General features: G+C 68.3%; 54 protein-coding genes (1 of these 54 running past the window's edge). 34 read left to right on the top strand and 20 right to left on the bottom strand.

What is annotated here, in order from left to right; genetic code table 11:
* Positions 1 to 9 carry the start of an ornithine--oxo-acid transaminase gene (gene rocD / locus ABFX45_RS41185; RefSeq protein ID WP_109638959.1) on the bottom strand. 1,227 nt of this gene lie to the left of the window's left edge, so the window shows 9 of its 1,236 coding nt (coding positions 1–9); its start codon is at positions 7 to 9; the stop codon falls past the left edge of the window.
* A gap of 140 nt (positions 10 to 149) precedes the next feature.
* Between rocD and ABFX45_RS41180 the strand changes: the two genes are divergently transcribed.
* The 11 genes from ABFX45_RS41180 (at position 150) to ABFX45_RS41130 (ending at position 9,848) form a co-directional block, all read left to right on the top strand.
* Positions 150 to 980: a PPK2 family polyphosphate kinase gene (locus ABFX45_RS41180; RefSeq protein ID WP_346136334.1), complete on the top strand. Its 831-nt coding sequence runs from the start codon at positions 150 to 152 to the stop codon at positions 978 to 980.
* Between the two features lie 145 nt (positions 981 to 1,125).
* A complete protein-coding gene (locus ABFX45_RS41175) occupies positions 1,126 to 2,178 on the top strand; it encodes a lactonase family protein (protein WP_346136332.1) in 1,053 nt (350 codons plus the stop codon).
* 49 nt (positions 2,179 to 2,227) lie between these two features.
* Positions 2,228 to 2,959: an SGNH/GDSL hydrolase family protein gene (locus ABFX45_RS41170; RefSeq protein WP_233439955.1), complete on the top strand. Its 732-nt coding sequence runs from the start codon at positions 2,228 to 2,230 to the stop codon at positions 2,957 to 2,959.
* Positions 2,960 to 2,976: 17 nt separating this feature from the next.
* Positions 2,977 to 3,279, top strand: coding sequence for an ArsR/SmtB family transcription factor (locus ABFX45_RS41165; protein WP_109638956.1), 303 nt, complete (start codon positions 2,977 to 2,979; stop codon positions 3,277 to 3,279).
* Positions 3,276 to 3,731, top strand: a complete 456-nt coding sequence (locus tag ABFX45_RS41160; RefSeq protein WP_109638955.1) for an SRPBCC family protein — start codon at positions 3,276 to 3,278, stop codon at positions 3,729 to 3,731. Before ABFX45_RS41165 ends, ABFX45_RS41160 begins: the two co-directional genes overlap by 4 nt.
* A gap of 10 nt (positions 3,732 to 3,741) precedes the next feature.
* Positions 3,742 to 4,509 (top strand): HipA family kinase, encoded by a 768-nt coding sequence (locus ABFX45_RS41155; protein WP_109638954.1) that lies wholly within the window; start codon positions 3,742 to 3,744, stop codon positions 4,507 to 4,509.
* On the top strand, positions 4,493 to 4,879 hold the full coding sequence (locus ABFX45_RS41150; RefSeq protein ID WP_346136329.1) for a DUF3037 domain-containing protein: 387 nt from the start codon (positions 4,493 to 4,495) through the stop codon (positions 4,877 to 4,879). The genes ABFX45_RS41155 and ABFX45_RS41150 overlap by 17 nt, the downstream gene beginning before the upstream one ends.
* A 75-nt stretch (positions 4,880 to 4,954) precedes the next feature.
* Entirely contained in the window at positions 4,955 to 5,974 is a 1,020-nt protein-coding gene (locus ABFX45_RS41145; protein WP_109638952.1) for an LCP family protein, read from the top strand.
* 289 nt (positions 5,975 to 6,263) lie between these two features.
* A complete protein-coding gene (locus tag ABFX45_RS41140) occupies positions 6,264 to 6,995 on the top strand; it encodes a 3-hydroxybutyrate dehydrogenase (RefSeq protein WP_346136327.1) in 732 nt (243 codons plus the stop codon).
* A gap of 10 nt (positions 6,996 to 7,005) precedes the next feature.
* Positions 7,006 to 8,304, top strand: coding sequence for an MFS transporter (locus ABFX45_RS41135; protein WP_109638950.1), 1,299 nt, complete (start codon positions 7,006 to 7,008; stop codon positions 8,302 to 8,304).
* Positions 8,301 to 9,848 (top strand): helix-turn-helix domain-containing protein, encoded by a 1,548-nt coding sequence (locus ABFX45_RS41130; RefSeq protein ID WP_346136324.1) that lies wholly within the window; start codon positions 8,301 to 8,303, stop codon positions 9,846 to 9,848. The genes ABFX45_RS41135 and ABFX45_RS41130 overlap by 4 nt, the downstream gene beginning before the upstream one ends.
* Here the strand turns inward: ABFX45_RS41130 and ABFX45_RS41125 are convergent.
* From ABFX45_RS41125 to ABFX45_RS41105, 5 genes are all read right to left on the bottom strand, one after another.
* Entirely contained in the window at positions 9,828 to 11,309 is a 1,482-nt protein-coding gene (locus tag ABFX45_RS41125; RefSeq protein WP_346136322.1) for an APC family permease, read from the bottom strand. The genes ABFX45_RS41130 and ABFX45_RS41125 overlap by 21 nt on opposite strands.
* The gene (locus tag ABFX45_RS41120) at positions 11,306 to 12,784 is read right to left on the bottom strand and encodes a GMC family oxidoreductase (RefSeq protein WP_346136320.1); all 1,479 of its coding nucleotides are present in this window, start codon (positions 12,782 to 12,784) and stop codon (positions 11,306 to 11,308) included. The genes ABFX45_RS41125 and ABFX45_RS41120 overlap by 4 nt, the downstream gene beginning before the upstream one ends.
* Positions 12,781 to 14,220 carry an aldehyde dehydrogenase family protein gene (locus ABFX45_RS41115; protein ID WP_346136318.1) on the bottom strand — a complete coding sequence of 480 codons (1,440 nt, stop codon included), beginning with the start codon at positions 14,218 to 14,220 and terminating at the stop codon, positions 12,781 to 12,783. The genes ABFX45_RS41120 and ABFX45_RS41115 overlap by 4 nt, the downstream gene beginning before the upstream one ends.
* Before the next feature lie 83 nt (positions 14,221 to 14,303).
* Entirely contained in the window at positions 14,304 to 15,407 is a 1,104-nt protein-coding gene (locus tag ABFX45_RS41110; protein WP_346136316.1) for an NAD(P)/FAD-dependent oxidoreductase, read from the bottom strand.
* Complete coding sequence (locus ABFX45_RS41105; RefSeq protein WP_109638945.1) at positions 15,404 to 15,724, bottom strand: bifunctional 3-phenylpropionate/cinnamic acid dioxygenase ferredoxin subunit; 321 nt, start codon at positions 15,722 to 15,724, stop codon at positions 15,404 to 15,406. Before ABFX45_RS41105 ends, ABFX45_RS41110 begins: the two co-directional genes overlap by 4 nt.
* A 119-nt stretch (positions 15,725 to 15,843) precedes the next feature.
* Between ABFX45_RS41105 and ABFX45_RS41100 the strand changes: the two genes are divergently transcribed.
* The gene (locus tag ABFX45_RS41100) at positions 15,844 to 16,614 is read left to right on the top strand and encodes an IclR family transcriptional regulator (RefSeq protein ID WP_346136313.1); all 771 of its coding nucleotides are present in this window, start codon (positions 15,844 to 15,846) and stop codon (positions 16,612 to 16,614) included.
* Here ABFX45_RS41100 and ABFX45_RS41095 read toward each other — a convergent pair.
* Positions 16,599 to 17,420, bottom strand: a complete 822-nt coding sequence (locus ABFX45_RS41095) for a hypothetical protein (RefSeq protein ID WP_346136311.1) — start codon at positions 17,418 to 17,420, stop codon at positions 16,599 to 16,601. The genes ABFX45_RS41100 and ABFX45_RS41095 overlap by 16 nt on opposite strands.
* A 118-nt stretch (positions 17,421 to 17,538) precedes the next feature.
* Here ABFX45_RS41095 and ABFX45_RS41090 point away from each other — a divergent pair, with 118 nt between their 5' ends.
* From ABFX45_RS41090 to ABFX45_RS41075, 4 genes are read left to right on the top strand one after another with little or no spacing between them, the layout of a single operon-like run.
* Entirely contained in the window at positions 17,539 to 19,905 is a 2,367-nt protein-coding gene (locus tag ABFX45_RS41090; protein WP_346136309.1) for a GcvT family protein, read from the top strand.
* Between the two features lies 1 nt (position 19,906).
* Positions 19,907 to 21,025 (top strand): N-methyl-L-tryptophan oxidase, encoded by a 1,119-nt coding sequence (solA, locus tag ABFX45_RS41085; protein ID WP_346136307.1) that lies wholly within the window; start codon positions 19,907 to 19,909, stop codon positions 21,023 to 21,025.
* On the top strand, positions 21,022 to 22,134 hold the full coding sequence (locus ABFX45_RS41080; protein WP_346136305.1) for an aromatic ring-hydroxylating oxygenase subunit alpha: 1,113 nt from the start codon (positions 21,022 to 21,024) through the stop codon (positions 22,132 to 22,134). Before solA ends, ABFX45_RS41080 begins: the two co-directional genes overlap by 4 nt.
* A gap of 43 nt (positions 22,135 to 22,177) precedes the next feature.
* On the top strand, positions 22,178 to 22,429 hold the full coding sequence (locus ABFX45_RS41075; protein ID WP_109638940.1) for a hypothetical protein: 252 nt from the start codon (positions 22,178 to 22,180) through the stop codon (positions 22,427 to 22,429).
* Between the two features lie 3 nt (positions 22,430 to 22,432).
* On the opposite strand, the gene secA2 is transcribed toward ABFX45_RS41075, so the two are convergent.
* From secA2 to ABFX45_RS41055, 4 genes are all read right to left on the bottom strand, one after another.
* Positions 22,433 to 24,718, bottom strand: a complete 2,286-nt coding sequence (gene secA2 / locus ABFX45_RS41070; protein WP_346136303.1) for an accessory Sec system translocase SecA2 — start codon at positions 24,716 to 24,718, stop codon at positions 22,433 to 22,435.
* A 91-nt stretch (positions 24,719 to 24,809) separates the two neighbouring features.
* Positions 24,810 to 25,640: an oxidoreductase gene (locus tag ABFX45_RS41065; RefSeq protein WP_346136301.1), complete on the bottom strand. Its 831-nt coding sequence runs from the start codon at positions 25,638 to 25,640 to the stop codon at positions 24,810 to 24,812.
* An 81-nt stretch (positions 25,641 to 25,721) separates the two neighbouring features.
* Complete coding sequence (locus ABFX45_RS41060) at positions 25,722 to 27,023, bottom strand: MFS transporter (protein WP_346136299.1); 1,302 nt, start codon at positions 27,021 to 27,023, stop codon at positions 25,722 to 25,724.
* A gap of 9 nt (positions 27,024 to 27,032) precedes the next feature.
* The gene (locus tag ABFX45_RS41055; RefSeq protein ID WP_346136297.1) at positions 27,033 to 30,044 is read right to left on the bottom strand and encodes a carboxyl transferase domain-containing protein; all 3,012 of its coding nucleotides are present in this window, start codon (positions 30,042 to 30,044) and stop codon (positions 27,033 to 27,035) included.
* Positions 30,045 to 30,225: 181 nt separating this feature from the next.
* Between ABFX45_RS41055 and ABFX45_RS41050 the strand changes: the two genes are divergently transcribed.
* Both ABFX45_RS41050 and ABFX45_RS41045 read left to right on the top strand, forming a co-directional pair.
* On the top strand, positions 30,226 to 31,005 hold the full coding sequence (locus ABFX45_RS41050) for a sporulation protein (protein WP_346136295.1): 780 nt from the start codon (positions 30,226 to 30,228) through the stop codon (positions 31,003 to 31,005).
* A gap of 86 nt (positions 31,006 to 31,091) precedes the next feature.
* Positions 31,092 to 31,364, top strand: coding sequence for a GlsB/YeaQ/YmgE family stress response membrane protein (locus tag ABFX45_RS41045; protein ID WP_109638935.1), 273 nt, complete (start codon positions 31,092 to 31,094; stop codon positions 31,362 to 31,364).
* Here ABFX45_RS41045 and ABFX45_RS41040 read toward each other — a convergent pair.
* Positions 31,357 to 31,980, bottom strand: coding sequence for a TetR/AcrR family transcriptional regulator (locus ABFX45_RS41040; RefSeq protein WP_112232123.1), 624 nt, complete (start codon positions 31,978 to 31,980; stop codon positions 31,357 to 31,359). The genes ABFX45_RS41045 and ABFX45_RS41040 overlap by 8 nt on opposite strands.
* Before the next feature lie 93 nt (positions 31,981 to 32,073).
* Between ABFX45_RS41040 and ABFX45_RS41035 the strand changes: the two genes are divergently transcribed.
* The 7 genes from ABFX45_RS41035 (at position 32,074) to ABFX45_RS41005 (ending at position 39,081) form a co-directional block, all read left to right on the top strand.
* A complete protein-coding gene (locus tag ABFX45_RS41035) occupies positions 32,074 to 33,219 on the top strand; it encodes an acyl-CoA dehydrogenase family protein (RefSeq protein WP_109638933.1) in 1,146 nt (381 codons plus the stop codon).
* A 10-nt stretch (positions 33,220 to 33,229) separates the two neighbouring features.
* Complete coding sequence (locus ABFX45_RS41030; protein WP_346136291.1) at positions 33,230 to 34,426, top strand: acetyl-CoA C-acetyltransferase; 1,197 nt, start codon at positions 33,230 to 33,232, stop codon at positions 34,424 to 34,426.
* On the top strand, positions 34,426 to 35,184 hold the full coding sequence (locus ABFX45_RS41025; protein ID WP_109638931.1) for an SDR family NAD(P)-dependent oxidoreductase: 759 nt from the start codon (positions 34,426 to 34,428) through the stop codon (positions 35,182 to 35,184). The genes ABFX45_RS41030 and ABFX45_RS41025 overlap by 1 nt, the downstream gene beginning before the upstream one ends.
* Positions 35,185 to 35,264: 80 nt before the next feature.
* Positions 35,265 to 36,392, top strand: a complete 1,128-nt coding sequence (locus tag ABFX45_RS41020) for a hypothetical protein (protein WP_346136289.1) — start codon at positions 35,265 to 35,267, stop codon at positions 36,390 to 36,392.
* The gene (locus ABFX45_RS41015; protein ID WP_346136287.1) at positions 36,389 to 37,819 is read left to right on the top strand and encodes a vWA domain-containing protein; all 1,431 of its coding nucleotides are present in this window, start codon (positions 36,389 to 36,391) and stop codon (positions 37,817 to 37,819) included. Before ABFX45_RS41020 ends, ABFX45_RS41015 begins: the two co-directional genes overlap by 4 nt.
* A complete protein-coding gene (locus tag ABFX45_RS41010; RefSeq protein WP_146772067.1) occupies positions 37,806 to 38,516 on the top strand; it encodes a hypothetical protein in 711 nt (236 codons plus the stop codon). Before ABFX45_RS41015 ends, ABFX45_RS41010 begins: the two co-directional genes overlap by 14 nt.
* A 22-nt stretch (positions 38,517 to 38,538) precedes the next feature.
* A complete protein-coding gene (locus ABFX45_RS41005) occupies positions 38,539 to 39,081 on the top strand; it encodes a 3'-5' exonuclease (protein WP_109638927.1) in 543 nt (180 codons plus the stop codon).
* Here the strand turns inward: ABFX45_RS41005 and ABFX45_RS41000 are convergent.
* Complete coding sequence (locus ABFX45_RS41000) at positions 39,071 to 40,126, bottom strand: DUF2855 family protein (protein WP_346136284.1); 1,056 nt, start codon at positions 40,124 to 40,126, stop codon at positions 39,071 to 39,073. The two genes, ABFX45_RS41005 and ABFX45_RS41000, sit on opposite strands and share 11 nt — an antisense overlap.
* 38 nt (positions 40,127 to 40,164) lie before the next feature.
* On the opposite strand from ABFX45_RS41000, the gene ABFX45_RS40995 reads away from it, so the two are divergent.
* Positions 40,165 to 40,731 (top strand): TetR/AcrR family transcriptional regulator, encoded by a 567-nt coding sequence (locus ABFX45_RS40995; RefSeq protein WP_233442549.1) that lies wholly within the window; start codon positions 40,165 to 40,167, stop codon positions 40,729 to 40,731.
* A 3-nt stretch (positions 40,732 to 40,734) separates the two neighbouring features.
* Here the strand turns inward: ABFX45_RS40995 and ABFX45_RS40990 are convergent, their stop codons facing one another.
* Together ABFX45_RS40990 and fabG are read right to left on the bottom strand one after the other, a co-directional pair.
* Positions 40,735 to 41,187 carry a MaoC family dehydratase gene (locus ABFX45_RS40990; protein WP_109638924.1) on the bottom strand — a complete coding sequence of 151 codons (453 nt, stop codon included), beginning with the start codon at positions 41,185 to 41,187 and terminating at the stop codon, positions 40,735 to 40,737.
* A 4-nt stretch (positions 41,188 to 41,191) separates the two neighbouring features.
* Entirely contained in the window at positions 41,192 to 41,944 is a 753-nt protein-coding gene (fabG, locus tag ABFX45_RS40985; RefSeq protein WP_346136281.1) for a 3-oxoacyl-ACP reductase FabG, read from the bottom strand.
* 141 nt (positions 41,945 to 42,085) lie between these two features.
* On the opposite strand from fabG, the gene ABFX45_RS40980 reads away from it, so the two are divergent.
* Positions 42,086 to 42,886 carry an SDR family NAD(P)-dependent oxidoreductase gene (locus ABFX45_RS40980; RefSeq protein ID WP_346136279.1) on the top strand — a complete coding sequence of 267 codons (801 nt, stop codon included), beginning with the start codon at positions 42,086 to 42,088 and terminating at the stop codon, positions 42,884 to 42,886.
* A gap of 1 nt (position 42,887) precedes the next feature.
* Positions 42,888 to 43,859, top strand: coding sequence for a quinone oxidoreductase family protein (locus ABFX45_RS40975; protein ID WP_109638921.1), 972 nt, complete (start codon positions 42,888 to 42,890; stop codon positions 43,857 to 43,859).
* 60 nt (positions 43,860 to 43,919) lie between these two features.
* Here the strand turns inward: ABFX45_RS40975 and ABFX45_RS40970 are convergent, their stop codons facing one another.
* The 5 genes from ABFX45_RS40970 to ABFX45_RS40950 all read right to left on the bottom strand — a co-directional run bounded on the left by ABFX45_RS40970 (position 43,920) and on the right by ABFX45_RS40950 (position 47,541).
* Positions 43,920 to 44,357, bottom strand: coding sequence for a DUF6319 family protein (locus ABFX45_RS40970; RefSeq protein ID WP_233439931.1), 438 nt, complete (start codon positions 44,355 to 44,357; stop codon positions 43,920 to 43,922).
* 93 nt (positions 44,358 to 44,450) lie between these two features.
* A complete protein-coding gene (locus tag ABFX45_RS40965; protein ID WP_233442551.1) occupies positions 44,451 to 44,672 on the bottom strand; it encodes a hypothetical protein in 222 nt (73 codons plus the stop codon).
* Positions 44,669 to 45,826, bottom strand: coding sequence for a S8 family peptidase (locus tag ABFX45_RS40960; protein WP_346136276.1), 1,158 nt, complete (start codon positions 45,824 to 45,826; stop codon positions 44,669 to 44,671). The genes ABFX45_RS40965 and ABFX45_RS40960 overlap by 4 nt, the downstream gene beginning before the upstream one ends.
* Before the next feature lie 63 nt (positions 45,827 to 45,889).
* A complete protein-coding gene (locus ABFX45_RS40955; RefSeq protein ID WP_407656978.1) occupies positions 45,890 to 47,041 on the bottom strand; it encodes a cation:proton antiporter in 1,152 nt (383 codons plus the stop codon).
* A gap of 26 nt (positions 47,042 to 47,067) precedes the next feature.
* Positions 47,068 to 47,541 carry a cation:proton antiporter regulatory subunit gene (locus ABFX45_RS40950; RefSeq protein ID WP_170155110.1) on the bottom strand — a complete coding sequence of 158 codons (474 nt, stop codon included), beginning with the start codon at positions 47,539 to 47,541 and terminating at the stop codon, positions 47,068 to 47,070.
* Between the two features lie 18 nt (positions 47,542 to 47,559).
* Between ABFX45_RS40950 and ABFX45_RS40945 the strand changes: the two genes are divergently transcribed.
* From ABFX45_RS40945 to ABFX45_RS40920, 6 genes are all read left to right on the top strand, one after another.
* Positions 47,560 to 48,663: a DUF1015 family protein gene (locus tag ABFX45_RS40945; RefSeq protein WP_346136273.1), complete on the top strand. Its 1,104-nt coding sequence runs from the start codon at positions 47,560 to 47,562 to the stop codon at positions 48,661 to 48,663.
* Positions 48,664 to 48,726: 63 nt separating this feature from the next.
* A complete protein-coding gene (locus tag ABFX45_RS40940) occupies positions 48,727 to 49,671 on the top strand; it encodes an NsdA family TPR-like regulatory protein (RefSeq protein ID WP_346136271.1) in 945 nt (314 codons plus the stop codon).
* Positions 49,671 to 50,417: an ATP-binding protein gene (locus ABFX45_RS40935; protein WP_346136269.1), complete on the top strand. Its 747-nt coding sequence runs from the start codon at positions 49,671 to 49,673 to the stop codon at positions 50,415 to 50,417. The genes ABFX45_RS40940 and ABFX45_RS40935 overlap by 1 nt, the downstream gene beginning before the upstream one ends.
* An 8-nt stretch (positions 50,418 to 50,425) precedes the next feature.
* Positions 50,426 to 50,746, top strand: a complete 321-nt coding sequence (locus tag ABFX45_RS40930) for an STAS domain-containing protein (protein ID WP_109638913.1) — start codon at positions 50,426 to 50,428, stop codon at positions 50,744 to 50,746.
* Between the two features lie 180 nt (positions 50,747 to 50,926).
* Complete coding sequence (aroH, locus tag ABFX45_RS40925; protein ID WP_109638912.1) at positions 50,927 to 51,289, top strand: chorismate mutase; 363 nt, start codon at positions 50,927 to 50,929, stop codon at positions 51,287 to 51,289.
* Between the two features lie 203 nt (positions 51,290 to 51,492).
* Positions 51,493 to 57,549, top strand: a complete 6,057-nt coding sequence (locus tag ABFX45_RS40920) for an RHS repeat-associated core domain-containing protein (RefSeq protein WP_346136266.1) — start codon at positions 51,493 to 51,495, stop codon at positions 57,547 to 57,549.
* Positions 57,550 to 57,671: the final 122 nt, after the last annotated feature.

Genomic DNA, 57,671 nt, shown 5'->3' with positions numbered 1-57,671 from the left:
GGCTGTCATCCTCCAAGGCTAAGGGGCCGAACAAGCGATTTCAGCCGCGAAGTGTTGCGAACGACCGTTAAACGTTGCGTAGATTCACTGAACAGTGAGTGATCTTTGCGCAACAGGCGGGCCAGACGGTTCATCGCTACGCTCGGTTGATGGAGAAGAAGTCGGTTCGTGAAGCTCTGCGACTCGATGAGGTGGATCTCTCCACCCTCGACCCGGCCGGCCGCCCGGTCGGCCCCAAGAACAAGAAGGAGGCGGCCGAGGACCTCGCCACCACCGGGGCAGAGCTGGACGGCCTGCAGGAGGCGTTGTACGCGGAGAACTCTCGCGCGGTCCTGCTCGTGCTGCAAGGTATGGACACCTCCGGCAAGGGCGGCGTCGTCAGTCACGTCGTCGGCCTGGTGAACCCGCAGGGTGTGCGCATCGCGTCGTTCAAGAAACCGACTCCCGCCGAACGCCGTCAGCACTTCCTGTGGCGCATCAAGAAGGTGCTGCCGGAGAAGGGGCGCATCGGCGCGTTCGACCGCTCCCACTACGAGGACGTGCTCGTGCCCAAGGTCGAGCGTCTGCTCACAGCCGCCGAGATCAAGAAGCGGTACCAGGAGATCAACGCGTTCGAGAAGGAGCTCGCGGACAGCGGCACCACGGTGATCAAGTGCTTCCTGCACATCTCGCCCGAGGTGCAGAAGGAACGGCTGCTTGCCCGTCTGGACGATCCGAAGAAGAACTGGAAGTACAACCCGGCCGACATCGACGTGCGTTCCAAGTGGTCCAAGTACCAGGACGCGTACACCTGGGCGTTGAAGAACTGCTCGGACACGCCCTGGTACGCGATTCCCTCTGACCGCAAGTGGTACCGGAACTGGGCCGTGAGCCGGTTGCTGCTGGAGACCATGCGCGAGATGGACCCGAAGTTCCCGCCGCCCGCCTACGACATCGAGGCCGAGAAAGCCCGGTTGATCGCCCACGACCCGTTGCGCTGAGCGCAATCTTCGTTGCGGCTATTGCCTGACTGTAACGGTCTAGGCCACTGTGGGCTGCGCCGCCGTTGAGTATCCCGGAGGTGCGGACGTGGGTGTGGACCGGCGACGATTTCTCGGAGCCATGGGTGTGGGAGCTGGACTGCTGATGACCGGAGGGACCGCGCAGGCGGCCGCGACGCGGAGAGTCTTCTTCGGCGCTTACACGACGTGGAGCGGTGGCGCCAAAGGCATCGGCATCGGCACCTACGACACGGCGAACGGCCAGCTGAAGACGACCGGCGTGATCGGCGGCGTGGTCAACCCGTCGTTCGTGATCGAGTCGCGCGACGGCCGGTTCCTGTACGCGGTCAACGAGATCAGCAAGGGCGAGGTCACCGCGATCAACGCGGGCTCGCTCAAGGTGATCAACAAGCAGCCGACCGGCGGCGCGGACCCGTGCCACCTGACGCTCGACCCGTCGGGGAGGTTCCTGATCACCGCGGACTACTCGTCCGGCTCGCTCAGCGTCTTCCCGGTCAAGGCCGACGGCAGCCTCGGCGCGCGCACGCAGAAGGTGCAGCACAAGGGGTCGGGGCCGGATCCCTCGCGTCAGGAGGGCCCGCACGCGCATCACATCGTGTTCGACCCGGCGGGCAAGCACGCGCTGGCGGTCGACCTGGGCGCGGACGCGGTGTTCGTCTACTCGTTCACCGGCGGGAAGCTGACGCTCGTCTCGACGGCGAAGTTCAAGCCGGGCGCCGGGCCGCGCCACATCGCGTTCCACCCGAACAGCAAGACCGCGTACGTCGCGAACGAGCTGGACTCGACGATCGTGTCCTGCGCGTACGCGGACGGGAAGCTCACGCCGGGTCAGGTGCTCAAGACCGCGCCGCCCGCGACCGTGCGCAACTACCCGGCCGAGGTGCTGGTGTCCGGTGACGGGAAGAACGTGTACCTGTCGAACCGCGGGCACGACAGCGTCGCGCACTTCGCTGTCAACGGGGCTGAGCTCGCGCTGGTCGGCCACACACCGGCCGGCGGCAAGTACCCGCGGCACATCACGCTTGACCCGTCCGGGCGATTCCTCTTCGCGGCCAACCAGAACTCGAACCTGGTGACGTCGTTCGCGGTGGACGCCGTGACCGGCAGGCTGACACCGTCCGGCACGCCGCTGAAGACCGAGATCCCGGTGTGCGTGCTGCCCACCCGACTGGGTTAACGCCCTTCAAGTCGATCGTCCACAGTGGTACTCCGGCCCCATGGGTCTCATGGCTGGAGTACTGGCAGTTGCGTTGATGGCGCCCGCACCGGTCGCACCGGAGTACGTCGCACTCGGCGACTCCTACGCGTCCGGCGCGGGTGCCGGTTCCTACTCGGGCGGCTCGTGCCGTCGCAGCGCGAACGCCCATCCGGCGTTGCGCGGCAAGGGCTTCCCGTCGTTCCGGTTCGTGGCGTGCAGCGGGGCGACCACGAAGTCGCTCAAGCCGCAGTTCAAGGCGCTCAGCCCGGCGACGACGCTGGTCACGGTCACCGTCGGCGGCAACGATCTCGGGTTCGTCGACGTGATGACGACCTGCACGCTCAACGGTGACAGGGCCTGCGTCTCGCGAGTCGCCAAAGCGGTGAAGTTCATCCACGAACAGCTGCCCGCACGGCTCGACGCCACCTACGCCACGATCAGGAGCTCCGCGCCGGCGGCCGAGCTGGTCGTGCTCGGCTATCCGCGGTTGTTCACGCCGAACGACAGGTGCAGGACGCTCTCGCCCGCCAAACGTGCGGCGCTCAACGACGCCGCGGACCAGCTGTCCGAGGTGACCGCGGCGGCTGTGGCACGGGCCGGTGCGCGTTATGTCGACGTGAGGGAAGCGTTTGCGGGGCACGGCGTCTGCTCCGGGGAGCCGTGGATCAACGCGCTGGTCCGCCCGACCGACGACTCCTACCACCCCAACAAGGCCGGCCAGGCGGCGTACTTCAAGGCGTTGACAAGCTCGCATCGGTAAGTTCAGACTTACCGTTCGTGGGGACTTACCAAGAGGCGTTCGCGGCGCTCGGCGATCCGACCCGCCGCGAGATCTTCACGCTGCTCGCGGCCAGGCCGCGGGCTGTGGGGGAGATCGCCGCCGAGCTCCCGGTGTCGCGGCCGGCCGTGTCCCAGCACCTCAAGGTGCTCAAGGCGGCACGGCTGGTCCGCGTCGAGGCCGAGGGCACCCGGCGGCGGTACTCCGTGGACCACGTGGGGGTGGCCGCGATGCGCGACTACCTCGACGACGTCTGGGGCCAGGCCCTCGCCAACTTCGCTGCGGTGGTGGAGGAGACATGACGGAAGTCAGGCGATCGGTAGTGGTGAACGCGGGCGCCGACCACGCGTTCAAGGTGTTCACGGAGAAGTTCATGACGTGGTGGCCGCCGGCGCACCACATCGGCGATGCGGACCTGAAGGACGTCGTCGTCGAACCGCGCGAAGGTGGCCGCTGGTACGAGATCGGCACCGACGGCGCCGAGTGCGACTGGGGTGCGGTCAAGGCCTACGAGCCGCCGGCACGGCTCCTGCTGGCCTGGCACCTCAACGGTGACTGGGACTACGACCCGGACCCGGCGCGGGCATCCGAAGTGGAGATCACCTTCACGCCCGAGGGCTCCGGCACCCGCGTGGAGCTGGTGCATCGCAACTTCGAGCGGCACTTCACCAAGCCGGAACGGCTGCGTGAGGGCGTCAGCGGCGAAGGCGGCTGGGGAGGAATTCTGCTCGGCTTCCAGCGGGCGTTCGTGTGATCATGCCCCGGTGAATTCGTTGAGGGAGGTCACGGCCACCCGGTACGTGACGCCGTTCCGCGAGGGCGGTTCCATGCCGGGGCTGGTCGAGGCCGACGACCTGGGTATGTACGTGGTCAAGTTCCGCGGCGCCGGACAGGGCGTGAAGGTGCTCGTCGCCGAGATCATCGTCGGCGAGCTGGCGCGGCGGCTGGGCTTCCGGATACCCGAGATCGTCCTGGTGCACCTCGACCCGGAGCTGGCACGCGCGGAACCCGACCAGGAGGTCCAGGAGCTGCTGCGGGCCAGCGGCGGCCTCAACCTCGGCCTCGACTACCTGCCCGGCTCGTTCGACTTCAACCCGATCGTGCGCGACCCCGGCACCGAGCTCGCGACGAAGCTGCTCTGGTTGGATGCCCTGGTGCTCAACGTGGACCGCAGCTGGCGCAACCCGAACATGTTGCTGTGGCACCGCGACGTGTGGCTGATCGACCACGGCGCCTCGCTGTACTTCCACTACTCGTGGAGCCCGGAGAAGCCCGCCACGAAGGACTTCCGGTTCGACCCCTCGGACCACGCGATGCTGCCGAACGCGGGTGCTCTGTCCGAAGTGGACGCCGAGCTGTCGGCCAGGATCACGCCGGAGCTGCTCGACGAGGTCCTCGCACTCGTTCCCGACGAGTGGCTGGAAGGCGATCCGGTGGAACTCCGCCAGCGTTACAAGGACTTCTTCACCCACCGCCTCGCCCACCGCGGCTGGGTCGACTCGCTGGAGGCCGCGCGTGCCGCACGTGTTTGAGTACGCGCTGCTGCGGGCTGTGCCACGGCAGGAGCGCGGCGAGTTCATGAACGTCGGCGTCATCGTCTACTGCGCCGCACTGGACTTCCTGTGTGCGAAGACCTATGTGGACGATGACCGGCTGCGGGCGCTGGACCCGCAGCTGGACGTGGAGATGCTGGAGACGTCGCTGAGGCACCTCACGAACTCGTGCGACGGCACGCCAGACGCCGGGCCGGTCAGCAGGACAACGGTTGGGCAACGGTTCCGCTGGCTGACGGCGCCGCGCAGCACCATCGTGCAGACCTCACCTGCGCATACGGGATTCACCGAAGACCCGTCGGCCGAGGTCAACCGGCTTTTCGAAGCACTGGTGCTGCCACCCCGGTAGGTTCGTCGCAACCTGTAGGGGCGCGTCGCGTCCCTAGTTGCAAAGCGAATCTAAAGCGATCGGGGTTGGCGACACATGAGCGCTGGGTATCACCACGGCTACCAGCAGCCGCGGCGTCCCATGCCGCCGCAGCGGCCGATGAAGAAGAAGAGGCGTCCTGGACGCGTCGTTCTGGTGCTGCTGCTGGTCCTGCTGCTGGCCGTCGTCGGATTCGGCTTCTACGTCGACTCGACGCTGAAGCGGATCGACGCGCTGCCCGACTACCAGGGCCGTCCTGCCGAGACGCCGGGCACCACCTGGCTGCTCGTCGGCTCCGACGCTCGCGACGGACTGACGCAGGAGCAGAAGGACACGCTCGCCACCGGTGACGCGGCCGGCCGGCGCACCGACACCATCATGATGCTGCACCTGCCGGACAACAGCGCCGCCAAGCCGGTGCTGCTGTCGATCCCGCGTGACTCGTACGTCGCGATCCCAGGCAACGGTCGCAACAAGGTCAACGCGTCGTACGCGTTCGGCGGGCCGCAGCTGCTCGTGCAGACCGTCGAGGGCGCGACCGGCGTGCGGATCGACCACTACATGGAGATCGGCTTCGGCGGGTTCTCCGACATGGTCGACGCGGTCGGCGGCGTGGACATCTGCCTCGACCAGCCGATCAAGGACCCGCTGGCCGGCATCGACCTTCCCGCCGGTTGCCAGGAGCTCGACGGGCCGCAGGCGCTCGGGTTCGTGCGGACCCGTGCGTTCGCGACCGCGGACCTGCAGCGCGTGCAGAACCAGCGGCAGTTCCTGTCGGCGCTCTTCACGAAGGTCAAGAGCCCGGCCACGCTCGCGAACCCGTTCCGCGTGATCCCGCTGATGAACGCGGCGTCCGGCTCGGTGTCGGTCAACGAGGACGACCACGTGTGGCACCTGGCGAGCGTCGCGCTCAACATGGGCGACGCGACGAGCGGCACCGTGCCGGTCGGGTCCACGCCGACGGTGCCCGGTGCGGGCTCGGTCGTGCAGTGGAACAAGGAGAAGGCCTCGCAGCTCTTCGACCTGATCAGCAAGGATCAGCCGGTCCCCGCCGAGCTGATCGCCCCTCCGAAGTAACTACTCGGCGGGCTCGGAAGTGGGCTCCGAGCTTGTCAACCCGGCCTCCTGTGCGATCTCCTCGAGTTCGCGCAGGAGGTCGTCGTAAATCGGTGTCGTGGACATCGTCTAGCCCCCTCGTTCTGGATCTTCCCCCGTTCAGGTGACGGGAGCTTACGCCCCTGTACCCGTTCTTCTCGCGTCATATGCCTGTGAGACGCTAAATGTTGGCTAACGCCATCTCTTGACCAGGCAATATGTGTGCCAGCCACATGTTGAGCACGCCGCGTGACGCCTACCGTTTCCGGTCATGTCGAGTGTCACGGGTCACACCGCGCTGGTCACCGGAGCCGCGAGCGGCATCGGCCTGGCCTGCGCCCGCGCCTTGGCCGATGCCGGCGCGAAGGTCCATCTGGTCGACCTCGATCCCGGCGTGCGGGACATCGCCTCCGAGGTCGGTGGGGTCGGGCACGTTCTCGATCTGACGTCCTCGGTCTCCGCGTTGCCCGCCGAGGTCGACGTGCTGGTCAACAACGCAGGTGTCCAGCACGTCGCACCGATCCACGAGTTCCCCGCCGAGCGCTTCTCGGCGATGGTCGAGCTCATGCTGGGGGCGGCGTTCCGGCTCACCCGGCACGTTCTGCCGCACATGTACTCACGTGGCTGGGGCCGGTTGGTCCACGTCTCCAGCGTGCACGGACTGCGCGCGTCCGCGTTCAAATCCGCTTACGTCGCCGCGAAGCACGGCCTTGAGGGGTTCTCCAAGGTCGCGGCTTTGGAGGGCGCGCCTCACGGCGTGACGTCCAACTGCGTGGCCCCTGGGTATGTGCGGACTCCCTTGGTGGAGAAGCAGATCGCGGACCAGGCCCGTGTGCACGGCATCTCCGAGGCTGATGTCTCGTCGCAGATCTTCCTCCAGCGCAGCGCAGTCAAACGGCTGATCGAGCCTTCCGAGGTGGCGTCGGCCGTGTTGTGGTTGTGCGACAACAGTTTTGTCACAGGCACGTCGTTGGCCGTCGACGGCGGCTGGACCGCCCAATGAGGAGTTGTCGATGATCAAGAAAGTGGTAGGCGCGTCGCTCATCGGAACAACTGTCGAGTGGTACGACTTCTTCCTCTACGGCTCGGCAGCCGCCCTGGTGTTCAACAAGCTGTTCTTCCCGACCGCGGACCCGCTGACCGGCACGCTGCTCGCGTTCACCACGTACGCCATCGGGTTCCTCGCCCGGCCGCTGGGCGGTCTGGTGTTCGGCCACTACGGCGACCGCTTGGGGCGCAAGAAGTTGCTCGTGTTGTCGTTGCTGCTGATGGGTGGCGCGACGATGCTCATGGGTGTGCTGCCGACGTATGCAGCAGTCGGTGTTGCTGCGCCGTTGCTGCTCACGTTCCTGCGGCTGGTGCAGGGCTTCGCATTGGGCGGTGAGTGGGGCGGGGCCGTGCTGATCGTGTCCGAGCACGGTGATCCGGCGCGGCGCGGCTTCTGGGCGTCGTGGCCGCAAGCCGGTGTGCCGTGCGGAAACCTGCTGGCGACGGGCGTGCTCGCGGTGCTGGCGGCGGTGCAGTCGGACGCGGACTTCCTGGCGTGGGGCTGGCGGATCCCCTTCCTGCTCTCTGGTGTGCTGGTCGTGATCGGCCTGTGGATCCGCCTGACGGTGTCCGAGTCGCCGATCTTCCTCGCAGCCCAGGAGAAGGCGGCACAGCAGAAGGAGCCGGCGCTGGAGAAGGCGCCCGCGCTGGAGCTGCTGAAGCACAACTGGCGCGAGGTGCTGATCGCGATGGGCGCGCGGTTCGCCGAGAACGTGTCGTACTACGTGATCACGGCGTTCATCCTCGTCTACGTGGTGACCGGGCTCGGACTGTCGAAGTCGGTGGGGCTCAACGCGGTGCTCATCGCGTCGGCCGTGCACCTGGTGACGATTCCGGTCTGGGGTCACCTGTCGGACCGGTTCGGGCGGCGAGTGATCTACCTGGTCGGCGCGGTCGGCATGGCGGGGTGGATCTTCGCGTTCTTCGCGCTGCTCGACACGAAGGACCCGGTGCTGATCACGGTGGCCACGACGGTCGGACTCGTGCTGCACGGTGCGATGTACGGGCCGCAGGCGGCGTTCTTCTCGGAGCTCTTCGGGACGCGGGTGCGGTACTCGGGTGCGTCGGTCGGCTATCAGCTGGCGTCGATCGTGGCCGGTGCGCTGGCCCCGTTGATCGCGACGGCGTTGCTGCAGGCGTACAAGTCGTCGTTCCCCATCGCGATCTACGTGGTGATCACGTGCGTGATCACGGTGGCGGCGATCGCCCTGGCGCGTGAGACCCGTGGTGCGGATCTGGAGGAACGTGACAGGGTTGGGGTGTGACACGACGGCGTGAGGCCGAACTGGCGGCGTTGTTCGAGACCGCGTCCGAGCTCGCGGGCATGCGCGACCCGGACGCGGTCCTCCGCTCGATCGTGCGGAGGGCACGAACCCTGCTCGGCACCGACCTTTCGTACCTGACGATGAACGACCCGGCCGGCACCTACATGCGGGTGACGGACGGGTCGGTCTCGCCGTTGTTCCAGAAGGTGCGGCTGGGGCTCGGCGAGGGCCTGGGCGGGCTGGTGGCGCAGACCGCCAGCCCGTACGCGACGTCCGACTACTTCGCCGACGCCCGGTTCAACCACACCAGGCCGATCGACTCGGCCGTGCGGGACGAGGGCCTGGTGGCGATCCTGGGTGTGCCGCTGAAGCTCGACGCCAAGGTCATCGGTGTGCTGTACGCGGCCGATCGGACCTCGCGGGAGTTCCCGCCGGAGGAGGTCGCCCTGCTGTCGTCGCTGGCCGACCACGCGGCGATCGCGATCGACACCGCGTCGTTGTTCGCGACGATCCAGTCGCACAACGAGGCGATGAAACGGGCGGAGGAGGCGCACGACCGGCTCACGGACCTGGTGCTGCGCGGCGGGTCGTCGGCCGAGGTCGCGGCGGCCGTGGGAGAGCTGCTCGGCGGGCCGGTCGACGTGCTGGAAACCGTGCCTTCCCAGGCGGTGCGGGCCAACGGGCGCGCTGTGCTGCTCGACGGCGTGTGGGTGTGCGCGGTGCTGGCGGGCTCCGAGCTGCTGGGCGGGATCACGTTGTCCGGGCGGCCCGACCTGCCGGACGCGGACCGGCGGGTGTTCGAACGGTCGGCGGCGGTGACGGCGTTGCTGTTGCTGCTGCGGAGAACCGTGGCGGAGGCGGAGAACAAGGTCCGCGGCGAGCTGATCACCGACATCCTCGACGGGCGGGACCCCGCCGGGTTGCAGGCTCGGGCGCGGCGGGTCGGGGTGGAGCTGAAGGACCCGCACGTCGTGCTGGTGGCGGACGGGAACCTGTCCGCCGCAACGCACTACGCGTCGGTCCACAGAGGACTTGCCGGGTCCCGCGGGCGTGACGTGGTGCTGGCGTTGCCTTCCACCTCCACGCACGTCGCCAAGGACGTGGCTCGGGCACTGGACGCGACGGTGGGCGCGTGCGGGCCGGTCGTCGGGCCGGTGGCCATCGCGGCGGCCTACGAGGAAGCGCGGCGGTGTCTGAGAGCGTTGCGGCAGCTGGGGCGGGAGAAGGACGCCGCGACGATGGACGACCTGGGATTCGTCGGTGTGCTGCTGGGCGATCGTGCGGACGTCTCCGGGTACGTGCGGTCGGTGCTGGGGCCGGTGCTCGACTACGACGCCGAACGCGGCACGGAGCTGGTGCACACGCTGGAGGTCTACTTCCGGTGCGGCGCGAACCTGAGTCGTGCCAAGGCGGAGCTGCACCTCCACGTCAACACGGTCACGCAACGGCTCGATCGAGTCTCGTCGTTGCTCGGCGACTGGCAGACGCCGGACCGTGTGCTGGAGGTGCAGCTCGCTCTGCGCCTACTTCGCCTGCAGGGATAGCACCGCGTCCCCTGCGGGGGCGTCGGAGTTGCCGAACGGCTTGGCGATCGCCATGTAGACGAGACCGATGCCGACCACCAGAGCGCCGCTCAGGATGACGACGTAGTTGTCGTACCAGGGCGCGCCCGGCGTGCGCGGCCACACCATGTTGACCATCGCCGCGACGCCGTACGCGAGCGCCAGGACGTTGATGACCATGCCCCAGCGGCCGAGCGTGAACTCGCCGGACGGCACCCAGCCCTTGATCCTCGCGCGCAGTGCCGCGAACACGACCATCTGGAAACCGAGGTAGATGCCGAGCGTCGCGAACGAAACGATCTTGTCCAGCGCGTTCGTCGACAGCATCGACGCGAACACGATGACCACCGGGATGACGCCGGCGAGCGCCAGCGCGTACGGCGGGATGTGCCGCTTCTGGTTGAACTTCGCGAGTGCCCTGTGCCCGAACAGCATCTTGTCGCGGGCGTAGGAGTAGGTCAGCCGAGATGCAGCTGCCTGCAGGGACATCGTGCAGGACAGGAACGAGATCAGCACGACCGCGATCACGATCTTGTACCCGACCGGGCCGAACGCGTTGGTCAGGATGTTCGTGACCGGGTCCGCGTCCTCGCCGCTGATGACCTTGCCGAAGTCGGGCACCGCGAGCAGCAGCGACAGGCACGCGAACGTGGCCGCCGCGCCACCGATGTAGATGGTGCGGCGCATGGCCTTCGGAATGACGCGGCCGGGGTCCTTGACCTCTTCCGCGGTGTCACCGCAGGCCTCGAAGCCGTAGTACTGGTAGAGACCGATGATGCCCGCCGCGAAGAACGCGGGCAGGTAGCTGCCCGGCTCGCCCGCGCCGAAGTTGTCGAACAGCACGCCCAGGCCGTGGACACGGTTGTCGACCAGCAGCCAGATGCCGACCGCGAGCGCACCGACGATCTCCGCGGCGAACCCGAAGATGGCGGCCCAGCTCAGCACCTTCGTGCCCGCGTAGTTGATCAGGGTGGACACCACGATGATCGCGATCGCGCACAGCACGGTGTTGCCGACGGTGGCGGTGTAGCCGAGAAGCGTTGCCAGGTAAGGGCCCGCGCCGTAGCTGACGGACGCGATGGTGACCAGCAGGGCGACCATGTAGACCCAGCCGGTCATCCACGCCCAGCGCTTGCCCCACAGGCGGCGTGCCCACGGGTAGACGCCGCCCGCGACCGGGTACTGCGCGACGAGCTCGCCGAACACGAGCGCGACCAGGAACTGGCCGACGCCCGCGACGACGAAGCTCCAGATCATCGGCGGACCGCCCAGGGCGAGGGCGGTGCCGAACAACGTGTACGTGCTGACCACGGGGGAGAGGTAGGTGAAGCCCAGCGAGAAGTTCGCCCACGGGCTCATGTCCCGCTTGAACTCCGACGTGTAGCCGAGATCCTTGAGCCTGTCGGCTTCGGTGAGCGCGGCCGGTGTCCGAGTGGCTGTCATCCGGCCGCCCCCTTGATCAGATCTGCGGCTCGTTCTCCAATCATGAGAACCGTGACCATCGGGTTCACGGTCGGCATCGTGGGGAACACGGAGGCGTCGACGACCCGGAGGCCTTCGAGTCCGATGACCTTCAGGTCACCGTCCACAACGGACCCGATAGCGCAGGTGCCTGCCGGGTGGTAGACGGTGTGGGCGGCTTTTCTCCCGTACTCGGACAGCGCCTCGTCGCTCGTGACGTCCGGGCCGGGCGCGATCTCCCGCTTGAGCCACGACTTCAGCGGCTCCTGCTCGGCGATCTTGCGGGCGATCTTGAAGCCGTCGACCAGGGTCTGCTCGTCGTAGCCGTCGGGGTTGGTGAAGTAACCGAAGTCGAGCGCCGGCTTCTCGGCGGGATCGCTGGACTTCAGCCACAGCTTGCCCTTGCTGTGCGGCCGCGGGATGTTCGGCGTCATGCACACCCCGTGCTCCACCTTCGGGTAGCCGAGGCGTTCCGTGTTGGTGGTGAACGGGATCTGGTAGAAGTGGAACATCAGGTCCGGGCGCGGGTCGGACTCGTCGCGCCGGATGAAGAGGCCCGCGTCGGAGTCCATCACCGAGTTCTCCGGCAACGGTTTCGTGGTCTCCCACACGATGACCGACTCGGGGTGGTCGAGCAGGTTATCGCCGACGCCGGGCAGGTCGTGCCTGGGCTCGATGCCGATGCTGCTCAGGTGCTCGGCGTCGCCGATGCCGCTCAGCATCATCAGACGCGGGGTGTCGATGGCACCCGCGCAGAGCAGAACCTCTTTGCGGGCCTCGACATAGCCCTTGTCGGTGTGCACGCCGATCGCGCGGGTGCCGTCGAACTCGATCCGGCCGGCCCAGGTGTTGAGCAGCAGGGTCAGGTTCTTGCGGCTGCCCAGGATCGGGTGCAGGTAGGCGGTCGACGCGCTCGACCGCTGGTTGTTCTTCTCCGGGTGGTAGGCGATGGAGAAGAAGCCGACGCCGTCCTCGAACGGCTCGGCGTTGAAGTTGTCGATCTCCGGGACGCCCGTGGCCTTCTGCGCGGCGGCGACGAAGTCCTTGGCGATCGGGTTCCGGTCCTTCTCCTCGACCGGGATGATGTTGAGCGCGACCCTGTCGTAGTACGGGCCGATCGCGTCCCACGTCCAGCCGTGGCCCCAGTCGTCGAAGTCCTGGGGCAGCGGGTTGAAGCAGATCAGCGTGTTGTGGCTGGAACAACCGCCGAGGACTTTCGCGCGGCTGTGCCGGATGTGCGAGTTGCCGCGCGGCTGCTCGACCGTGGGGTAGTCGTAGTCGTACTCGGTCTCCAGCAGGTTGATCCAGTTGCGCAGGTTGAGGATCTTCTCGTCGCCCACGTCGGAAGGACCGCCCTCGATGACCGCGACCGTGACGTTCTCGTCTTCGGTGAGTCTCGCGGCGAGCACGCAGCCCGCCGTTCCGCCGCCGACGATCACGTAGTCATATGCGGTCACTGGGAATCCTTTCGCGCGAACCAGTTCTGTGCTGCGGGCTTGAGGTTCTGGTAGACGTGCTTGGGCTCGGTGTACTCGTGCAGGCCCGCGGTGCCGAGCTCACGGCCGACACCGGAGCGCTTGAAGCCGCCCCACTCGGCCTGCGGCAGGTAGGGGCCGAACTCGTTGATCCACACCGTGCCGTGGCGGAGCTTCTTCGCGACGCGCTGGGCCTTCTCGAGGTCCTGGCTCCAGACACCGCCCGCGAGGCCGTAGTCGGTGTTGTTGCCGAGGAACGTCGCCTCGTCCTCGGTCGTGAAGCGTTCGGCGGTGATGATCGGGCCGAACGTCTCGTCCTGGACGAGCTTCATGTCCTTGTGGCAGTCCGCGTAGACGGTGGGACGGAAGAAGAAACCGTTCTGCAGCTCGGGTTCGTCCGGCCGCCTGCCGCCCGCCTTGAGGGTGGCGCCCTCCTGCTGGGCGATCTCGATGTATCCCTCGACCTTGGCGCGGTGCTCGGCGCTGACGAGCGGCCCGGACTCGGTGTCCTCGTCGAAACCGTTGCCCAGCTTGATGAGGTCGGCCCGGCGCGCGACCTCGTCGACGAAGTCGTCGTAGATGTCCGTGTGCACGATGAGCCTCGTGCCGGACGAGCACACCTGGCCCGCGTGGAAGAACGCGGCGGTGAGCGCGTAGTCGACCGCGGTGTCGATGTCGGCGTCCGCGAAGACGATGTTCGGGTTCTTGCCGCCGAGCTCCAGCGCGACCTTCTTCACGGTCTTCGCGGCCGAGGCCATGATCCGCTGCCCGGTGGCGAGGCTGCCGGTGAACGAGACGAGGTCGACGTCCGGGTGTTCGCTCAGCGGCGCGCCCACTTCGGGGCCGGTGCCGAGGACGAGGTTCGCGACGCCGTCGGGCAGTCCGGCTTCCTGCAGGAGCTCGAAGAGCTTGATCGTCGTGAGCGGCGTGATCTCACTCGGCTTGCCCACCAGCGTGTTGCCGGCGAGCAGGGCAGGGGCGATCTTCCAGGAGATCTGCAGCAGCGGGTAGTTCCAGGGCGCGATCAGGCCGCAGACGCCGACCGGTTCGTAGTCGATGCGGCTGACGACGTCGGGCGGGGTGCCCTGCACGACCTTCGGGTGCAGCAGGCCGGCGAGGTTGCCGTAGTAGCGGAACACGGCGACGACGTCGTCCACGTCGATGCGGCTCTCGACCAGCGTCTTGCCGGTGTCGAGCGTCTCGGTGCGGGCGATGTCCTCCTTGTCGCGCTCCAGCAGGTCCGCGACCCTGTTCAGCACGGCGGCGCGGTGCTCGGGGCTCGCGTGCGGCCAGTCGCCGTGGTCGAAGGCGTTTCTGGCCTTCGCGATCGCCTGGATCGCCTGTTCGCGGGTTTGGTCCTCGATCTCGGTGAGAACACTCTGATCGAAGGGGTTGATGATCTGCCGCACCGGCGACACTGACTGCCTCCCTGTTCGTGTGTCCACGTAGGACAATGGGGTGTAGCCGGTCGCCGGTGGCGGTAAACCGTGACGACCGTCTCCTACTTGAGATTCCTGCGCAGTCGGGTGAAAAGACGAGCGTTGCTCATTGCCACGATGCCGACAATGTCTTCTTCGTTCGAACTGTCTCGATAGGTCGCCACGAACCTCCGGTCCTCGATGGACCCATCTTCGATGCGAACGTCGTTCGTCGCCCGTCCGATGAACTGGATCCGCACGCCGTACTGATCCGACCAGACGTAGCCGCCGTTGGTGTGCGTCGCGACGGTCTCACCCGCCAGCAGGTTGCGGGTGGCGACTTGCGCCTGCTCGGTCGCGGACGTCCAGTGCTCCGCGCGGTGGCCGGCGCAGTTCGCGACGTCGCCGACGGCGACGATGTTCTTCAGGTTCGTCACGCCGCCCGCGTCGCACACGACGCCGTTGTCGACCTTGACCGGCCCACCGGCGAGCCAGTCCGTGGCTGGACGCACGCCGATGCCCGCGACGACGACATCGGCGTTGACATGACGGCCGTCGGCCAGGTTGATTCCGCTGTCAACGTTGACTGAATCAACATTGACGGCGGTAATCAATGTTGACCCGTGGTCGCCGTGCAGCTGTCCACATGCGGCACCCATCTCCACGCCCAGTACGCGCGTGAGTGGCGTCGGGAGCGCCTCGATGACCGTGACGTCCTTGCCGAGGGAGCGCGCGCTCGACGCGATCTCCGCGCCGATGAACCCGGCGCCGATGACGCCGACGTGCTGGGCGGTGGCGAACGCTTCGCGGAGCTTGACGGCGTCGTCGAGGGTGCGCAGGACGTGCGCGTTCGGGATCGTGCGCGGTATGCCGCCCGTTGCGATGACGATGCCGTCGGCTTCGACCGTCGTGCCGTCGCTGAGCGCTACCTCGCCGTGGGACAGGAGTGCGGTCGCGCAGTTGCCGAGGCGCCATTCGGCGTTGAGGGCGTCGAGGTCGTCCTGATCGGCGAGCGGCACCGCCTCCACCTTGCCGAGAAGGAAGTCCTTCGAGAGAGGTGGCCGGTCGTAGGGCAGATGCACCTCATCGCCGACGATGACGAGCCGTCCGTCGAACCCCTGCCGGCGCAGTGCCTGCGCCGACCTCAAGCCGGCGAGTGATGCGCCGATGATCGCGATCGTCCTCACGCCACGTCCTTGTTCACCTCGACATCGACATAGACCACTCCATCTTTCACAAGTACGGGATAGGTCTTCACCGGTCTTTTGGCGGGCAGACAAGTCGGCTCGCCGGTGCGAAGGTCGAAGCTCGCGGCGTGCAGCGGGCACTCCACGAAGCATCCTTCGAGCCAGCCCTCGCTGAGGGAGGCGTCCTGGTGGGTGCAGGTGTCGTCGATGGCGTACAGGACACCGTCGGCGTTGAACACCGCTATGGGTGCATGAGGACCGACGATGCGCACCGCCTCTCCCGGGGGCAGGTCCATGAGAGCGCAGGCGCGGATCATCGTCGGCCTCCGTTGCGTGACGCGGCACACGTTCCGAATGACGCAACACAATGTGAGGCTCGCGCGACGCGTAGTCAATAGTTCGAGTGAGTGTTTTGCCTGCCGGTTACTGTTGCGCGATGAGCAACTCCGACTCGGCAGCTCAGGTGCAGTCCGTCGACAGAGCTATCAGCGTGCTGGAACTCCTCGCCCAAGGCGAGGCCGGCATCACCGAAATCGCTGGTGAGCTGGGTGTGCACAAGTCCACGGTGTCCAGACTCGTCTCCGTGCTGGAGGCGCGTGGCCTGGTCGAGCAGCTCGGGGAAAGAGGCAAGTACGCCATCGGCTTCGGAGTCGTCCGCCTGGCCGGTGCCGCCACCGGCCGCATGGATCTGACCAAGCTCGGCCAGCCGGTGTGCCAGACGCTCGCCGACGAGTTCGGCGAGACCGTGAACATCGCCGTGCACGACGCCGGCGTCGCCATCAACATCACCCAGGCCCGCGGGTCCGCGGCCGTGTCGGCGGTGAACTGGATCGGCCAGCGCACGCCGTTGCACGCCACGTCGTCCGGCAAGGTCCTGCTCGCGTACCTGCAGGTCGAGGAACGCAAGCGGCTGGCGTCGCTGCCGCTCGACTCCTACACCGAGAACACCGTCGTGGATCCCGAACGGTTGCTGGCTGAGCTCGAGACGGTCGCATCGCAGGGGTATGCGGCCTGTTTCGAGGAGCTGGAGCTGGGACTGCACGCGGTCGCCGTCCCGGTGCGCGGTCATCGGGGTGAGGTCGTCGCGGCGATGAGTGCCTCCGGGCCGTCGTACCGGTTGTCGCGGCAGCGGGTCGAGGACATCGTGCCGGCGATGATGTCGGCGGCGGCCGACCTGTCCGCGCAGCTCGGCTACTTCGCGGGCTGATCCCACCAGGGGACCCAGCCCCAGTCGTCCAGGTCCGTCCAGGTGGCCCTGAGGCGGTCGGCGAGCGTGCCGGCGAAGGCCACGGACGACTCGTGTGAGGCGTAGGCGATCCAGTCGAGGGTGTCGTCGGTCCAGACACCCTCGGCTCCGGTGTAGACAGGTTCGAACAGGTCGAGGTCCAGCAGGGAGCCCGGGTCACCGTGCTCCCGGACCTCGACCACCCGGCGCAGGCCCATGCCCGCCAGCGCCTCGCGGACCAGCTCGATCCCGGGACCGTCCCACATCGCCGAGGCGTCGACCACGAGCACGTCCTCCGGGACGTCCTGCGTGATCAGCGGGTGCCACATGGTCTGTTGCAGGCCCCACCGCTGCTCCAGCCTGTGGCGCCACCCGGCCACCTCCTCGTCGCTGAAGACGCGGCGGTACCCCAGCGGCTCGACCACGAGGTCCTTCGCAGCCGGCCAGCTCTTGATCGACCTGCGGAACAGCTCGCGCTCGGCGGCGGCCGTCGCGGCCTCGCTCGGGCCGAGATCGGTGGTGAAGATCGACTGCGCCGTCGTCGCGGCGGTGGCGAGGGCGGCGGCGAGCCGGTCGGGCGGCGGCAGGTCGTCCGGGTCGAGGCGCTCGACCTCGCGCAGCATCGCGGCCACCACGTTCTGCCGGGGGAAGATCCGCTTCTCTTCGTCGGTGTAGTCGCCGAGGCGCCTCCTGCTCTCCGGCGGGAGCGCGGCGTACTCGGCGTACAGCTTCCCGTTGCGGCTCCTGAGGTATCTGCGGGCCATCGTGTGCAGGGTGGCGGACTCCATGCGGGCGATTGTGCGCGACTTTCGAACGGCGGTATTGACACCAGGGCGCACTGGCCGCAACTTGTTGCAAATGGCGGAACATGTTCTGTTTCGCGCAACGGCGGCGAAGGGTGTCCGGATGCCTGCAGAGGTGCCTCGCGTGGTGATCATGGGGGCGGGGATCGTCGGCTGTGCCCTTGCCGACGAGCTCACCAAACGGGGCTTCACCGACGTCACGGTCCTGGACCAGGCGCAGGGGCTCGCCGCGGGCGGTTCGAGCAGCCACGCGCCGGGGCTGGTGTTCCAGACGAACTCCTGCCGCAGCATGACCGCCTTCGCCCGCTACACGGTCGAGAAGTACACCGCGCTGGGGTGCTTCGACCAGATCGGCGGCCTGGAGATCGCCACGACCGAAGCCCGGCTGGCCGACCTGTCGCGTCGCCACGGCTGGGCCACGTCCTGGGGCGTGGAGAGCCGGCTCGTCGGGCCGGACGAGGTCGCGCGGCTGCACCCGCTGCTGGACCGCGAGCAGATCCTGGGCGGGTTCCTGATTCCCGGCGACGGGCTCGCGAAGCCCGTGCTGGCGGCGGAGGTGCAGGCCCGGCGGGCCATCGCACGGGGTGCGCGCTTCGAGCTCGGGCAGAAGGTCGTCGCGGTGGAGACCTCCGGCGATCACGTCACCGGGGTGCGGACCGAGACGGACATCTTCCCCGCCGACATCGTCGTGTCGTGTGCCGGGATGTGGGGTCCGGTGCTGGGGGAGATGGTCGGGCTGACCGTTCCGCTCGTGCCGATGGCGCACCAGTACGCGTTCACGGGCGACCTGCCGGGAGTCAGTGCGGAAGCGCTTGCGCGGCAACCCATTCTGCGGCACCAGGAAGCCGACCTGTACTTCCGCGCCCACGGTGAGGCGTTGGGGATCGGGGCGTACGGGCACCGGCCGATGCCGATCGCGGCGCGCGACATCGCCGGATCGGAGCTGCCGTTCACCAAGGAGGACTTCGAGGCGTCGTGGGAGTCGGCCGTCGAGCTGATCCCTGCGCTGGCCGAGGCCGGGGTGGATCGCGGGTTCAACGGGCTGTTCTCCTTCACCAGCGACGGGATGCCGTTGCTGGGCGAGCATCCGCGGCTCGGCGGGTTCTGGGTCGCGGAGGCGGTGTGGATCACGCACTCCGCCGGCGTGGCGAGGTCGATGGCCGAGTGGATCGTCGACGGGCAGCCGGAGCTGGACCTGCACTCCAGCGACCTCAACCGGTTCGAGCAGGTGCAGCTGGCGCCGGACTACGTGCTGGAGCGCAGCTGCCAGAACTTCGTCGAGGTGTACGACCTGCTGCACCCGTTGCAGCCCATGGAAAGCCCGCGGCCGGTCCGGACGAGTCCGTTCTACGAGTGGCAGAAGGACCTCGGCGCGTTCTTCCTGGAAGCCTCCGGCTGGGAGCGGCCGCACTGGTACGAGGCCAACGCGAACCTGCCGGAGGTCGCCGAGGTCCCGGACCGCAACGAGTGGGCGAGCCGGTACTGGTCGCCGATCTGCGGGGCCGAGGCGCTGGTGACGCGCAAGCGCGTGGCGATGTTCGACATGACACCGTTGAAGCGGCTGGAGGTCAGCGGGGCAGGGGCGCTGGAGTTCCTGCAGCGCATGACGACCAACAACCTCAACCGCAAGCCCGGTGCGGTCGTGTACACCCTGTTGCTCGACAACCGGGGCGGGATCAGAAGCGACCTCACCATCGCACGCCTCGACGAGACCACCTTCCAGGTCGGCGCGAACGGCAACCTCGATCTCGACTGGCTCACGAGGCACGCGCCGGACGACGTCCACGTCAGGGACATCACCGCCGGCACGTGCTGCATCGGCCTGTGGGGCCCCAAAGCACGCGATCTCCTCGACGACATCTCGCACACGATGGACACGCGGAAGGGTTACTTCACGGCGCAGCAGGCGTTCATCAAGAACGTGCCCGTGACGGCGCTGCGACTGTCCTATGTGGGCGAACTCGGCTGGGAGCTCTACACGACCGCCGACCTCGGGCCGAAGCTCTGGGACACGCTGTGGGAGGCCGGGCAGCGCCACGGCGTCATCGCGGCAGGGCGAGGCGCGTTCAACAGCCTGCGACTGGAGAAGGGCTACCGGTCGTGGGGCACGGACATGACGACCGAACATGATCCGTACGAGGCGGGTCTCGAGTTCGCGCTCTCGAAGGACAAGCAGTTCTACGGCAAGGGAGCCCTCCACGGGCGGGTGCCGAGCAGGAAGCTCACCTGCCTCACGGTCGACGATCCGCGGCAGGTCGTCATGGGCAGCGAACCCGTGTTCCACCAAGGGGAAGCGGTCGGGTACGTCACGAGCGCGGCGTACGGGTACACGACCGGGCTCAACATCGCGTACGCGTGGCTGCCGCTCGGCGTGGACGAGGTGGAGATCGAGTACTTCGGCGAGCGCGTCAAGGCACGTGCGGCGAGGGAGCCGTTGTTCGACCCCGAGATGAAGCGGCTCCGGGGCTGACGTGGCCCCGGGGACTTCGTACGACGTCATCGTCATAGGGCTCGGCGGCATGGGCAGTGCCGCCGCGTACCGGCTCGCCCAGCGCGGGAAGAGGGTGCTGGGGCTGGAGAAGTTCACGCCAGTGCACACGCGGGGGTCGAGCCACGGTGGGTCGCGGATCACGCGGCAGGCCTACTTCGAGGACCCCGCGTACGTGCCGTTGCTGCTCAGGGCTCACGAGATGTGGGACCAGGTCGAGCGCGACAGCGGGGAGCGGATCTTCCACCGGATCGGCGGCGTCATCGTGGGCCCGCCCGAGTCAGGCGCGGTCAGCGGCAGCAGGGCCAGTGCCGAGCAGTGGGGGCTGAAGCACGAGCTGCTGGACGCCCAGGAGATCCGCAAGCGCTTTCCCGCGATGCGTCCCCGGCCGGACGAGATCGCGCTGTACGAGGAAGCGGCTGGGTTCGTCGTGCCGGAGAACGCGGTGCGTGCCCACCTCGAACTCGCCGCGAAGGCGGGTGCCGAACTCCACTTCGAGGAGCCCGTGACGCACTGGGAGGAAGGCAGGGTCACCACGGCCGAGGCGACCTACCAGGCCGAGCACCTCGTGGTGTGCCCCGGCCCGTGGGCGCCGGAACTGTTGGAGGACCTCCAAATCTCGTTCGAGGTCGAACGTCAGGTCCAGTTCTACTTCACCCCGGAGGAGGACTTCGCCGGTCACCCGATCTACATCTGGGACCGCGCGGACGGCACCGAGTTCTACGGGTTCCCGGACATCGGCGGCGCGGTGAAGGTCGCGTTCCACAGCGGTGGGGCGATCTGCACGCCGGAGACCGTCGATCGCACGGTGCACGACCACGAGGTCGAGGCCATCACGAACGCCACCAGGCCCGCGATGCCCGGCCTCGCCGGCACCTTCCAGCGTGCCGTCACCTGCCTGTACACCAACACCGTGGACCACCACTTCGTCATCGCACGGCATCCCGGGCACGGCGACGTGACCGTGGCGTGCGGCTTCTCCGGGCACGGCTTCAAGTTCGTGCCCGTCGTCGGCGAGATCCTCGCCGACCTCACGATCGACGGGGCCACGCGGCACCCGATCGCCCTTTTCGACCCTGCTCGCTTGAGAGGCGGAGCATGACCGGCAGCCTGATCTCCACCCTTGAGGGCCGCTACTACACCGACCCGGGGATCTTCGCGCAGGAGCAAGCCAGCATCTTCGAGAAGATGTGGTTCTGCGCGGTCAAGTCGGGTGACCTCGCGAACCCCGGCGACTTCCGCACCGTGCAGGTCGGGCGGGAAAGCGTGCTCATCGCACGGGACCGGCACGGCGGCCTCAACGCGTTCCTCAACGTCTGCCGGCACCGCGGCGCGCGCATCTGCGTCGACGAGGCGGGCAGCGTCAAGCGGGCGTTCCAGTGCCCGTACCACGCGTGGACCTACGCGTTGGACGGCAAGCTGGTCGCCGCGCCGAACCTCACGTCGATGCCGGACGTCGACCGGGTGGAATACGGGCTGACGAAAGTCCATCTCCGTGAATGGCTCGGCTACGCCTGGGTGTGCCTCGCGGACGAACCGCCCAGCTTCTCCGACGACGTCCTGCACGCCGTGACGGAACGACTCGGCTCGCTGGAAGCGATCGACGGCTACGAGATCGACCAGTTGTCTGTGGGCAAACGAATCGTCTACGACGTCAAGGCCAACTGGAAGCTGATCATCGAGAACTTCATGGAGTGCTACCACTGCGCGACGATCCACCCCGAGCTCACCGAGGTGCTGCCCGAGTTCGCCGACGGCTACGCGGCGCAGTACTACGTCGGGCACGGCGCGGAGTTCGGTGACGAGATCAAGGGCTTCACCGTCGACGGCAGCGAGGGCTTCGGAAAACTTGCGGCCCTGGAAGAGGAAAGGGACCGGAAGTACTACGCGATCACGATCAAGCCGCAGGTTTTCGTGAACCTCGTGCCGGACCACGTGATTCTGCACCGCATGTACCCGGTGGCGGTCGATCGCACGATCGTCGAGTGCGATTGGCTCTACGCCAAGGAAGTGGTCGCCACCGGGCGTGACGTCTCTCGCTCGGTCGAGCTGTTCCACCGGGTGAACGAGCAGGACTTCGAAGCATGCGAGCGTTGTCAGCCCGCGATGTCCTCACGCGCTTACGCGCGCGGCGGAGTGCTGGTGCCCTCGGAGCATCACATCGGCGGTTTCCACGAGTGGCTCGTTCAGAAACTGGAATCAGCCGACTAGGGGATCGACGCGTCACCCGTGCACGCGAAAGCTTGCACGGGTGATGGAGCAGACGGACTTCTTGCTCCCGGACGGGGAGCACGATCTCCTCCGCCGCATCCGGCAGCTGGCCGAGCGCGCGGAACGGACGGCGCACAACCGGTCCAACCTCGTTGGCCCGCCGCCGTCGCAGGAACACCTGGACATCCTCGCGGAGATCAGGAAACTCACCGAGGAGATGACCACAGGCAGACGGGCCGAGGTGCTGCCCCGGCCCGCCAGACCCGCGGACGATCTCATCGGCGAGAGGTGGTGACGGTCAGCGGCGCTGGCCGCGCACCATCTTGACGAGACCCTTCATCGTCTCTTCCAGTCCCGAGCCGAACGGGTTGTCGTGCACCAGGTACGTCCACGTCGAGCTCGGGCGCTTCACCCCGGCGTCGGCGAGGTCGTAGCCGTCGTCAGTGATCTTGGCCGCCTCGTACTTGTCCTTGGCCATCTCCCACGACTCCGGCACGATCTTGTTGAACGCCGGGATCGCCTCGCGGTGGAACTCGTCCAGCGGGTTCTGCCGTGCCAGCGCACGCAGGTGGATGCCCTCACGCAGGTCTGACAGGAACGTCAGGTGGTGCGTCCACAGGTCGTCGAGGAAGAACAGCGTGATCTTGCGGGCGGCCTCACCGGCCACCTCGTTGGACACGCCTTCCTTCTCACCGAGCTTTTCCAGCGCGGCGTCCGTGCGCAGCACCACGTCGCGGTGCTTGAGCAGCAGGTCGCGCTGGTGCTCGATCAGCTTGTTGTAGCGCCACGTGTTGCGGTGGATCTCCAGGTTCACGCCCTCGGCGACGCGCTGAGCGTGCTCGAAGGTGTGCAGCAGGCCCTTGTCCCGCACCCGGCCGTCGTTGTCCACTTCGGACGGCTCTTCCGCGTCTGGCGCGTACTGGGTGATCAGGTCGTCCTGCATCGAGGAGAAGAACACCGAGCCACCGGGGTCGCCCTGACGGCCGGCCCGGCCGCGCAGCTGGTCGTCCAGGCGTGAGGACGAGTGGCGCCCGGTGCCGATCACGTACAGGCCGCCCAGCTCGGCGATCCGGTCGTGATCCTCACCTTCGTGGCCGCCCAGGCGGATGTCCGTGCCGCGACCGGCCATCTGCGTGGAGACGGTGATGCGCTGGTACGAACCGGCGTCGGCGATGATCGCCGCTTCCTCGGCGTCGTTCTTCGCGTTGAGCACCACGCATTCGAGCCCGGCGTCGCGCAGCTTGGAGGAGATCCGCTCGGACTCGGCGACGTCGAGCGTGCCGACGAGGATCGGCCGCCCGGTCTCGTGGACGGTCTTGATCTCCTCGACGATCGCGTCTTCCTTCTGCTCCAGCGTCGCGTAGAGGCGGAACGGCTCGTCCTCGCGGATGTTCTCCTTGTTCGGCGGGATCACGAGCACCTCGAGCTCGTAGAACTCGCGCAGGGTCTCCGCGACGGCGACCGCGGTACCGGTCATGCCGCAGCGCGTCGGGTACCGCGACAGCAGCGCCTGCACCGTCATCGAGTCGAGGATCTCGCCCGACTCGGTGGTCTGCACGTTCTCCTTGGCCTCGACCGCGGCCTGCAGGCCGTCCGGCCACCGCTGGAGCTTCGCGACGCGGCCGCGGGTGTCGTTGATCAGGTGCACCTTGCCGTCGCGCACGATGTAGTCGACGTCGCGGTGCAGCAGCACCTGCGCGTGCAGAGCCACGTTCACCTTCGACAGCGTGGAGGTGACGTGCTCCTGCGAGTAGAGGTCGATCTCGCCGAGCGCGCGTTCGACGGCCTCGGAGCCCGCACCCGTGAGGAACACGTTGCGCTCCTCGTCGTCGATCTCGTAGTGCAGGTTCTGCCGCAGTCGCTTCACCAGGTCGGCGATGACGGGGTCGGCAGCCTCCGCGCTGGTCGAGCCGGCGAGCACGAGCGGCACGCGGGCCTCGTCGACGAGCACCGAGTCGGCCTCGTCGATCAGCGCGACCTCCGGCTCCGGCACGATCAGGTCGTCGGGGCTCGTGACGATCCGGTCGCGCAGGATGTCGAAGCCGATCTCGCTGACCGGTGCGTACGTGACCTCGCACTGGTAGGCCTCGCGGCGCTCCTCTGCCTTCGAGCTGCCGTTGATCCAGCCGACCGTGACGCCGAGCAGCCGGTAGAGCGGCCCCATCCACTCCGCGTCGCGCTGGGCGAGGTAGTCGTTGACGCTGACCACGTGGACGCGCTTGCCCTTGATCGCGAACCCGCCGGCGGCCATGGCGCCCGCGAGCGTCTTGCCCTCACCGGTGGCCATCTCGACGACGAGCCCGTTGAGCATGCCGAGCGCGCCGAGCACCTGCACGTCGAACGGACGCTGCCCGATGGCGCGCTCGGCGGCCTCACGCGTGAGGGCCACGAGCTCGGTGTCGTCGCACTCTTCGCGCAGCTTCGCGGCGTGTGCCGTCAGCTCCTCGTCGCTGAGCGCTTTGAACGTCTCAGCGTGTTTCTCCACGTCCTTGAGCAGTGCCTGGAACGGGGCGAGGTCAACCGATGCCGGTTTCTGGGCGAACCGGCGCATCCGCTGCTTGAAGCGCGCCATGAGAGTGGTCACGAGCCAGGAACGTACGGCATCGCCTCGGGGTTCCGCAGAGGTCTTGACAGTGAAGGTGTGATTTGTCCGAATTTCACCTGATTTGCCCAGGTCAGCGATCGAACTCGGTCTCGCGGGACACCTTTTCCCAGAGCGCGATCTCGGCTTTGACGTCGTCGAGGTGGGTGAGCACGGCGTCGACGGCGTCCCCGCCCAGCGTCAGCCTGAGCGGGGTTTCGGCGGCGTCGAGCGCGGTCAAGATGGCGGCCGCGGCCTTGGCGGGGTCGCCCGGCTGCTTGCCGTTGCCCGCCGTGATCATCTGCCTGGTCCTGCCGACCGAGTCCGCGTAGACCTCGGTCTCCTTGGAGCCGCTGTAGCCGCTGAACAGGCTGGTGCGGAACGAGCCGGGTTCGACGATGAGAACTTTGACGCCGAACGACTTCATCTCGTCGGCCAGCGCCTCCGAGAGGCCTTCCAGGGCGAACTTCGTGGCGCTGTACGCGCCGAAGCCCGCGAACGACAGCTGGCCGCCCATGCTGCTCAGCTGGACGATCGCGCCGGAGCGTTGGGTGCGCATGTGCGGCAGGACCGCGCGGATGAGCGCGGCCGGGCCGAACAGGTGGACTTCGAAGAGGTCGCGGAGCTCCTCGTCGGTCGTCTCCTCGACGGCGCCCACGTGGGTGCGGCCGGCGTTGTTGACGAGCACGTCGATGCGGCCGTGTTCCGCGATCACGTTGGCGACCGTGGTCCGGATGGCGTCGTGGTCGGTCACGTCCATCCGCACCGGGACGACCTGGCGAGGGTGGGTCCTCACCAGGTCGTCCAGTGACTCGATGCGACGTGCGGTGGCCACCACCCGGTCGCCCGCCGCCACCGCGGCCTCCGTGATGGCGCGGCCGAAGCCGCTGTTGGCGCCGGTGATCAGCCATACCCTGCTGGACAAGGTGCAGTCTCCCTCGGGTGAGTCGGGCCGTCCTGACGAAGGCTTGCCAGACTCGTCCCCGAGAGAAACGTGGTCACACGACTAACTGGCGTTCACCCGGTGCGTCTCCGGCAGCTTGAGGGCCGAGAACAGCGTGGCCAGGCCCATCAGGCACAGGAACGCGGACACCGACATCGACGTCCCGGTCGCCCCGAGCAGCGCGGTCATGATGAACGGCGTGCCGCCGCTGACCAGGATCGACGCCAGCTGGTAGGCGAGCGAGGCGCCCGAGTACCGCACGTGCGGCTCGAACAGCTCGCCCAAGTACGCGGCGATCGGTCCGTACACGAGAGAGGACGCGATGCCTCCGATCGTCGTTGCGACGAACAGCAACAGCAGCGAGGCCGTGTCCACGAGCAGGAAGTACGGGAACGCCCACACGACCAGGCCGATGGCGCCCGCGATGATCAGCGGGCGGCGGCCGAGCCGGTCGGACGCGTGGCCCGCCCAGAGGATCACCGGGATGCTCACGGCCGACGACAGCAGGCTGACGACCAGCACCGACTCGCGGGACAGGCCCAGCGTGACCGTGGCGTAGGAGAGGACGCCCGCGATCGAGACGTAGAAGATCGCGTTGGAGGCGAACATCAGGCCCGCGCCGAGCAGGATCGGCTTGCGGTGGGTGCGCAGGGCCTCCTTCAGCGGGGCGTGCGCGACGGCGGGTGCGGTGGCGCGGCGTTCCTTCAGCTCGCGGAAGACCGGGCTGTCCTCGACCTTCAGCTGGATGAAGAGGACGACCGGGAAGAGCAGCGCCGAGGCCAGGAACGGGACGCGCCAGCCCCACGACGCGAAGGCCTCGGCCGACATCGTCGTGGTGGCCGCGATGAACGCCACGTTGCCCAGCAGCACGCCGATCGGGACGCCCGCCTGGCCGAACGTGCCCGCGAAGCCGCGTTTCCCTGCGCCCGCCGACTCGGTGAGCAGCAGGACCACGCCGCCCCACTGGCCGCCGACCGCGATGCCCTGCAGGAAGCGGAGCGTGACGAGCAGGACGGGTGCGCCGACGCCGATGGTCGCGGACGTCGGGAGCAGGCCGATGAGGAACGTCGCCGCCGCCATGAGGGCCAGGCAGATGACGAGAGCGGGCTTGCGGCCGAACTTGTCGCCGACGTGGCCGAAGACCAGGCCGCCGATGGGACGGGCGATGAAGCCCGCCCAGAACGTGCTGAAGGACAACAGGAGGCCGACGATCGGGGTGGCCTCCGGGAAGAACAGTTTGGGGAACACGAGGGCCGCGGCGGTCGCGTAGATGAAGAAGTCGTACCACTCGATGGAGCTACCAACGAGTCCGGCTGCCATCAGCCTGCGCAAGGTCTTCTGTTCAGTCGGGGCGACACTGACCACGGCTTCTCCTCACCAGGTATCGACGAACGGGCGTTTCTTCCCTTGGGGGCGGGAAGTTGCGGGGGCGAGCGCGGTGGCGATCCAGCGGCGCGTGTCGGCCGGGTCGATCACGTCGTCGATCTCGAAGACACTCGCGACGTTCAGCGCTTTGCCGTGTTCGTACGCGCTCGCGACCATCTGGTCGAAGCGCTGCTTGCGTTCTTCGGGGTCCTCGATGGCGTCGAGCTCGCGTTTGAACCCGAGCTTGACCGCGCCTTCGAGGCCCATCGGGCCGAACTCGCCGGTGGGCCAGGAGACGGCGAACTGGGGAACCTTGAGCGAGCCGGCCGCCATCGCCTGGGCGCCGAGGCCGTACGCCTTGCGCAGGATCACCAGTCCGAAGGGGACGGTGAGGTTGGCGCCGGTGACGACCATGCGGGTCAGGTGGCGGACCGTGGCGGTGCGTTCGGCGTCGGGGCCGACCATGAAGCCCGGGGTGTCAGCCAGGGAGACGACCGGGAGGTCGAACGCGTCCGCGAGCTGGAGGAAGCGGGCGCACTTGTCGGCGGCGTCGGCGTCGATCGCGCCGCCCAGGACGTTGGGGTCGTTGGCGATCAGGGCGAGCGGGCGGCCTTCGACGCGGATCAGGGCGGTGACGATGGCCTTGCCGAAGCCGTTCCTCAGCTCCAGGACCGAGCCGGTGTCCGCGAGGGTGTCGATGACCTTGCGGATGTCGTAGGCGCGGAGGCGGTTCTCCGGGATGGCGTGGCGGAGGAGGCGCTGGTCGGCGCACTTCCACGAACCGGAATTGTCGGTGCTGTCTGGGAGAATTGGATTCAGGGGTTCCCCCGAGGGCGCGGACGAAGGCTGCGCGCTCGGCGAGGGGACGCCTGCGGGAGCCTGGAAGTAGGAGAGGTACTTCTTGGCGACGGCCACCGCTTCCTCTTCGGTGCGCACGGCGATGTCCACGACGCCGTTGGGCACCTGCACGTCGAGCGGGCCGATGTCCTCCGGCCGGAACGTGCCCAGGCCGCCGCCCTCGATCATCGCCGGGCCGCCCATGCCGATGTTCGCGCCGTCCACCGCGATGATCACGTCGCACGTGCCGAGCAGCACCGCGTTGCCCGCGAAGCAGCGGCCCGCGACGATCCCGATCAGCGGGACCTGGCCGCTCAGCCGGGCGAACGCGTGGAACGAGCCGCAGTCGAGGCCGCTGACCATGCTGTGGTCGGTGTCGCCTGGACGTCCGCCGCCGCCCTCGGCGAACAGCACCACGGGCAGGTTCTCCTGCTGTGCCAGGGCGAACAACCTGTCCTTCTTCTGATGGTTGCGCAGGCCCTGGGTGCCGGCGAGCACGGCGTAGTCGTAGGACATCGCCACGATGCGTTGGCCGTTCACGACGCCGATGCCGGCCACCAGGCCGTCGGCGGGAGTGCGCTCGATCAGCTCCGGAAGTGAGCGGCGCTGGCGTTGGGCGGCGATCGCCAGCCCGCCGTACTCGACGAAGGACGAACAGAGGTCCGCGATGTTCTCGCGCGCGGTCCGCCCGCCGGCGGCGTGTCGTCGCGCGGCAGCTTCGGGACGATCGAGCTGATGGCGTTCGAGCACCTCGGCCAGATCCGGCCGGACGTGCTCGAGATCCACCTCGGCCGAGTCCTCGGTGGACTCACCCGAACCGGACGCGAGCAGCTGCCCCTCCGCGACCGTGTCGCCCACGGCCACCAGCACATCGCCGGACACGCGGACGACGTGCTGCATCTTCATCGCTTCCAGCACAACCGAATCAGCCGTCACGGCCACGACGGTGCCCGCCAGCGGAGCCCGCATGCCGGAAGCCGGCTCCTCGGCCACGAAGTCCGTGGTCGCCCCGACGATGTCGCGGGACAGCAGCGACTTCAGGAACTCCAGGTTCGTCGAGACGCCCTCGATCCGGAAGTCGCGCAACGCCCGCCGCGCCCGGTTCAGGGCGACGTCGAGATCCTCACCGTGCACCACGAGCTTCGCCAGCAACCCGTCGTACCGCGTCCCGACCCGGTAGCCCGGATACCCGTGCGTGTCGACGCGGACACCAGGCCCGGAAGGCAACGCGAACGACGACAACACGCCACCGGACGTCTGGTTCACCCGCACCTGCACGGCCGCACCGCGATCAGCCGGGGTGAAGTCGACGTCGCCGCCCCAGGCCAGCAACAGCTGGGTGCGCACGAGGTCCACACCGGACACCATCTCGGTCACGGTGTGCTCGACCTGCAACCGCGGGTTGACTTCCAGGAACGCGAAGGAGTCCCCGGCCACCAGGAACTCCACCGTGCCGACCCCGGTGTACCCGACAGCGGAGGCGATGGCGGCGGCCGCTTCGTGAAGTGCCTTGCGCAGCGACGGATCCAGCAGGGGCGCCGGAGCGATCTCCACGACCTTCTGATGGCGCAGCTGCAGGGAGCAGTCGCGGTCACCGATCACCGACGCGCCGACCAGCTGCACCTCGATGTGCCGGGCGGAGGGCAGCAACCGTTCGAAGTAGACGTCCCCGACCCCGAACGCCGCCAGCGCTTCCGCCCGGCACGCCTCGACGGCGCTGTCGAGGTCCTCGGGCGCATACACCGCCCGCATGCCCTTGCCGCCACCGCCGGCGACCGCCTTGACCATCACGGGGAACTCGCCCGGTGCCGCGTCCAGCACCGGAATCCCCAGCGAAGCCGCCAGATCCCGTGCCCGGCGCTTGTCGCCCAGCAGCTCCAGCACGTCCGGCCGCGGCCCCACGAACGTCAGCCCGCGCGCCTCGCAGGCACGGGCGAAGCCGGCGTTCTCGGAGAGGAAACCCCACCCCGGATGCACCGCCTGACAGCCGTCCGCCGCATCCAGCAGCTGATCCACGTCCAGGTAGGGCGCATCTCCACGGAGCGCGACCGCGCGGTCCGCCAGCGTCACGTGCAGGGCGGAGGCGTCGTCCTCCGCGTACACCGCCACGGTGCGGATGCCCAGGTCAGCGGCCGCGCGCAGCACGCGGACGGCGACCTCACCCCGGTTGGCGACGAGCAGCACGGCAATCCTCCTGAGCGACCGCTTAGTATGTGACGGCGGTCGCATGTTGCCACCTGAGGTCAACAGAAGTCCATACGGAACCGATCGGGGAGGTGAGACGTCAACGGAACGCTTCAGCGCGAACCGACGATTCAGTGGGCAGACTTCCCCGCAAAGTTGCGAAGGGCTTCAGGAGGCCGCAGTGGTGTTCAAGAGGATGTTGCGCGCGTTCGGCGTGGGCGGGCCGACTGTCGACACGGTGCTGACCAACCCGAACGTGCGGCCCGGCGAGATGTTGTCGGGCGAGGTCAGGATCGCCGGTGGCGACCACCCCGCCGAGATCGACCACGTCACGCTGGCGCTGCTCACCCGCGTCGAGGTCGAGAGCGGCGACAACGAGTACAACACCAACATGGAGTTCCACAAGTTCTCCGTGGGACAGCGGATCATGGCGCAGCCGCACCAGAACCTCTCGCTGCCGTTCCAGGTTCCGGTGCCGTTCGAGTGCCCGCTCAACGTCGTGGGAGGCATGCAGCTCTCCGGCATGCAGCTGGGCCTGCGCACCGAGCTGGAGGTCCGCGGCGCCGTCGACCCCGGTGACCTCGACCCGATCTGGGTGCACCCGCTGCCGTCGCAGGACGCGGTGCTGCAGGCTTTCGGGCAGATGGGCTTCCGCTTCACCAAGGCGGACAACGAGCGCGGCCGCATCCACGGCGTGCCGCAGCAGCTGCCGTTCTACCAGGAGATCGAGTTCTACCCGCCGCCGCAGTTCGCCGGCCGCGTCAAGCAGGTCGAGCTGACCTTCGTGACGACGCCGACCGAGCTGCACGTGGTCCTGGAGGCGGACAAGCGCGCAGGCCTGCTCCGTGCGGGCGGCGACGCCCACGGCAGGTTCGCCGTGTCGCACCAGCAGGCCGCCGGCACCGACTGGACCGCCACGATCAACCAGTGGATGAGCCAGGTCTCCGGTAGCCGCTGGTAGCTCTCGAGCTGCGGACCGCGACGAGTGACGGGATGATTTTCTGCGAGATCCCCCACCTCAAACGGGGACTGGCGTAGGAGGCGGTCGTGACCATCGACAGCATCATCGGCGCACTCATCATCGGTCTGATCCTCGGCCTGCTCGGCAAGCTGTTCGCACCGGGCAAACAGGCCATCCCGATCTGGCTGACCCTGCTGGTCGGCATCGCGGCCGCGTTCATCGGGTCGTGGATCGCGAAGCTGCTCGGCGTGCAGACCACACCCGGCATCGACTGGATCGAAGTGATCGTTCAGATCATCGTCGCGGCGATCGGCGTTTCGGTCGTGGCGGGGGTGTACGGCCGCAAGTCGGTCAGTTAGCCGGGCGGAGCATCCTGAGGACGAGGTCGGCGTACAACGCGCCGATCTCGTCCGGGGTCCGCTTTCCGCCGGGCTGGTACCAGCGCGCGACGTCGATGCACAGCGACAGGACGGCGAGCGTCGCGCCCTTCAGGTCCGGGACGTCGAAGACGCCCTCGGCCACGCCGTCCGCGATGTAGGACCGCATCTGCTGGTCGATCTGCCGGCGCAGCTCCGCCACCTGCGCGTGGTGCTCTGGGGAGAGCGCGCCGAGCTCGTACTGCACCACCCGCGCCGTCGTGTGGAACTCCGCGTGCCAGCCCGCGAACGCCGCCACCGCGTTCCTCAGCCGTTCCACCACGTCGCCGCCCTGGATGCGGGACAACAGCTTGAGCGACGTCTCGTGACCGACGAGCGAGATGTTGAAGAGGAGCTCCTCTTTGGACCGGTAGTGGATGTACACGGCCGCCGGCGACATTCCCGCCAGAGAGGCGATGTCACGGGTCGTCGTGGCGTGATATCCCTTGCCCGCGAAAGCGTGCGCGGCGGCGATGAGCATGCGGCGGGCGGCGTCCGGGGTGACCGAGCGCCACGTCTCGTCGAGCAGCGCGAACTCATCCAGTCCGGTCGTCGTCATCGGGCCTGCTCCTCGCGTGTTGACAGGTGATGAATCGTACTGCACGCTAAGCGGGCGCTTAGCGCTAAGCAACCGCTTAGTATGGAGGTAGTCGTGCAGCGGACGCTGTTCAACGAGGATCACGCCGCGTTCCGGGAGTCGGCGAAAGCGTTCGTCGAGCGCACGATCACGCCGAACGTCGAGAAGTTCATCGAGCAGCGCGTGATCGACCGCGACGTGTGGCTGGAGGCCGGTCGCCAGGGCCTGCTGGGGCTCGAGATCCCCGAGGAGTACGGCGGCAGCGGCGCGAACGACTACCGGTTCAACACCGTGTTCGCCGAGGAGCTGTGCCGGGTCAACGCCGCAGTCGCGTCGTCGCTGGGCATCCACGGCGACGTCGTGGCGCCTTACCTCGTCGACCTGTGCACCGAGGAGCAGAAGCAGCGCTGGCTGCCCGGCATGTGCACCGGTGAGATCAAGACCGGTATCGCGATGACCGAGCCGTCCGGCGGCTCCGACCTCGCCGCGCTGAAGACCAACGCCGTGCGTGACGGTGACGACTGGATCCTCAACGGCTCCAAGACGTTCATCACCAACGGCTACACCGCCGACATGATCGTCGTGGCGGCCCGCACGGACCCGTCGAAGGGCGCGAAGGGCATCACGCTGTTCGCCGTCGAGACCGGCATGCCCGGCTTCGAGCGCGGCCGCAAGCTCGACAAGGTCGGCCAGCACCCGTCCGACACCGCGGAGCTCTTCTTCTCCGACGTGCGCCTGCCGTCCGCGAACGTGATCGGCGAGGTCGACAAGGGCTTCATCTACATGATGGAACGCCTGCCGCAGGAGCGGATCGGTGCCGCCATCTCGAACCTCGCGCACGCGCAGGGTGTCTTCGACGAGACGCTCGAGTACGTGAAGGAGCGCAAGGCGTTCGGGCAGGCGATCGGCAAGTTCCAGCACAACAAGTTCCTGCTGTCGGAGCTGCGCACCAAGCTCGACGTCACGCAGGCGTTCGTCGACACCCTGACCATGCAGCACGTCCGGGGCGAGCTGACCTCCGTCGAGGCGGCGCAGGCGAAGTACTGGAGCGCCGAGGTCGAGAACGACGTCATCGACGCCTGTGTGCAGCTGCACGGCGGCTACGGCTACATGACCGAGTACCGCGTCGCCCGCGCCTGGATGGACGCCCGTGTCACGAAGATCTGGGCGGGCTCCAACGAGATCATGAAGGAACTCATCGGCCGCGACCTGGGCCTGTAAGGGGTGTTTTGTGGCTGAAGCAGTCATCGTTTCCACCGCCCGGTCGCCGATCGGCCGTGCGCGCAAGGGATCCCTGGTCTCGTTGCGCCCGGACGACCTGGCCGCGCAGGTGATTTCCGCGGCGCTGAAGGACGTTCCGGCCACCGAGATCACCGACCTGCACCTCGGTTGTGCCGAGCCCCAGGACGAGCACGGCCAGAACATCGCGCGCCGTGTCGCCGTGCAGCTCGGCTACGACAACCTGCCGGGCACGACCGTGAACCGGTTCTGCGCTTCTTCGGTGCAGACCGCGCGCATGGCCTTCCACGCGATCAAGGCGGGGGAGGGGCACGCGTTCATCTCCGCGGGTGTCGAGTGCGTCTCCCGGTACATGCACTCCGGTGCGCCGTCGTTCAACCCGTTGTTCGACGAGGCTCAGCAGCGGACGCTGGACACGGCGGCGTCCAACGTCGCCTGGACCGACCCGCGGCTCGACGGCAAGCTGCCCGACTACTACATCGCGATGGGGCAGACGGCGGAGAACGTCGCCACCCAGCTGGGGATCTCGCGGCACGACCAGGACGAGTTCGGCGTGCGGTCGCACAACCTCGCGGAGAAGGCGATCGCGGACGGGTTCTTCGCCCGCGAGATCACGCCGGTGGTGCTGCCCGACGGCACGGTCGTTTCCACCGACGACGGACCCCGGGCCGGCGTCACCTACGAGGCTGTTTCGGCGCTGAAGCCGTCGTTCCGGCCCGAGGGCACGGTCACGCCCGGCAACTGCTGTCCGTTGAACGACGGTGCCGCCGCGGTGGTGATCATGAGTGACGTGCGGGCGCGTGAGCTCGGGCTGACTCCGTTGGCACGCATCGTGTCCACGGGTGTCTCCGGGCTTTCGCCGGAGATCATGGGGCTCGGCCCGGTCGACGCGACCCGCCAGGCACTGGCGCACGCCGGTCTGTCCATTTCGGACATCGACCTGGTGGAGATCAACGAGGCGTTCGCGGTGCAGGTGCTCGGCAGCCAGCGGCAGCTGGGCATCGACATCGACAAGCTGAACGTGCACGGTGGTGCCATCGCTCTCGGGCACCCGTTCGGCTCGACCGGCGCGCGGATCATGACGACGCTGATCAACGGCATGCAGGCCCGCGACGCCCAGTTCGGTCTCGAGACGATGTGCGTCGGTGGCGGACAGGGCATGGCGATCATCCTGGAAAGGCTTTCGTAGTGGGCATCCTGGACAAGTTCCGGCTGGACGGGAAGGTCGCGATCGTCACGGGCGCGTCCTCCGGTCTCGGTGTGGCGTTCGCGCGCGGTCTGGCCGAGGCGGGCGCGGACGTGGTGCTGGCGGCACGTCGTGCGGACAAGCTGAAGGACACGGCTGCGCTCGTCGAGTCGGTCGGGCGGCGTGCTCTTGTGGTGCAGGCGGACGTTTCGCAGCCCGACGACTGCCGTGAGGTGGCGCGTGCGGCGGCTGAGTTCGGCACCGTGGCGGTGCTGGTGAACAACGCGGGTGTCGCCTCGGCGGTGCCGGCGTCGCGCGAGACGCCGGAGGAGTTCCTCGGCGTCATGGACGTGAACCTCAACGGCGCGTACTGGATGGCGCAGGCGGCGGCTTCGGTGATGAAGTCCGGCGGGTCGATCATCAACATCTCCAGCGTGCTGGGGCTCGTGACCGGTGGCATCCCGCAGGCGGCCTACTCGGCGTCGAAGGCCGGTCTGCTGGGCCTGACGCGCGATCTGGCGCAGCAGTGGACCGGGCGCAAGGGCATTCGCGTCAACGCGATCTGCCCAGGGTTCTTCTCCTCGGAGATGACCGACCAGTACCCGCCCGGCTACATGGAGAAGATGCAGGCGGCCCTGCCCTCCGGTCGCATCGGTGATCCGGAGGAGCTGGCCGCGGCCGTCGTCTTCCTGGCCTCACCGGCCGGTGGGTACGTGACCGGTGCGACGCTCGTGGTCGACGGTGGAGCCGTCATCGTTTGACCCTGATCGGCGTAATGCAAAACGGCCTCCTCGACGCGTCTAATCCTTGTCGAGGGGGCCGTTTTGCATGAGGGGGAGCCGTGCATGAGCCGGAGTTCAAAGCCGTCGATCCGCGAAAACGGTTCCTGCTGTGGTTCGTGCCGCCGCTCGCGGTGTTCGCGGCCGGCCTGACGGTGTTGCTGGTCTCCGGGCACGTCACCGGTCCGTTCCGGCACATCACCGTGGTGCGTGCGATGCTCGCGTCCAAGCGCGACTTCTTCCAGGACGAGCAGGTCAAGCGCATCCTCATGGCGCGCGGCTACCAGGTGCACGTGACGCCGGTCGGCTCCCGCGACCTGGCCCGCACGCCCGACCTGGACTCCTACCACTTCGTGTTCCCCTCCGGGCACGTGGCGAACGAGCACGTGAAGGCCCGGCGGACGGGGAAGCACGCGGTGCCGTTCCGGCCGTTCTTCACGCCAGTCGTGCTCGGTACGTTCCGGGAGTACGCCGAGGCGCTCGTCAAAGCGGGTGTGGCGATGCCGTACGACCGGGGAGAGCAACCGTTCTACTACAACCTGGACGTCGACCAGTTCATGAAGCTGGTCGTTGCGCACAAGCGGTGGAGCGACTACAAGCTGGCCAACGGCAACCGGGTGATCATCCAGTCACCGGACCCGTGCAAGGCCTATTCGGGAGCGGTGCTGGTCGGGTTCCTCGCGTCCGCCGTCGACGACAACCCGCCCCAGACCGTGGCGGACGCTGAGGCACGGGCCAGAGAGGTCAAGCCGCACGTCGACGCGCAGGGCCAGGCCGGTGAGGACATGGCGCCGAAGTACTTCGCGCCGGAGGGGCCGACGCACGCGGTCATCGCGGTGATCTACGAACACCAGTACCTCGCCCACCAGCTGAACAGACGGGGTGCCGACAAGGAGCGCGTGCTGCTCTACCCGACCGTGCAGCACCAGAGCACGCCAGAGCTGATCTCGTTCACGCCAGAGGGCGACCGGATCGGCGAGCTGATGATGACAGACCCGGCGCTGCGGCGGCGCGCGGTCGAGCTGGGTTTCCACTCGCTGGGCTGGAACGGCGCGACGGAGCAGGACTTCGCCGGCCACCTCACCGGGCAGGGGCTGCCGGAGCCGCCGAGCGGTGAGACGGGGCGGGTGGCGCTGCCCAAGGCGGAGCTCTTCGAGCGCATGCTCGACGTGGTCGGCGACTGCCGATGAGGATCCTCGCCGCGGTGTTGCTGCTCCTGCTGGCCGCGTGCACGGCCAGCACGCCGGAGCCGGTCCGGTTGAAGGTGGTGGCAAGCCCGGAGCTCGCCGACCTCGGTCCCGTGCTCGCGGAACTGAAGCGCGCCACCGGGGTCGAGCTGGCGGTCGAGCACCGCGGCACGGTCGAGGCCAGCCGGTCGCTCGCCGGGTTCGACCTGGCGTGGTTGTCCACCAACAGGTTCCTGCGGCTGCGGGGCGCCGAGCCCGCGCTGTCGTCGAGCATCATGACGTCCCCGGTGGTGCTCGGCGTGAAGCCGGGCAAGCGGGCCGTGCTCGGCGAGAAGCCGACGTGGGCGGATGTCGCCGACCGGGCCGCGGTGGGGGAGTTTCGTTACGGCATGGCTGATCCGCAGGTGTCCGGTGGCGGGATGGCCGCGCTCATCGGGGTCGCCACGGCGGCCGCGGGCACCGGAGCGGCGTTGCGGCCCGAGGACGTGAGCTGCGACCGCCTGCAGGGATTCCTGGCGGGGCGGGTCTTCGACGTGCCGGACCCGATCTCCGAGTACACCCGCCGACAGTCCGATGTGGACGGAGTGGTCGCGCACGAGTCGGAACTGCTGGCGCTCAACGCGTCCGGACGTGTCTCCGAGCCGCTGGAGATCGTCTACCCGCGCGACGGCATCGTGCTGTCGGACTACCCGCTCATGCTGGTCGATCCCGCGCACCGGGCCGCCTACGACCGGGTCGTGGAGTGGCTGCGGTCGTCCGCGGCGCAGCGGATGATTGCCGAACGCACCTGGCGCCGCCCCGTGGACCCTGCCACCCCGCGCGACGAGAAGCTGCGCGCCGGCATCGGCACCGCGCTGTACTTCCCGGACAGCCAGCAGGTGCTCGACCGGCTGCTCGTCTTCCACGACCGCGCGGGCGACGGCCGCCAGGTGATCTTCGTGCTGGACTACTCGACGTCCATGCGCGGCCCGCGAATCGCCGCGTTGCGGGAGGCGTTCGCGTCCCTCAACGGGTTCGACCGCTTCTACACCGGCGAGACGGTCACGATCGTGCGGTTCGCGGGCTCCGTGCTGGAGGAGCGGTCGATCACGGTGCGCGGCCGGCCGGACCTCGACGCGCTGCTGGCCGTCGTGGCATCCGACGACCTGCGGGACAACACCGCGATCTGGGCCGCGCTGGACCACGCGCTGCGCCTCGCCCGCGGCGAGACGACGGTCGTGCTGATGACGGACGGCGAGAACAACGCGGGCCCGTCGGTCGACGAGTTCCTCCGCGTAGGGCGGGGCGAGGTGCCCGTGTACCCGATCAGGTTCGGCGAGGCCTCGGTGGCGGAGCTGGACCGCGTGGCCCAGGCCAGCGGCGGCCGACTCGTGGACGCCGGCGCGAAGTCGTTGCTGGAGGCGGTGAGGGAGATCCGTGGGTGTCGATAGAGCGCTCTGGTGGTCCGTGTCGTGGGGCTGGATCCTGCTGTGGGTCGCGACGCTGATCGCGTTCGTCGTGGTGGTCGTCCTGGCGGTGCGCTGGGCGCGGCGGCGCGTCCCGCAGTCCGAGGTGCCGGGCCTGCTGTTCTACGTGCACGGCCTGAGAATGATCAACCTGTGCAAGGTGGGCCGGTACGACGACGCGGTCACCCGGCAGTTCGTCAAGCAGATCACCGTCACCAAGAACGGCAAGCTGCAGGTGGGCCCCAGCGAGTTCGGCATCGGTGTGGACGGCTCGGTGATCGAGCAGAACACGGCCAACTACGAGAAACCCGCGACGGAGATCGACGTCATCGGCGTCGTGCTGGCGGGACTGCGCGCCGCGCACGGCGTGGTGGACGTCGACCTGACGACGCAGACGATCGTCGCCGATGAGGCGTGGCGCCGCGGGAAAGCAAGACGGCTCAACGACATCCGCGACTACGTGTCGCTGCGCGGCCGGTTCCAGCTCGACGGGGGAACCGACGAGAAGGCGGTGCTGCTCGCCCCGGCCGGCAAGCACCGCGTCCGCGTCGAGTGCGATCGCGCGAGCCTGCGCGACACCCTGCCGCCGGGCCAGTTCAACGCGCGGTGTCTGGGCAAGGTCCAGTCGTGGAACGCGGAGACCGGCGAGATCGTGGTGCTGCCGGTCGTCGTATTCCAGTAGACGGGCAGGGGACGATCAGCGCGTGATATCGCTGGACCACGTACTGGTCGTCGACGTGGAGTCGACGTGTTGGGAAGGATCTCCGCCTCCCGGTGAGGTCTCGGAGATCATCGAGATCGGCATCTGCCCGGTCGAGGTCGCCACTGGCGTCCGCGGCTCGCGGCGCAGCATTCTCGTGCGGCCTTCGCGGTCGTCCGTCAGTCCGTTCTGCACTCGGCTGACGACGCTGACACAGGCCGATGTCGACGGTGGTGTCTCGTTCGCTGAGGCCTGCGCTTTGCTGCGCAAGGAGTTCCGGTCGGATCGCCGGGTCTGGGCCTCGTACGGTGACTACGACCGGAAGATGTTCGAGCGGCAGTGTGCGGACTTCGGCGTGAAGTACCCGTTCGGGCCGCGGCACGTCAACGTGAAGACGCTCTTCGCGTTGGTGCACGTGTTGCCGCGCGAGGTCGGGATGGCCGAGGCGGTGCGCATCGCCGGGCGGCAGCTCGACGGCACGCACCACCGCGGCCACGACGACGCCTACAACATCGCGGGCCTGCTGGCCGGGCTGCTCAGAAAGTGATCACGTCGGCCGTGCTCGGGTCCGTCTTGCCCGCCAGCACGGCCTGCCACACCTCTGCGAGCTCGTCCGGACCACTGTGCTGAACGACGCTCACCCAGTCGCCGGCCTGAGCGGTGAACGCGCGCCAGGCCGCGCCGAAACGCTCAGCGAGACCCTCGGAGCCCCAGTCGGCGGTGCGCTTGCGCAGCTGCTCGGGAGCGAAGAAGAACTCCGAGCGCGGGTCGGCCGAGGCCTTCTGCTGGGTGAGGCCGATCGAGATGTCCTTGACCAGGTTGGCGCCGAGGCGGTCGTGCAGCGTTGAACGCAGGTCGGCCGAACCGCTGAAGTCGAGGTAGACCGAAGGTTCGACATCGACCAAAGCGTCGTAGGGGAGCACGCTGTCGTAGAGGCCGAGGCCGGTCGTGAACTCCACGTTGCGCGGCGAGGTGAGGCCCACCAGCCGCACGCCCTTGTCCTTGAGGCACTGGGCGGTGCCGAACGCCGTCTTGCTGGAAGCGGAGGAGATCACGACGGTGCGGGCGCCGTGGAAGTCGTTGTCCGCCAGCTGGTCGGCGAGCAGGAACGACGTCAGGAACAGCGGGCGGTACAGCACCTGCAGGTCTTCCTGCTGGGCGTCGTAGGCCGGGTCCTTCGACGTGACCAGGTAGCTGTTGTACACGGTCGGCAGGTCGGCGCGGTGCTCGGCCGTGTCGACGAAGCCCGCTGAGGTCAGCTTGGCGCGCACGACGAGGTGGCTCGCCATCGGCAGGTAGCCGTAGACGCGGGTGCCGGCCGGCAGGGCGTCCACTGTGGAGTCGACGACGTCGGCGAAGCCCCACACCGGGATGACGCCGCGGCCCTCGGCGGCGGTGGGGAAGAAGCGCCAGTAGCCGATCATGTCGCCGATCACGCCGTAGGTGACGTTGTTGGCGGTGAGGCCGACCCGGTCGACGCGGAGCAGCACCTCGCAGTCGGACAGCTCGGAGGACTCGGGGAGTTCGTCGTGCAGGACTTCGGTTTTGGTGAGGTCGTCGCGGTCAACGACGACGGTCCAACGACTGATCATTGCCAGGATTCTCCTTGGTCGGGAGGTACGCTCCGGTCGTGACCGTGCCTGAAAGACTGATCGACGCCGCCACCCGCCTGTTCGCGGACAAGGGGTACGAGCGGGTCGCCGTGCAGGAGATCGTGGAGCGCGCCGGTGTCACCAAAGGCGCGATGTACCACTATTTCGGGTCGAAGGACGACCTGCTGCACGAGATCTACGGGCGGTTGCTGCGGATGCAGACCGAGCGGCTGGAGAAGATCGCGAACGGGGACGGGCCGATCACCGACCGGCTGCGCGAGGCGGCCGTCGACGTGATCGTCACCAGTGTCGACAACTTCGACGCCGCCAAGGTGTTCTTCCGCTCGATCGACCACCTCTCCGCGGAGAAGCAGAAGGAAGTGCGGGCGGAACGGCGGCGGTACCACGAGAAGTTCCGCGGGCTGGTCGAGGAAGGGCAGCGGGACGGGACCTTCCGCGCCGACGTGCCCGCTGATCTGGCCACCCACTACTTCTTCGGGTCGCTGCACCACCTGGGCACGTGGTACCGCCCGGACGGGGAGATCCCGGCCGGGCGGCTGGCGGAGCACTACGCGGATCTGCTGATCCACAGCCTCGGTGTCTGATCTCTAGGGGACGATCACGCTGACGATCTCGGCGACGCACGCGGGCTTGTCGCTGCCCTCGATCTCGACGACGACCTTGGTCACGAGCTGCTTGCCCAGCGAGATGTCCGAGATGTCGAGCAGCTCGACGCCCGCGCGCACCCTCGCGCCCACGAGCACCGGCTGCGGGAAGCGGACCTTGTTGCTGCCGTAGTTGACGCCCATCTTGATGTTCTTGACGGTGTAGATGTCGCGCACCAGGTACGGCACCAGCGACAGCGTCAGGTAGCCGTGCGCCACCGGGCCGCCGAACGGGCCCTGCTTCGCCTTCTCGACGTCGACGTGGATCCACTGGTGGTCCAGCGTCGCGTCGGCGAAGAGGTTGACCTGCTCCTGCGTGACCTCGTGCCACTCGCCGAAACCGAGGTGCTCGCCCTTGGCGGCGACCAGCTCGTCGATGTTCTCGAAAGCGCGCATCCGCTCAGTCCTTCGGTCCGCCGGCGACGTAGATGACCTGGCCGGACACGAAGCCGGCGCCCTCGCTCACGAGGAACGACGCGGTGTGCGCGATGTCCTCGGGCTGGCCGACGCGCGCGACCGGGATCGTCTGCGCGGCACCGTTGATCAGGTCCTCGAACGAGATCTTCATGCGCTCGGCGGTCGCCTTGGTCATCTCGGTGGCGATGAAGCCGGGCGCGATCGCGTTGACCGTGACGCCGAACTTGCCGAGCTCGATCGCGAGGGTCTTGGTGAACCCCTGCAGACCGGCCTTGGCGGCGGAGTAGTTGGCCTGGCCGCGGTTGCCGAGAGCGGACGTGGAGCTGAGGTTGACGATGCGGCCGAAGCCTTCCTTCGTCTGGTGGGCCTGCACGGCCTTGCTCATCAGGAACGCGCCGCGCAGGTGCACGTTCATGACGGTGTCCCAGTCCTCGGTGGTCATCTTGAACAGCAGGTTGTCGCGCAGCACGCCCGCGTTGTTGATCAGCACGGTCGGCGGGCCCAGCTTCTCGGTGACCTTCGCGACCGCGGCGTCGACCTGCTCCTCGTCGGACACGTCGACCTTGAGACCGATGGCGCGCCCACCGCCCGCGACGATCTTGTCGGCGCCGTCGAGCACACCCTGCTCGTCGAGGTCGAGCAACGCGACGGCCAGGCCGTCCGCGGCGAGACGCTGCGCGACGGCGGCACCGATACCGCGCGCCGCGCCGGTGACGATCGCAACCCTGTCGGCCACGGGTCCTCCTTCATTGGGGGATGGTGAGCTAAGCAAGCGCTTAGTAACGTACCTATCAGTCCGCTTGACGTCCAGCGCTGTGCGGACGACCATACCGACTGGTCGGAATGTTGCGAAGAAGTCGTCTCAGCGAGGAGGCAGATGCCCGTGGAACTCACCGGCAAGGTCGCACTCATCACGGGTGGGTCGAACGGCATCGGCGCCGCCTCTGCTCGGCGACTGGCGTCGCTCGGGGCTCGGGTCGTCGTCGCCGACATCGACGCTGACCAGGGCAAAGTCGTCGCCGACGAGGTCGGTGGCGTGTTCGTGCGCTGCGACGTGACGGTTCCGGAGGACTCCGCTGCCGCGGTCGACGTCGCCGTGCGCGAGTTCGGCGGGCTCGACATCGCCTTCCTGAACGCGGGCATCGGCACCGGCTGCTCGTTGGGTGACGACTTCGACATCGAGTTCTATCGCCGTGCGATGGCCATCAACCTCGATGGCGTGGTCTACGGCGTGCACGCTGCTCTGCCCGCGTTGCGGTCGCGGGGTGGGCAGATCATCGCTACGGCGTCGATGGCCGGTCTCATGCCGATGCCTGGCGATCCGGTCTACGGCGCCAACAAGGCTGCCGTGGTCGGACTGGTTCGCGCTCTGGGCGGTGCGTACCCGGACGTCCGGGTGAACGCGCTCTGTCCCGCGTTCGCCGACACCGACATCATCACCCCGCTGCGGTCGACGCTGGAGGACATCGGGATGCCGATCCTGCCGGTGTCGGCCGTGGCGGACGCGTTCATGTCCATTGTGGAAGGTTCCGGGACCGGCGAGGCGTGGTTCGTCCAGTTCGGACGCCCGTCGGAGCCGTTCGGGTTCCGGAACCCGCCGGGGCCGAGGGCAGCTGACGGCTCACGGGTCGAGGCCGCTCGCAAGGACCCCATTTCCATCGCGCTCAAGGAGAGCTGACGTGCGTGCCATCCAGATCACCGAGTTCGGCGGGCCCGAGGTGCTGCAGCAGGTGGAGCTGCCTGATCCGGTGCCGGGCGAGGGCGAGGTGCTGATCGACGTCTCGCGCTCCGGGCTCAACTACGCGGACACGCACCAGGCGGAGAACTCCTACCTGGCGAAGATGACGCTGCCGCTGGTGCCGGGCGGAGAAGTCGTTGGTACCACTGCGGATGGCCGGCGGGTCGTTGCGCTCACCAAGAACTCCGGCGGCTACGCGGAGAAGGCCGTCGCGCCCGCGTTGACGACGTTCGACGTGCCGGACGGGGTGGACGACCTCACGGCGCTGTCGTTGGTCGTGCAGGGCGCCACGGCGTGGTTGCTGCTGCGCAAGTCGACTCACCTGGAGCCCGGTGAGTCGGTTGTCGTGCACGCCGCCGCCGGTGGAGTCGGCACGATCGCGGTGCAGCTGGCCAAGCTGTGGGGCGCCGGTCGCGTGATCGCCACCGCTTCGTCCGACGACAAGCGGAAGCTGGCGCTCGATCTCGGGGCGGACGTCGCCATCGACTCGCGTGCCGAGGACATGACCGCCGCGCTGATCGAGGCGAACAACGGACGGCGCGTCGACATCGTGCTGGACATGACCGGAGGTGCTACCACTGATCAGTCGCTGGTTGCGCTGGCTCCGTTCGGGCGGCTTGCGTTTTATGGCATGGCCTCGCGGGAAAGGCCGAAGCCGGTCGACCTCGGAGCGCTGCTCGTGCACTCCACGACCGTTGCGGGTATGTGGCTGCCGCACGCTCTGAAGGTGCGTGACGCTGAGCACGGAACGCTTGCTCACCGCGCCATGGCTGAGCTGTTCCAGCTTGTCGTCGACGGCAAGTTGAAGGCTGTTCCTGGTGGGGAGTACGGCATGGGGGAGATCCGGCAGGCGCACGAGGACCTGCGGTCGCGCAGGACCGCGGGCAAGCTGCTGCTCGATCCGTCGCGTTAGCGCTTCACGCAAGACGAAGGGGGCGGTCCACCACGGTGGACCGCCCCCTCCTGCTTCGTACTACTCGGAAAGCTCAGCCAGCTGGGCCTTCACCCTGGCCAGCTCGGCTTCCAGTTCCTCCATGCGGGTGCGGTGCTGGTCGCGCGCCGCCTCGAGCACCGTTTCGATGCCCTCCGCGATGTCCTCGTGCAGCTCCTTGGCCGCCTTGGCGACGGCGATGGCCGGGATGACCAGGCCCGACACGACTCGCTGCGTGCCGTGGACCAGGTCGGCCTGCCATTCGCCCTCGGCGGTACCGGTCACCGTGAGCGTGAGCTCGACGGTGCGGGTCTTCTTCGCCGTGCTCTTGGGGCGGGCCGCCTTCGGCTTTTCAGCCTTGGGAGCCTCGGCCTTCGGAGCCTCGACCGGCTTCGTGGCCTCGGCCTCGGGGGCCGGCGTCGGAGTCTCCTCCACGACGGTCTCCTCGACTGCCTGCACCTCGGTGAGCGTGTCCGACACGATCAGGTTTCCTCTCTGCGCAACGACGTGACCCCGCGCACAGTCTAGAACACGTGTTCGATCAGAAGTGAATGGGGTCAGCGCAGAGCCTAGTCAGTACGGCGGGAGCTGCACGCGCCACTGCCGCTCCACGTCGATGACGCCGGGCACCGCTTGCAGGGACGGGATCGCCCTGACCTCCGCCGTGCCGGTCACCACGCCCAGGGCCTCCAGGACCGTGTCCACGACCAGACCGGCCTCCCGCAGGTCGTCGAGGACCCGCGGGAGGCTGCCTTCGGTCACGGAGACCATCACCTGGTCCACCGAAGCTGTCATGGTGCCTGGACTAGCCCGCTGCCGATGTCGGTGGACGGCAGGGGGAGGCGGAGTGCGGTGCCGGCCAGGCGGGCCCACAGCTCGAAGCCTCTGGCGCCGGTCTTCTCTGCGATCAGGGCCGCGATGCCCGAGACGTGCGGGGTGGCCATGGACGTGCCGCGCAGGCGGCGGTACTTCTCCGGCAGTTTGAAGGACGAGTACACGTCGACGCCGGGGGCGCAGACGTCGATCTGGCCGATCCTGTCGGCGCTGCCGGACGAGAAGGACGCGATGGCCCGGTTCACGTCGATCGCGGCCACGGCGATGATGGACGGGCAGCGTGCGGGGTGGCCGACCGGGGCGATGCGGGCGGGGCGCATGGAGGCGTTGCCCGCCGCGGCGATGATCAGGGTGCCCTTGGCCATGGCGCGCTGGGCCACGGTCTCGTAGATCTGCGAGTACGGGGTGCCTGCCGGGACGTCGGCGCCCAGGGACATCGAGATGATCGCGCAGCCGTTGGAGACCGCCCAGTCGATGCCCGCGAGGATGCCGCCGTCGGAGCCGGAGCCCGCGTTGGACAGGACCTTGCCCGCGAAGATCTCGGCCTCGTGCGCCACGCCGTAGCCGGGGAGGGTCGACGGCTTGCGCGGGCCCGCAGAGGTGCCGATGCAGTGCGTGCCGTGGCCGTGGCCGTCCTGCACGTCCTCGCCGGTGATGAAGGACTTGGTGGTGATCGCGCGGCCGACGAAGTCCGGGTGGTTCTTCTCCCAGCCCGTGTCGAGGACGGCGAGCTTGATGCCCTTGCCGGTGGCCGTGCTGACATCGGCGCCGACGGCCTGCAGGCCCCAGGTCAGCACGGACTCGTCAACGGCCACGGCCTCGGGCTCCTCCGCCGGAGCCGCGTCGAACACGTGCACGACGCGTTCCGGTTCGACGATCTGCACAGGGCCGGGCCGGTCGGCGGCGCCGTTCAGCTCGGCCAGCAGGTTCGGGTCTCCGGACACCACCGCGACGCCCAGCTCCGGGAACACCTCCAAGGTGTCGGAGCCGAGTTCGCCGGTGTTCGGGTCGAACCCGGCGATCGCCCCGAGCTCGGCCACCCCCTCCTCGATGGCGTCTTCCTGCAGCAGTACCAGGTACCGGCCGGTGGTCTCCACTTCCGCGGGTTCGGTCATGACGGTTCGCCCCTACTCTCCTGTAGCCCTACATAAGAGAGTCGTCATCCAGGGGCTCGTGTTTCAGGCCATCTGCCTTCTCCGCTGGAAGAATTCCCCGATCGGCTCAACGTACTTGGCCGCAATCGGCCCCAGGATCGCCATCAGCAGCACGTAGGCGGTTGCGAGAGCTGCCAGGTCACCGTTCACCTGACCGGACGCAACGGCGAGGCCCGCGATGACGATGGAGAACTCGCCACGGGCCACCAGGGCGGCGCCCGCACGCATGCGGCCCATCTTGCCGATGCCCTGCCTGCGTGCCGCCCACCAGCCGGTGACGACCTTCGTGAGGGTGGTGACGGCGGCCAGCGCGACGGCGATTCCAAGAACAGGTGGAATCGAGCGCGGGTCGGTGTTCAGTCCGAACACGACGAAGAACATCGCCGCGAACAGGTCGCGCAGGGGTTCGAGGAGGCGCGTCGCGTTCTCGGCCGTCGAGCCGGAGATCGCGATGCCGAGCAGGAACGCGCCGACCGCCGCCGACACCTGCAGCTGGGAGGCGACACCGGCCACGAGCAACGCAGAGCCGAGGAGCTTCAGCAGGAACACCTCGTGGTCGGGACTGTCCACAATGGCTGAGATGAACCGGCCGTACTTCAGCGCCACCACCAGAACCACGGTGATGGCCAGCAAGGAGATGCCGACCGACGTGAGCCCGCCGACGAAGCTCACGCCCGCCAGCACGGCCGTGAGGACCGGCAGGTACACGGCCATCGCGAGGTCTTCGAAGACCAGCACGGACAGCACGACCGGTGTCTCGCGGTTGCCCAGCCGGCCCAGGTCGCCGAGCACCTTGGCGACGATGCCGGACGAGGAGATGTAGGTGACGCCGGCCATCGCCAGTGCGCCCACGGTGCCCCAGCCGAGCAGCAGTGCCGCGATCGCGCCGGGGGCCGCGTTGAGCACGAGGTCGAGGACACCGGCCATCCAGGACTTCTTCAGCCCGGTCGTGAGCTCGGACGCCGAGTACTCGAGCCCCAGCAGCAGGAGCAGCAGCACCACGCCGATCTCACTGGCGAGATGGGTGAACTCCTCGATGCCGTGCAATGGCACGAAACCGCCGGAGCCGAACGCGAGACCACCGATCAGGTAGAGCGGGATCGGCGAGATGCCGATCCGCCTGGCGACGCGGCCGAGCAGGCCAAGGCCGAAGAACACCGCGCCAAGCTGGATCATGGCGATAGTTGTCTCGTGCACTGTGATTAACCGCCGTGGAGGATCTCAGCGGCGGCGTCGAGGCCTTCCGCGGTGCCGACGACGACAGCGAGGTCGCCGTTCTCGAAGATGAAGTCGGGGCCGGGCGACGGATGCGCGTTGCCCGAGCGCACGACGGCCACGATGGACGCACCGGTCCTCGTGCGCAGAGCGGTCTCACCGAGCGTGTGGTTCGCGAACGCGGTGACCGGCAGCTGACGGGTCGTGATGCCGCTGATGCCGCGCGTCTCCTCCCGCAGGTGCGCGACGAGCTGCGGGGCGCCGAGCAGGCCCGCGAGCGTGTTCGCCTCTTCCGGTGAGAGGGGTATCGACGCGGCACAGGAGTCGGGATCCGACGCCTTCGAGAGGATGAGCTCGAACCGGCCGTCCCGGTATGTGATCACACCGACGCGACGACCGGCGCGGATCATGAAGTCCTGGCGCGTACCGATACCCGGCAAAGGCGTGATCTCTACGTTCACACAGATCATGATACTTGGATGACTCTGCGAGTACGCCCGGTGCGACGCGGGTGGGTGGTGCGTGACCGCGTGCCCGGCCCCGACGTCGACGAGTTCGCCGAACCCGGTCAGGTGATCGGGGCGCTCGCCAGGGCGCCGCACGGCACGTTGCTGGGCGTGCAGCACCCGCACCGCACGCCGGCCGCGCTGGCCGCCGGGACGGGCCTGCTGGACGCGTTGCCGCACGCCCGCGCCGAGCTCGCGGTGCTGGTCCGGCGGGCGTACCGCGAGGTGACCGACGTCGTCGCGCCGTACCGGGTGGACGGACCGGACGGAACGGCGTGCGGCGTGTTGTGCCTGGTCGACCCGGACGCGATCGCGCACACCGAGGACGTCTACCCGGACGTGGTCGCCGAGCGCGGTCAGGTGCTGGCCTCGCTCGGCACCGCCACGAGCGCCGCGATGCTCATCCCGATCACGCCTCACGACGGGCTGACGTCACTCGTGCTCGGGATGACCGGCGAGCCTGCGGTGTCGCTTGTGGACTCCGGCGGGCGCAGGCACTGGGTGTGGCTCGTCGGGCCGGGCGAGCTGCAGGACGCGTTCCTCGAAGCGGCGGGCGCGCATCCGTTGCTCGTGGCGGACGGCAACCACCGCGTGGCGGCGGCGCGGTCGGCGGGACTGTCAGGTCTGCTGGCGCTCGTCACGTCGGGGCCGGGGCTGCGGGTCGGGCCGATCCACCGTGCGCTCGTGGGCACCGGGTTGGGCGCGTCCGATCTGGTGACGGCGTGGAAACGGGTCGGTCTGACGGTGTCGTCGTTGCCCTACGTCGTCGAGCCGGAACCCGGCGTGGTGGTGGTGCGCTGCGCCGACGAGGTGTTGCGGGTCGAACTTCCTGCGGGACAAGGGATCGACCACGCCGGCGTGGAGTCGCTGTTGCTGCACGAGGCGCTGGGACTGGACCCCGAGAGCCCGTGCGTGCGGCCTGTCGTCGACCCGTCGGTCGAGGCCGACGCGGTGCTGCTCATCGCGCCCGTTCCCATGGAAGAAGTGCTGGCGGGCACGAAGATGCCGCGCAAGAGCACCTACTTCACGCCCAAGCCGCGCAGTGGCCTGCTGCTCGCCGATCTGGCTCATCCGTAGGGCCCTGCCGGGCGGATTCGTTCGGCCCTGTCGGACGGTCGGCCCGGCGAACAAACTCAGGCAATGCATCAGGACGCGTCGCCCTCGTTGCCACCGCCTCATCGCAAGGTCGGACTTGTGCACGTCAGGCACCTGAGGGCGATGACGGCCGCGTTGCGGGCGGTCGACTACCGCTACGGCGGCGGATCGTGCCGTACTCAGGTGCAGGCGCTTTTGTCGTGGTGTGACAAGGCGTTCGCGCATTCGGCGAGTGCCGCGGTGCGTCGTGAGTTCCGCGCGGCCATCGCGGAACTGCACGCGCTCGCGGGATGGACCGCCTTCGACGCCGGGCTCGGCGGGTCCGCGCACCGCCACTTCCTCCTCGCCCTGGACTTCGCCCAGGACGAGGACCTGGTGGCGAACATCCGGTACCGGATGGGGCGGGTCCACCTGCACCACGGTGGACCCGCCGAGGCGCTCGGCATGTTCCGGCTGGCCGGGCTCGTCGGTACGAACCACCACACGAACGCGATCCTCGCCGCGAACCAGGCGTGGTGTCGTGCCGAACTGGGACAGCGCGTACCCGCACTGGCGTCGCTGGGGCGTGCGCACGACGAGTTCGCACGGGCAGATGTGGACAGTGCGGAACCGTGGGCGGCGTTCTTCGACGTGCACGACCTCGCGGGCATCACGGGTGCCGTCTACACGTCTCTCTCGCGCACGGTGGACGTGAGCTTCGCGCGACCGGCGATCACGTCGCTGGGGCACGCAGTGGCGGGCTATCGCGATGACATGGCCCGCAGCAGGACGTTCGCTCTCATCGCGTTGTCGCTCAACCACCTCGTGGAGGGAGATGCGGACGAGGCGGCGGCGGTCGCAGCTCTGGCCGTCACGCAGTCCGGAGACATCATGTCCGCACGTACGCGCAAGAAGCTCGAACCGCTGCACGCCGAAGCGGGCAGACGCCGCGCGACCAGGCTGAGGGAGCTGATCACGCCTTTGCTCGCGGCTCCGTCGCACGCGGCGTGATGAGCGCGCGGACCCGCTGGTTTCCGGCGGTCCCGGGCTCCCTGCCCGAGATCCGGGCTTTCGTGCGTGATCTCGCCGGTGAGTCCGGGCTGAACGGCGACGACGCGCGGGACGTGCTGCTCGCGGTGTCCGAGGCGGCGGACAACGCGTTGCGGCGCGGGGGAGCGTCCGTCGTCGGAGTGACGTGGGAACCGCGCGACCACGCGGTGTTGCTGACCATCGAGGACGACGGCGTGTTCGACCTCGAAGCCGGGTCGCCGGCGCGGCCGCTGGGACTGCGGCTGCTGTTCGGCATCGCCGACGAGGTCCAGGTGCGGCCCGGCAAACCGACCTGGCCCGGCACCGTCGTGCGAGCGCTCGTGCGGGTCTGGTCGCGCGCGGGCATCCCGGACATGCCCGCGCCACCGGGACGCCCGCGCGTGCTCCTCGTGGACGGCGACAGGTTCTCCGGCCAGGCGCTGGCGGCGTTCCTGCACGCCGAGGGCTACGACGCGACGCTCGTGACGACGATCGAGGCCGCCGACGCGGCGCTGCGGAACCCGCCGGCGCTGGCGGTCGTCGACCTCCTGACGTCTCATGGTGAGGGGACGCGGTTCGCGGCTGTCGCGCGGGCGTTCGGAGTGCGGGTTGTAGCCGTTTCGGCGATCGAGCCGGCCGCTCACGTTGCCGATGCTTGCTTACCGAAGCCGGCGCACCCGCTGCGTGTGCTCGCGGCGGTGCGCGACCTGCTGTCTCCCGATTCGTGAGGCGCACGATGGAACCCGAGCCAGGCCTGCTGGAGGTACGTCGCCACGGTGCGGTGGTGACGCTCGTCGGCGAGGTCGACCTCAACACCAGTGAGTTGCTGAAGTCGGAACTGGCACTGGCGTGCGCGTCGGGGGACGGGGCGGGGGACGTCGTGATCGACTTCAGCGCGTTGACGTTCATCGGGTCGAGCGGCCTGCACGTGCTGATCGAGACAGCGACGGCGCTGGGGGAGCGGCGGCTGGTGCTGCTCGGTGGCGGGTGGGCCGGCTACGTCGTGAACCTGCTCGATCTCACCGTGCGGTTTCCCAACATCGTCGTCGGCCGATGAGTCTTGATCGGCACACGCACCGCACTGCCGTTGCTAATCGTGCGCGCGTCGGGCTATTACGGCCGAATTTTGCGTGCCGCGGGTCGACGTTTCGTGCGACGACGGCAAACGTAAAGCGTCCCGGTGACACACACACGGCGCTGCGGGCGTACGAGGTCGTACCGCGCTAGGGTCGGGCGTATGGCGGTGCGAGCGATCAGGGGAGCGACGCAGATCGACGCGGACTCGCGTGACCTGCTGCTGGAGGCCACGGCCGAGCTTGTGCGCGAGGTGCTGGACCGCAACGCCCTGTCGCCGGACGACCTGATCAGCGTCGTTCTCACCGCCACACCCGACCTCACGTCCGAGTTCCCGGCCTACGCCGCGCGCCAGGCGGGGCTCTCGGACGTGCCGCTGCTGTCCGCCACCGAGATCGCGGTGCCCGGCTCGATGCCCCGCGTGATCCGCTTGCTCGCCCACGTCGAGACGGACCTGCCGCGGTCGTCGGTGAAGCACGTGTATCTGCGCGGAGCGGCCGCACTTCGCACCGATCTGAATCACTGATCATTTCGGGAGAATCCCCGATTTTCTGTGCAACCTGGAATTTCCGAACTCGCCCGAATGGGTGTTTTGCTCCTGCCTGAAGACCGATAGGAAGGAGGCGAAGCCGCCGTCTGATTCGTATCGCGCATTGTTCTGGGCCACCTGGGGGAAGTCGTGGCCGGCGTTGACGCGAACGGGCGGAAACCTTGGGGGCAGGGGGAACTGTGGGGGTTCGAGCGGCGCGCCGTGCGCGCCTGTTAGCGCTGAGCTGTGTCGTGGTGGTGGGCGCGAGCCTGCTCCAGGCCGTGACGTACGGGCCGGCGGCAGGGGCCGCGCCCGGTGTCACCGCGGGTGCCGGTCCGGTCGATCGGCCCGAGCCCGCGTCCGCGCGGCCGGACGAGGCCGTGCCGCCGGACAAGTGGCCACCGGTCGTCCCGGCCGGACTGAAGGCCGGTGGCGCACCGGCCAAGGTGGACCGGGCGAGACTCGCGCAGGTCAGGGCGGAGGCCGACGAGGTCTTCGCGAACGTCGACCTGCGCTCGGGTTTCGTGCTCGGCGACACCTCGCTGGTGGCCTACTTCGACGTGAAGGACGACCCGCGGCCGTGGCAGTCCTGGCGCGTGCGGGTGTTCGACGCGCAGAGCGGGACCGAGCAGGCCTCGACCACGCTGCCGCGGTCCGAACTGAACGTCCGATGTGGAGCTGTGCGGCAGTTCTGCCGCTCGTTCGGCGCGGCTGACGGCTGGGTGCTGGACCGCGAGAAGGACTACTTCATCACGATCGCCGCGCTGCTCGACGAGGGTGGCGAGCTCGTGTCGGCGCCGAGCCCGAACAGCAGGCCGCGCACGACGGAGCTGCCGGATCCTCTTCCGATCGAGCAGGTGTCCGGGTGCGGGTGCGGTGCGGCGCTGAGCAGCACCGGCGCGCGGCCGGCGTTCCGCGGTGACGGCGTCAACACCGCGACCGGCGCGTACAGCAGGCTCGAACCGGACCTGGCGATGGCATCGTTCGGCATCCCGTTCGCCTCGAACCGCGTGTACTCGTCCAGCCTCACGATTCCCGGGCCGTTCGGGCCTGGCTGGGCCTGGTCGTACAACATGCGCGTGACGCCGACCGACCAGGGCGCTCTGGTGCTCGCGGACGACGGCGCGCAGGTGCTCTACAAGAACGCGGACGGCGGCGGTTTCCAGCGTCCGCCGGGCGTGCGGTCGACGCTGCGCAAGACCGCGACCGGCTGGGAGCTGGTCACCCTCACGCAGATCGTCCACGAGTTCGACGGCCAGGGCAGGCTGATCGCGATCCGCACGCCGCGCGGTGTCGCGACGAAGCTCGCGTACACCGGTGAGGGCGTCGAGATCACCGACCCGTCCGGTCGCGTGGTGAAGGTGCGCGTCGAGAACGAGCGGATCCGCTGGATCCAGCTGCCCGACCACCGCAAGACGTTCTACGACTACGACGATGCCGGACGCCTGAAGGCGTTCAAGGACGCGCGCGGCTTCAAGTGGAAGTACGGCTACGGTGCCGACGGCCGGTTGACGGAGGTGCACAGCCCGCAGGACCACAAGCGGATCATCTTGGTGCGCAACGAATACGGCGCCGACGGCCGTGTCACGAAGCAGCTCGACGCGTTGGGCAACGCCACGTCGTTCGCGTGGAACGGCGAGACGCAGGAGTCGACCACGACCGACGCGGACGGCGTGATCGTCCGTGACGGATACCGCGGCAACGTGCTGCTCTACACGCGTCGTGGTGCTGGTGACACGGACAACCACCGCTACGACAAGTCGTTGAACCGCGCGTTGGTCGTCAACGGCAACCACAACCAGCACGAGTCGCTCTACGACCTGAACGGCAATCCGGTCACCCGTCGTGCGCCGCAGCCGATGGCGTTCGACGAGAAGACCAAGTACGACGCGCGCAACAACCCGATCGAGTTCACCGACGCGAACGGAAACGTCTGGAAGAACACGTACAACGAGTTCAACGAGCTGATCCGCAGCACGGACGCGGAGAACCACTCGATCACCTACGCCTATGACGAACGTGGGCTGCGCATCAGTCAGGCCGACCAGCGCGGCAAGGTGACGAAGTACGAGTACTTCGCCGCCGGACAGCCGAACTCGGGTCTGCTCGCCGCCGTCGTCTCGCCGGAGGGCAGGCGTTCCGAGCTCGGCTACGACAAGACCGGCCGCCGCGTCGCGGAAACCGACCCGCGCGGCACGGTCCCCGGCGCGAACCGCTGGGACTACACCACGAAGACGAGCTACGACGAGCTGGACCGCACCGTCGAGGTGCAGGAACCCGGAAAGCACAACTCGTACCGCACGTTCTACGACGAGGTGGGCCGGGTCCGGGCGACGATCAACCCCGAGGGCCTCGAGGTCAGGAACCGCTACCTCGACAACGGCCGCCTCGACGCGGTGACCGACCCGCGCAGGACCATGTCGATCACCTACACCAACGCGGGCCGGCGCGCGGCCGTGCGGACCGAGATGCGCGGCGACGGTCCCGACCTCGTCACGTCGTACAAGTACAACGCCAAGGGTCTGCTGCAGTCGACCACGTCGGCGCGCGGCAACGTGCCCGGCGCGAACCCGACGGACTTCACCACCACGTACCGCTACGACGCGAACGACAACCTGGTCCGCATGTCCCGGCCGTATCCGGGCGGCCAGGTCGTGCACCGCGACATCAAGGTCGACGAGCTCGACCGCACGACGTCCACTGTGGACGAGTTCAACAAGACGTCGTCCAACCGGCGCGACAACAACGGTCAGGTCACGTCGGCGACGGACACGCTCGGCCGTGAGATCAAGATGGGCTACGACCGCAACGGGCGGCAGACGTCGCAGTCCGACGCGGGCGGCAACTCCTCGACGTTCACCTACGACGAGGCGGGCAACAAGACCAGCCGCACCGACGCGTCCGGCGGCAAGACGACGTGGGAGTACAGCGACGACGGCCTGCTGGTCGCGACCACCGAGCCGCGCGGCAACGTGCCCGGTGCGGACAAGGAGAGGTTCACCTCCCACCTCGAGTACGACCTGGCGGGCAACCGGGTCAAGGTGATCAACGCGCTCGACCAGGCCACGACGACGACCTGGGACGCCAACAACCGGATGACCTCGGTCACCGACGCCAACAACCACACGACCCGCTACCGCTACCGGGAGGACGACCAGGTCCACAGCATCCATCAGGCGGATGCGCAGTACTTCCCGCTCGCGCCGGACATCAACGCCACCGTCTACGACTACTACGAGGACGGTCTGCTGAAGTCGGTGCGGGACCCGAAACTGCACACCACGCGCCTCGACTACGACCGCGCCGGCCGCCCGGTGAGCTCGGTGGACCCGTTGGGACGCAAGGCCGAAGCGGGTTACGACGCCGAGTCCAACCTCGTCACGATGATGACCCGCCGGCACGGCGAGCACATCTCCGACGAGGAACGGGCCAAGCGCACGATCGTCAACACCTACGACATCGTGAACCGGCGCGAACGCCGTGCGCTGGGCAGTGGCGGCCCTGTCTACACGTGGGGTTACGACGCCAAAGACCGTGTCACGTCCTATGGCGACCCGTTGGGCGTCCGTGAGATCACCTACGACGACGAGGACCAGATCAAGAAGGTCGTGCGTCGCGAAGCGGGCGGCCGCACCGAGACGTTCAACTACGAGTACGACGTCCGCGGCGACATCACCAGCCGCGAGTACCCGGACGGCACACGGGTCACGTCGGACTACGACAAGGACGGCCGGGTCACCAGCGTGACGGCGGCGGGTGCGACGTGGAACTTCGGCTACGACGTGGCCGGACGGCGGATCCGCACGACGCTGCCCGGCGCCACGGGGCTGGCGGAGAACCGCACGTACGACGACGCGGGCCGGCTCACGAGCATCGGTACCGAGCGCGTCGGTCCGGCGCGTCCGGACGTGCAGGATCCGGTGTCGCGGTACCAGTTGACGCTGGACCCTGTCGGCAACCCGACGAAGGTCGACACCACTCGCGGTGGCGTGACCGAGACCGTCGCGTACGCCTACGACGAGGCGGATCGCGTGACGTCGGCGTGCTACGCGGCGGCGGACTGCGGCAAGCACACACCGTCGGCGGGCCGGATCGACTACCAGTACGACCTGGTCGGCAACCGCCTGTCGCAGAAGAGGTCGGGCACCGCGGGCGACGACGTCACCCGTTACCACCACGACGCGGCGAACCAGCTCACGAAGAAGATCTTCGATCCGCGTGGTGGCAGCCCGACGACCACGGAGTACGGCTACGACCTCAACGGCAACCAGACCAAGGCGGGCAAGGAGAAGTTCACCTACAACCTGGACAGCTCGCTCGCCACGGCCACGAACGCCGGCGGTCAGCAGACGACGTTCTCCTACGACGCGACGGGTCTGCGGCTCGCGGGCACCAGCGGTGAGCACGCCAAGCGCTGGGCGTGGGACGTCAACGGCACGCTGCCGCAGATCGCGCTGGACACCACCACCAATGCTTCCGGTGGCGTGGTCGAGAAACGTGCCTTCGCCTACGGCCCGGACGACGAGCCGCTGGCGTTGATCGATCCGGTGGCCGGAGTGCACTCCTACACGCACGACTGGCTCGGCGGCATCGCGAACATGCTGTCGCCGGACGGCAAACCGCTGGCGGGCTACGACTACGACCCGTTCGGCAACCCGCGTCAGGGCCCGACCCTGACGCCCGGCAAGCCAGAGGGCCCGGCGAACCCGTTGCAGTTCACCGGCCAGTACCAGGACTCCAGCTCCGGTGAGGGCAACTACTACCTGCGGGCCCGCAACTACAACCCGGACACCGGCCGGTTCACCTCCACCGACCCGATGCCGCAGCCGGGCCCGGCGATCTCCGCCTACGCCTACGCGGAGAACAACCCGATGGCGTTCACCGACCCGACCGGTGCGGTGGTCGACGCGGGCGGCGGTGGTGGCACGACGCTGGAGAACGGTGCCACCGAGCCGACCGGTCCGAGCCCTGAGGACGTGGCGAAGGCCCAGCAGATCCAGAGCAAGAGCGTCCTCGACGTGATTCTGGAGGCCGGTGGTCAGATCCTCATGGAGTTCCTGGGGATCAACGACCTGATGAACTGCCTCAAGGGCGACCTGGGCGCGTGCGTGTCGCTGGTCGTGGGCGCGCTGCCGTGGGGCAAGATCTTCAAGGCGCCGAAGATCATCGCGGCGATCTTCAAGGCCGGCAAGGCCGTCGTCACCTTCTTCCAGGAGCTGAAGTGGGCGCGCGTCATCATCCAGGGCGCGGAGAAGGCGGCGAAGGCGGCGGCCGCGGCAGCCGCGAAGGCTGCTGCGGCGGAGAAGGCGGCGAAGGCCCGTGCCGCGGCGGAGGAAGCGGCTCGCAAGGCCGCCGCCCAGGCCGCTGAACGTGCCAAAGCCGCGGCGGCCAAGGCGAAAGCGGCCACCAAGAAGAAACCCGAGACGTGTCCGACCGGCGGCAAGCACAGCTTCCCGGCGGGTACGCGGGTGCTGCTCGCGGACGGCACGACCAAGCCGATCGAGGAGGTCCAGTCCGGCGACACTGTCGTGTCGGCCGACGAGAAGTCCGGCAAGTCCGCTGCGCAGCAGGTGTACTTCACGATCCGCACCGACCACGACAAGTCCTATGTGGACATCACGGTGGTCGCGGAGGACGGTTCGAAGTCCACGATCACGGCGACGGACAACCACCCGTTCTGGTCGGTGACCGCGGGACGCTGGGTCGACGCGGGCGACCTTCGCGCCGGCGATCTGCTCAAGACCGCCGCCGGGACGTTCGTGCAGATCGGGGCGGTGCGCGCCTACACGGCGTCGCAACGCACGTACGACCTGACGATCAACGGCACCAGCACGTACTACGCGCTCGCCGGTTGGACCCCGTTGCTGGTGCACAACTGTGGCACGAACCTCGCGGACGAGGCGGCCAAACTGCCGAAGGACCGCGACCGGAGGTCCACGGGCATTCTCGACGTCGGCACGGAGCAGTTCCCGATCTCAAGCGGTCCCGGGGGTCACTCCGAGCTGGTCAAAAGCCTTCCTGGGCGGACCAGGCAGAACCAGGACCACGTCGAGACGCATGCCGCGGCGTTCTTGAGGAGCAATCCGGGGATCAGGAATGCGGTTCTCTACGTCCAGAACGCCAAGGGGCAGATGTGCCAAGGGCCTCGAGGGTGCTTCGAGAACCTCGAGGACATGCTCCCGGAAGGCGTGCGCATGTGGGTGTACATGAACGGAAATCCTGTCGGGAGGGGTCCTTTCATCGGTAACGCCAACTAGTGTCTCGTGATCCTGTTGGGTTTACTTCGCGTTGTTGTCGACCAGCTTCTTGACGCTGGCCTGGACAACGCGGACCTTGGCCAGGATCTCGTCGGCGGAGGCGGTCCAGGTGAAGGGCTTGG

It is taken from the genome of Lentzea roselyniae (assembly GCF_039537795.1).
In the GTDB taxonomy this organism is placed as follows: Bacteria; Actinomycetota; Actinomycetes; order Mycobacteriales; family Pseudonocardiaceae; genus Lentzea; species Lentzea atacamensis.
This window is presented reverse-complemented; position numbering and strand designations above follow the sequence as displayed.

Excerpts from the sequence above, each read along its gene's own strand:
- ABFX45_RS40940 (WP_346136271.1), top strand. The coding sequence starts at position 48,727 with ATGCATCAGGACGCGTCGCCCTCGTTGCCACCGCCTCATCGCAAGGTC.
- ABFX45_RS41125 (WP_346136322.1), bottom strand. The coding sequence starts at position 11,309 with ATGACAGCCACTCGGACACCGGCCGCGCTCACCGAAGCCGACAGGCTC.
- ABFX45_RS41000 (WP_346136284.1), bottom strand. The coding sequence starts at position 40,126 with ATGATCAGTCGTTGGACCGTCGTCGTTGACCGCGACGACCTCACCAAA.
- ABFX45_RS41175 (WP_346136332.1), top strand. The coding sequence starts at position 1,126 with ATGACCGGAGGGACCGCGCAGGCGGCCGCGACGCGGAGAGTCTTCTTC.
- ABFX45_RS41105 (WP_109638945.1), bottom strand. The coding sequence starts at position 15,724 with ATGATCCGCGCCTGCGCTCTCATGGACCTGCCCCCGGGAGAGGCGGTG.
- ABFX45_RS41140 (WP_346136327.1), top strand. The coding sequence starts at position 6,264 with ATGTCGAGTGTCACGGGTCACACCGCGCTGGTCACCGGAGCCGCGAGC.
- ABFX45_RS41135 (WP_109638950.1), top strand. The coding sequence starts at position 7,006 with ATGATCAAGAAAGTGGTAGGCGCGTCGCTCATCGGAACAACTGTCGAG.
- ABFX45_RS40955 (WP_407656978.1), bottom strand. The coding sequence starts at position 47,041 with ATGATCCAGCTTGGCGCGGTGTTCTTCGGCCTTGGCCTGCTCGGCCGC.
- ABFX45_RS41180 (WP_346136334.1), top strand. The coding sequence starts at position 150 with ATGGAGAAGAAGTCGGTTCGTGAAGCTCTGCGACTCGATGAGGTGGAT.
- ABFX45_RS41170 (WP_233439955.1), top strand. The coding sequence starts at position 2,228 with ATGGCTGGAGTACTGGCAGTTGCGTTGATGGCGCCCGCACCGGTCGCA.
- ABFX45_RS41160 (WP_109638955.1), top strand. The coding sequence starts at position 3,276 with ATGACGGAAGTCAGGCGATCGGTAGTGGTGAACGCGGGCGCCGACCAC.
- ABFX45_RS41075 (WP_109638940.1), top strand. The coding sequence starts at position 22,178 with ATGGAGCAGACGGACTTCTTGCTCCCGGACGGGGAGCACGATCTCCTC.
- ABFX45_RS40965 (WP_233442551.1), bottom strand. The coding sequence starts at position 44,672 with ATGACAGCTTCGGTGGACCAGGTGATGGTCTCCGTGACCGAAGGCAGC.
- ABFX45_RS41015 (WP_346136287.1), top strand. The coding sequence starts at position 36,389 with ATGAGGATCCTCGCCGCGGTGTTGCTGCTCCTGCTGGCCGCGTGCACG.
- ABFX45_RS41080 (WP_346136305.1), top strand. The coding sequence starts at position 21,022 with ATGACCGGCAGCCTGATCTCCACCCTTGAGGGCCGCTACTACACCGAC.
- ABFX45_RS40990 (WP_109638924.1), bottom strand. The coding sequence starts at position 41,187 with ATGCGCGCTTTCGAGAACATCGACGAGCTGGTCGCCGCCAAGGGCGAG.
- ABFX45_RS41090 (WP_346136309.1), top strand. The coding sequence starts at position 17,539 with ATGCCTGCAGAGGTGCCTCGCGTGGTGATCATGGGGGCGGGGATCGTC.
- aroH (WP_109638912.1), top strand. The coding sequence starts at position 50,927 with ATGGCGGTGCGAGCGATCAGGGGAGCGACGCAGATCGACGCGGACTCG.
- ABFX45_RS40980 (WP_346136279.1), top strand. The coding sequence starts at position 42,086 with ATGCCCGTGGAACTCACCGGCAAGGTCGCACTCATCACGGGTGGGTCG.
- ABFX45_RS40945 (WP_346136273.1), top strand. The coding sequence starts at position 47,560 with ATGACTCTGCGAGTACGCCCGGTGCGACGCGGGTGGGTGGTGCGTGAC.
- ABFX45_RS41040 (WP_112232123.1), bottom strand. The coding sequence starts at position 31,980 with ATGACGACGACCGGACTGGATGAGTTCGCGCTGCTCGACGAGACGTGG.
- ABFX45_RS40935 (WP_346136269.1), top strand. The coding sequence starts at position 49,671 with ATGAGCGCGCGGACCCGCTGGTTTCCGGCGGTCCCGGGCTCCCTGCCC.
- ABFX45_RS40960 (WP_346136276.1), bottom strand. The coding sequence starts at position 45,826 with ATGACCGAACCCGCGGAAGTGGAGACCACCGGCCGGTACCTGGTACTG.
- ABFX45_RS41145 (WP_109638952.1), top strand. The coding sequence starts at position 4,955 with ATGAGCGCTGGGTATCACCACGGCTACCAGCAGCCGCGGCGTCCCATG.
- ABFX45_RS41100 (WP_346136313.1), top strand. The coding sequence starts at position 15,844 with ATGAGCAACTCCGACTCGGCAGCTCAGGTGCAGTCCGTCGACAGAGCT.
- ABFX45_RS41095 (WP_346136311.1), bottom strand. The coding sequence starts at position 17,420 with ATGGAGTCCGCCACCCTGCACACGATGGCCCGCAGATACCTCAGGAGC.
- ABFX45_RS40930 (WP_109638913.1), top strand. The coding sequence starts at position 50,426 with ATGGAACCCGAGCCAGGCCTGCTGGAGGTACGTCGCCACGGTGCGGTG.